We start from the raw sequence: 57,671 nt of genomic DNA, 5'->3' as shown, positions 1-57,671 counted from the left end.
AACCATATGGGCGATTGGGGCACGCAATTTGGTATGCTGATAGCGCATTTAGAAGACAAAATCGCCGCCGGTGTCGATTTAGAAACGGTCGCCTTAGCCGATCTTGAAGATTTCTATCGGGAAGCGAAAAAGCGTTTTGATGATGAAAGCGGTTTTGCGGATAAATCACGTGATTACGTGGTAAAACTACAAAGCGGTGATGCGCATTGCCAAAAACTGTGGCAGATGTTTATTGATACCTCGATTAAACACAGCAACGACGTTTATCAGAAACTGAATGTCACCCTGACGAATGCCGATATCAAACCTGAAAGCGCCTATAACGCCATGTTACAACCGATTGTTGCTGAGTTAGTCGCAAAAGATATCGCGGTTGAAAGCCAAGGTGCTTTGGTGGTGTTTTTGCAAGAATTAGCCGATAAAGAGGGTACCCCTTCACCTTTTATCATTCAAAAAACCGGTGGGGGTTTCTTATATTCGACCACCGATTTAGCCGCGTGTCAGTATCGCAGCCACGAATTAGCCGCCGATCGCATTATTATCTTCACGGATGCACGGCAAGCTCTGCACTTTAAACAAGTCGAATTAGTGGCACGCAAGGCCGGTTATTTAGCCGAGCGCACAGCCTACGATCACTGCCCGTTCGGCACCATGATGGGTGAAGATGGTAAACCCTTTAAAACGCGTACTGGCGGCACAGTAAAGCTGGCTGAACTCCTGGAAGAAGCGGTAGTTCGCGCCAATGCGGTATTGCAAGATAAAGTGACCGATTTATCAGCAACTGAGATGGCTGAGATCGCCCGTAAGGTTGGCATTGGGGCGGTAAAATATGCGGATTTATCGAAAAACCGTACCAGTGACTATATTTTTAGCTGGGATGCAATGCTCAGCTTTGAAGGCGCTACCGCACCTTACTTACAATATGCCTATACTCGGGTACGCAGTATTTTACGCAAAGCTGAGGTTGCGGCTGATTTTCATGCTGAAATTGTGATTGGCGCCGATCAGGAAAAATTGTTAGCTGTTAAATTATTGCGTTTTGAAGAAACCTTACAGCAAGTGATGAAGGAAGCTCAGCCGAATTTACTGTGTAATTACTTGTATGAACTGGCCAGTTTATACATGACGTTCTATGAAGCCTGTCCTATTCTAAAAGAAGGTGTTGAACCAGCAACGCGTGACAGCCGTTTAATGCTGAGTATTTTTAGCGCCAAGTTATTACACAAAGGCTTGGACCTTCTGGGTATTGAAGTAATGGAACGGATGTAACATGAAAATCGACGCGATTCGCCGCAGCTACACCAAAGATAAATTGGATCTCGACCAGCTCGATGCCGATCCCATTGTGCAATTTGAACAATGGTTAAAAGATGCGGTGGCGGCAGAATTGCCCGATCCGACCGCCATGTGTGTAGCGAGCGTCGACGCTGAGGGCCAGCCGTCACAGCGGCTGGTATTGTTAAAAGATCTGAACCCGAGCGGCTTTACCTTTTACACTAACCTTGGCAGCCGTAAGGCTACCGAGTTAGCAGCTAATCCGAAAGTTTGCTTACATTTTCCGTGGCATCCTCTCGAGCGCCAAGTGATCGTTTATGGCACGGCAGAACGCGTGCCTACCAGTCAGGTAATGAAGTATTTCTTATCACGACCCAAAGAAAGTCAGTTGGCCGCTTGGGCATCTGAGCAAAGTCGGCCGGTGTCAACGCGTTTGGCACTGATGCAGAAATTTGCGGAAATCAAAGAGAAATTTTCGCATGGTGATGTGTCGTTACCCGATTTTTGGGGCGGCTTTTTAGTCCGTCCTTATCAAATTGAATTTTGGCAAGGCGGTGAGCATCGCTTACATGATCGCTTTATGTATCGGCAAACGGATTTTGGCTGGCAAATTGAGCGGCTGTGCCCTTAACGCGGCAGTAAAAAAGGACTCGCGCGAGTGAATAACCCCCAAATAACAACTCGCTCGATGCATTACCCGCTATTCGACACCCATTGTCATCTTGACTTACCCGAGCTCTGGCCTGCATGGCCAGAGCATTGGCGCCTAGCACAGCAAGCTGGGGTGCAGGCCTTGTTAATTCCAGCAGTGGCCAAAGAAAATTGGCCGCATTTACTGAAGCTGTGTCAAACCAACCCGCAATTTTATCTTGCTTTGGGTATCCATCCTTGGTGGGCCATTAAACATCACTTAGCGGATATTGATTTGTTGGCGTTGCAGTTGCAACAGCCAGAGGTATCGGTGCAGGCCATCGGTGAAATTGGCCTTGATTTCGCGTTAGATGCGGACAGTTTTGTCATACAGCAGCAATTGTTTGCAGCACAATTAGCGTTAGCCAAACGGCATAAATTACCGGTGATCTTGCACCATCGTAAAAGTCAGCCAGCGTTATTAGCGGAAATTAAACGTCAGCAGTTTAGTGAAGGCGGCATTTTGCATGCGTTTTCAGGAAGTCAGCAACAAGCGCACGCTTTTATCGATGTGGGGTTCAAATTAGGTATCGGTGGCACTATTACCTATAGCCGAGCGGAAAAAACACGGAATGCGGTCAGTAAATTACCGCTGTCGGCTTTAGTTTTAGAGACCGATGCACCCGCTATGCCGCTAAGCGGTTTTCAAGGGCAGGTCAATACGCCAGCGCAGTTAGCACAGGTGTTTGACGCTTTATGTCAATTAAGAGATGAATCCCCACCGCAGCTCGCTGCGGCGTTGTGGCAAAATAGTCGTCAGGTCTTGCGACTGAGTTAACCGGCGAAAAGGTTTAGGTAAAGAGTATTAGGCTTGGGGAGTAGGTGGTTTGCGATAGCGCTGACTTAACTGACTAACGTTGCGTTTCAGTAACATGCCCACCGCGCCAGTAAGTAGCAGCAGACCTAAGATTTGTTGCATTAACTGCTGCCAAGAATGATAGCCCGGAAACAACTTTTCATCCTGCAATAAACTTAATTTGATATAGCCAAGCAATTCGTTGTTCACTCGAATTTCTTCTACCATCGGGATTAATGCTAAAGGCTGGTCGGGGCGATACAGTAAGCGTGCGGCAGAATTCGCTTCTGACCAACTGATCCTGACGCCATTCGCATCATAAACCACGACATCATGTAAGAACGGATTTTCAGCAATATGTTGAGTTAATTGCGACAAGCCTTCCAATTCGTCATTTTCTAATAAATAACCGGCGGTGTAAGACATGGCAATTAAGGTTTCACGCATCAGCAGTTTATTTTGTTGCATCAACAGTTGCTGACCTTCAGTGCGTGCTGCGCCCCAGCTATGCAAAATAAACCAAATACCTAATACGGCTAATGCCAGTTGTAATAAGGTAATAAAGCTTGAATATCGATGACCTGATAGGCTATGGTGCTGCATATTTTTAATCGCTAAATGACGTCGGCAGGTCGCTGCCTAAAGTGTTGTAGCATGCCATGGTCATTCAGTTAAGTATAGGGCAGAGCGTGTCGAATTTTTCTAAAGTATTAGCTCCGTTTAATCGTGAGCTAAAGTCGATGTTAACTGAAGCGCAGCAGCCGTTGTGTTTAGAATGGCGAGCAGGGCAAATTCAGAGTGTGGCAACGGCTGATAGCGCTGCCAGTGGCCCAGTATTAATTTACTTTGGTGGCGAGCAGAGTTTGAGCCAACTTGAGCAGATTTTAGCTGCGCTGGCATTACCTTCTATGTTACTAACCGTCAGTGTCAATCAACCGCTTGCTAGCTTACCGGCCGGCCTGTTGTTGCAAAGCCCCGCACTGGCGCAACCTGAACAAGCGCGATTAAACCAGATCGCAGCAGCGCTAGATTGCCAGCTGGTATTTTTAGCAACGCGTCCAGCGTTATCGCAGCCCGGTTTATTACTGATGGATATGGACTCGACGGCCATTGAAATTGAATGTATCGACGAGATTGCTAAGTTAGCCGGTGTAGGTGAACAGGTGGCCGCCGTTACTGCCAGAGCAATGAACGGTGAGCTGGATTTTGCTCAAAGCTTGCAACAACGGGTGGCGGCATTAGCCGGTGCGCCTGAATCAGTGCTGCAGCAAGTATTAGATAAGTTGCCGTTAATGCCAGGGCTAACCGAGTTGGTGGCAACGTTACAGCGTCATCATTGGCAGGTGGCTATTGCCTCCGGCGGTTTTACCTATTTTACTGATGCCCTAAAGCAGCAACTGGGCTTAACGGCAACCTTTGCTAATCAATTAGAGATTGTTGAGGGTAAGTTAACGGGTAAGGTGTTAGGACCCATTGTTGATGCAGAGCGTAAAGCGGCTGTTGTCGGCGAGTTAGCTGCGCAGTATCGCATTCCACTGGCTCAAACCATCGCCATAGGGGATGGCGCTAATGACTTATTCATGTTGCAACAAGCTGGCTTAGGTGTAGCGTTTCATGCGAAACCCAAGGTGCAGGCGGCGGCCAAAGCGGCGATAACTTCCGGCAGCTTATTGCAGCTATTGTATTTGGTTGAACCCGCGTGAAGCATCAACAACATTCGTTGTTTGTTGATTTAAAAGACTATCATCTGCATGTTAGGCAATTAACACCGCTGCACGGTTCACTTGCGCCGGTGTTGTATTTGCACGGTGCAATTGAGAATGGGCGGATTTTTTACAGCCATTCAGGTAAAGGCCTTGCCAGCTTCTTAGCCGATCAGGGGTTTATTGGTTATGCCGTCGATTTTGCTGGTCGTGGTTTATCGCAACCCTCGCTGGCTGATGGTTTGCAGCAAAATCAGCAACAATTAATTTGTCATGATATTCCGCGCTTAATCGAGCATTTTTACGACTTACATCAACAGCCCTTAATCTTGATGTGTCATTCGTGGGGCGGCGTGTTGGCGGCGGCAAGTTTAGCCCGTTATCCGCATTTACTGCAGAAAGTTAAAGCCAAGGTTTGTTTTGGCACCAAACGCGTGATCAGTGTGCGATCGTTAGCAAAATGGCTGAAAATCGATATGGTATGGAATAGTCTTGCCCCTTGGTTAAGTCGGCAGCCTGGTTATTTACCTGCTAAACGCTGGCGTTTAGGGGCAGATGATGAGCCGCGACAATTTTTGTTGGATACCATTCGTTGGATCAAAGGTGCTCCGTTTAAAGATTGCACGGATGGTTTTGATTATCAGCAAGCTTGTCAGCAAGCGATGTGGCCAGCCATTTGGCATTTTGCCGCCGAGCATGATCGTGTGCTCGGTCACCCGAAGGATGTACAGGCTTTTATTGCAGAATGCGCTCAGCGTGAAGCGAAATTCAGTTTATTGGGGAAAACGCAGGGTTATTCGCAAAACTATGATCATATTTCTATGTTGACGCATCCCGCTGCAGCAACGGAGCATTTTCAAGAGCTCACGCTATGGCTAAAGAGCTTATAATGGCTATTTATCGCGCGCTAAGATAGCCATGCGTGCTTGCTGTTGAGCGGTGCAGGCAGCCGCATTATAACGAGCAACGATCTCTGCAGAGGTTTCTACACCATCAGCTACCCCTTCGACATGCCACAACTCTTCCTCTAACGTTTTTGCTTTGTGTATAGCATAAACACTGATATAGCCAATCTCCTTCGCGATATATTCTGAGTCAAGCTTACCGGTACGAGAAACATAGAGTTTAAAACTAAACAGTACATGATGTTCAATAGCATCTAAAATAAAGATTTGCAGATCTTCCGCTTGCTTAAACTCAAAATCATAATGGCTACTGAACTCCAGTTGACCATTGTCTAACGGGGTAACCCGAATATACAACTCAAATTGTTTTGACGGATCATGTCGCTTCATTTGCTTTAAAAAATGTGCGACTTCTTGCGTTAGCACGTGCTCTTTCGTCAATAAACTAAAGTCTAAGCTTTTGCTGCTCTGTTGCGACAGTTGCAGCAACTTATGAATTGCATTGGGCTGGGCGCCACGGCCTAACACATTTACGTCATGGCGTAGGCCTTTGCGATGAATAAAAACCGCAAAGTTATTCAGCGTTTTAACATACATATTGCGCAGTGCATCTGATAAGCCAGGGTACTTCGGTGTTTCTTCGGCCACAGTTAATTTGCTGCGGTTACTTTGAATTAACTGCTGAAAAAACGCCTTACCAACATGATAATCGGTTTGAGCAATTTTCAAATTCATAATGGTGCGGCTTTTACTTACTGCCATTACTTCGTAAGGTAAGCCCGATAATTGATGTTTGTTCGTGATTTTTTGTAGATCGGGTAATTCAAAGAGCAGTATATCGCCTTTTTGAAAATCGACAGGTTGGCTAAATTCAATTTGTAGGCCGCCAGTGGAAAAGTCTCGGCTAAAACTGCTGATGGGGGCTTGCTCTGGTTTGTTTCTTACCAGCACCGTGGTTTTATACAAATAACGCGACTCGGCACGTAAATTAATATAATGAATAGCTATCGCTTCACAGGGTTTGGCTTGCAGGGCTTTACTTAATCCAAATTTATTTAAGGCCGCTAATTTATCAGTTTGGTAAGTATAGGCCGAGTAATAACGCCGATGTTCAGCCGAACTGATTTCAGTGAGTGCGGCAATATAATGCATGTCTTTGAGCATACCCGCGATCAAGGGGAACGGTTTTTGCGTGTTGACCGCGCCGGGTATGGCAAATTCATTAATACTTTGGCTTACGTGAGTTTTTAATAAATTAAGATGGAATACACGCCAACTGGGCTTGCCAGCGCCAAACCCAAAAAACATCTCACGCAAAGCGGTTGATTCGGCAAGTTCAAGATCCGTCGCAGCATAAAAATACAATTTGCCTTTTGCTGCGTGAGTAAAGCAATACAAGATACTGGAGCGTTCGGTTGAGGTCTGGCTCAGCAGCAGTTTTAGCCGCTTTGCAGATAGTACATGGCTTAATACTGAGAGTTGCTGTTCATCCAAAAAATAATGCCAAACACTTTTGTTGTAATCACTGGTGAGGCAAAAACGGCTACTGACTTGGCCATCAACAACAGATAAATAAACCGGTAAAGTATTAATTCGCGGCAAATAGTATTGTTCATAACCCTTGGTAATGACGGCGTCGGTGGTGTTATCTAAATTCACCTTGTAGCGGCGTTTATTACCGTGAATAAAACTCTGTAAAAATTGATTAAACGAGCCTTCTTGTTCTGGATTCAAGCGCTTTAATCGCAAATAGTTATATTTATCCTGCTCATCCACTTCTAAAACTTGATAAGTTAAACCCTTAGGCAAATTCAAGGTGAATTCTTTTTCTAAACCACGCAAAGCCAAATTGAGGGTGTCCCCCACAACAATTTGCCGCCCCGCTGGTATTTTTAATTTACAACCACCAACAGACAGATCCGTGGTCATGGCACTAAAACGCTGATCCGCATGGCGGACTTCTACTTCAATGCCATAATTCATGCGCTCTTCACAGCGGCTGATATAATAGCCAAACTGCACTAATTTATTCGGGTTGTTGGTTTCTTCTTCTGGCTCGGTATTTTCTTGCGTGTTTGTGGGGTCGGGCAGCTGCAAACCATTACGGCGTTGCGCTAATGCATTACGAACGCGCTCTTCGGTTTCTTTACGATGACGAACCCGAAAGTTATTGTCAGCGTTCATGACTTCTTCGTAGACGCCAATAGTGTATTGACCGTAATCGTTAACGCCGTTTTCAAAGATCTGCCGTGCGGTATCATCTAGGTGATGGGTTTTGCCTAAATAGACAAAAGGTTTAACATCACCATCAACATGGCCGCGTAAATCAATGTAATAGTTGCAAGGCTGAGCAAGACGCTTCAGTTCCATTTTTAATAAAAACTGTTTTGACTTAGGCAGGCTAGCAGACAGACTAGCGAAAGTCTGCTCAAACTCGGGTGAGTTGATCAGTCCTTTCATCCTTTCAATAATGCCAGATTGCTCTTTAAAGTCGGTTGCAGTCATAGTCAGCTGATTCAGTTGCCAAAATTTTGGCAGCTTAGGGTTATAATGAGATTAAGCTACGTTGTTCTATTTCGAAAAGCAATATCTGTGCCTTTTATTCAAATTAGGAAAGATCATGGCAAAAACAAAAACCGCCTACGTATGTAATGAATGTGGTGCCGATTTTATGCGCTGGCAAGGTCAGTGTTCTGAATGCTCGGCTTGGAACTGTATTACTGAAGTAAGACTAGGAGCCGTAAAAACGAAAAATACTCGGCTGGATGGTTATGCCGGTACCACAGTCGCTAAAGTGATGCGGCTTGATGAAGTCGATCTGCAAGAAGTACCACGCTTTAGTACTGGCTTTGTTGAGTTTGACCGCGTGTTAGGCGGCGGTATTGTGCCGGGCTCTGCTATTTTAATCGGTGGGCATCCAGGTGCTGGTAAAAGTACCTTATTACTACAAATGATGTGTGGCTTAGCTGAACAGGGTGGAGCCTTGTACGTCACGGGGGAAGAATCTTTACAGCAGGTGGCGATGCGCGCTCAGCGCTTAGGTTTACCAATGGGCACGTTAAAAATGCTGGCAGAGACCAATGTCGAAACGATTTGCCAATTAGCGCAGCAAGAAAAGCCCCGCATTATGGTTATCGACTCCATCCAAGTGATGCATTTAGCTGATGTGCAATCGGCCCCTGGAAGTGTGTCGCAGGTTCGAGAAAGTGCGGCCTTTTTAACACGCTTTGCCAAGCAGTATCACATCGCCATTATTATGGTGGGCCATGTCACAAAAGATGGCTCGCTGGCTGGCCCTAAGGTACTTGAGCATTGTATTGACTGCTCGGTGATGCTCGATGGCGATACTGATAGCCGCTATCGCACTATGCGTGGCCATAAAAATCGTTTTGGCCCGGTAAATGAGCTAGGCGTCTTTGCCATGACCGGTCAGGGCATGAAAGAAGTGAAAAATCCTTCGGCTATTTTTTTAACGCGCGGCAAAGAAGATCAATCAGGCAGTATTGTGATGGTGCTTTGGGAAGGAACGCGGCCATTATTAGTCGAGATCCAAGGGTTAGTCGATTATTCACCGCTGAATAATCCAAGACGCGTGACTTTGGGTATGGAGCAAAACCGTATTTCTATGTTATTGGCCGTTATGCATCGCCACGGTGGTTTGCAAATGGCCGATCAAGATGTGTTTGTCAATGTCGTCGGCGGCGTTAAGGTCAACGAAACGAGTGCTGATTTAGCGACCTTGCTGGCCTTGGTATCGAGTTTTCGTGATAAACCCTTGCCCAATGATTTGGTCGTATTCGGTGAAGTCGGCTTGGCGGGTGAAATTAGGCCGGTACCGAGTGGGCAAGAACGTTTACGTGAAGCGGCCAAACATGGTTTTCGTCGCGCTATTGTGCCGATAGCGAATGCGCCCAAAGAGCCGATTGAGGGTATGCAGGTCATCGGTGTGAGTAAGTTAGCGGAAGCGTTAGAAGCCATTTAGCCCATCGGTAGGGGCATAAAAAACACCTCCGTCGTAGCGGAGGTGTTAATGTCTTGAGATTTCAGTTATTTGATGCTGCTATTTTGCGGGAAGTTAAGGCGTAATACTTGTTCCGCATCTTGCTTTAACTTATCTAAACCCAAGCGGCCATAGCTTTCTACCATAATTTCGAGAGCTTGTTCTACTTGTGGTACATCACGGTAAAACTCTAGCACATATTTACCACGGTTCGCTGCAGCGAGATAAGCACCACGGCGCATGTAGTAATCGGCAACGATTAATTCATGCTGGGCCAATTTGTTTTTAATCACCAACATGCGATTACGCGCTTCATCGGCATATTTGCTGTTTGGAAAGCTATTTAATAAAATTTTAAAATCATCAAACGCTTGACGGGTGCTGCTTAAATCACGGTCGGCGCGCTCTATATCAAAAAACTCTTGAAACGCATTTTCATCGGCTTTTAAGTTGGTCAGGCCCCGCATGTAATAGACATAATCTAAATCAGGCTGGTTGGGGTTTAACCGAATAAAGCGGTCAATGCTGGCTAACGCTTGTGGAATATCGCCAGCTTGATGATGGGCATAAATTAAGTCGAGTTGTACTTGTTTAGCTAATGGGCCGAACGGATAGCGACTCTCTACCCCTTTGAGTAATTCAATGGCTCGGTTATAAAGGCCCGCATCCAAGACTTCTTTGGCTTGTTGATACATGCCTTGAGCCGTTTGTGTGGCAGTCATTTGCTGTGGTTTGGGTTTGCCAGCACAGGCCGTTAGGGCGATTGACATCAAAACTATCAGTATAAATTTCAATTTCATGTAAAAATCCGTTACTACTTAAGCTAAATGGCTGTCTAGTCCAGCGTAAAATCGTTAAAATAGGCGCTAATGCGATTCTACCCCAGATATCGAGGGGTTGCACACAGGATAACTGCTTCCGTCATGACAAAACAGATAAAACTTTCACAAATCGTTCCTGACCATCTTTTTGGTAAACGCTTAGATCAGGTTTTAGCCGAAATGTTCCCTGATTATTCACGTTCACGTATAAAAGAGTGGATTTTGGCTGATGCTGTGCAAGTTGAACAGCAAATTTGCAATACGCCAAGACAGAAGATGTTCGGAGGTGAGCAGATTGATATTACAGCCGATTTGCCTGAAGACGAACGCTTTTTGGCCGAGCCCATTGCTTTAGATGTGGTTTTTGAAGATGAACATATTTTAGTAATCAATAAACCTGCGGGTTTAGTGGTTCACCCTGGTGCTGGTAATGCGGATGGCACCTTATTAAATGCTTTATTGCATCATTGCCCAGGTATTGGTGAAGTGCCGCGCGCAGGAATTGTGCATCGCCTTGATAAAGACACCACTGGTTTAATGGTGGTTGCCAAGACCATTCCGGCACAAACGCATTTAGTTGAAGCCATGCAAGCCCGTGAAATTACCCGTGAATATGAAGCGGTTTGTTACGGTGCCATGACCGGAGGTGGCTCGGTTAATCGTCCTATTGGCCGGCATCCAACCAAAAGAACTTTGATGGCGGTGCTTGAAAGCGGTAAGCCTGCTGTCACGCATTACCGGGTAATGGAGAAGTATCGTGCTCATACTAGGTTACGTCTGCGCTTAGAAACTGGCAGAACGCATCAAATTCGTGTGCATATGACGTTTATCAGTCATCCTTTAGTGGGCGATCCGGTGTATGGGGGGCGGCCACGTCCCCCGCGTCAGGCAGCTGAAAGCTTATTGGTGTTTATGCGTAATTTCCGCCGCCAGGCGTTGCATGCGATCATGCTTAAACTGGCACATCCCATCACCGGCCAAATTTTGGAATGGCATGCGCCTTTACCGGATGACATGGTGCAACTGAATGCCGCTTTACGTGCTGATACCGCTCAGCATGGCTTGGATTTTGTGTAATGCGCAATGTAAGCATTAAATGCCAATGACGCCTTTGTTACTCAAACCAACATGGCCTGCACCTTCTAATGTGCAGGCGGTTAGCTCAACTCGCTTCGGTGGTTATTCGCAGGGTGTGTTTCAGGGGTTAAATTTAGGCTTACATGTTGGGGACGATGCGGCTACGGTTGCTCGAAACCGCTCGTTGTTTCAACAGCAAGCGGCTATGCCCGTAGAGCCTTGTTGGCTTGATCAAGTTCATAGCAATAAAGTATGGCACTTAACCGAGAGCACTGCCGTGCTAAATGCGGCATTGCCTCAAGCCGATGCAGCGTTTAGCCAGCAAGCTGGGCAAGTTTGTGTTGTCATGACAGCAGATTGCTTGCCGTTATTAGTATGCAATAACGCAGGCTCTGAGGTGGCCGCCATTCATGCGGGCTGGCGCGGTTTAGCATCGGGGGTGATTGAGCATACCTTACAACAGTTTCAGGCAAAGCCTAGTGAGCTACTGGTGTGGTTAGGCCCTGCCATTGGCCCCAAGCACTTTGAAGTGGGTGCTGAGGTGCGCCAAGCCTTTGTACAGCAAAATGTGCTGGCCGCTAGCGCTTTTAAACCCTTAGGCAAAGAAAAATATCTGGCTGACTTATATCTGCTGGCACGACTGCGGCTGCAGGCTTATGGTGTCTCTGCTATTTTTGGTGGCGACTATTGCACTTATCATGACACTGCGCAGTTCTATTCATACCGTCGTGATGGCCAAACGGGTCGGATGGCCAGTGCCATTTGGCTCAGTCATTCATCATAAAACTGATCGAAGTCAATTTTTTGACGTTTATTGCTTGAAAATTCCACAATCTAGCCCAATCTTAATATGCAGCAACCCATACTTATGCCTGCAGGAGCTAGACCATGCGCTTAGATAAATTTACCAGTAAATTCCAAGAAGCTATCGCTGATGCCCAATCGTTAGCGGTAGGGCGCGATCAACAATTTATTGAACCCGTGCACATTATGTTTGCTCTTCTCAACCAAGAAGGCGGCACGGTGCGAGAGTTGTTGAATAAACTGGCGATTAACTTTAATGAACTCCGCTCAAAAGTAAGCCAAAGTATTGAGCGATTACCTCGTGTAGAAGGTGATGCCAGTAATTTGCAGTTGGCCAGTACCACCGCGCAGTTATTACAACAATGCGATAAATTGGCGCAGCAACGCAAAGATCAGTTTATTTCCAGTGAGTTATTTGTGTTAGCCGCCACCGAAGATAAGTCTGAGTTGGGGCGTATTTTAAAATTACTCGGTGTCACCAAAGACAACGTGGTATCGGCTATTGAACAAATCCGCGGTGGCCAAAAAGTTGAAGATGCTAACGCTGAAGATACTCGTCAAGCGTTAACTAAATATACGGTAGATTTAACAGCGCGAGCCGAAGCCGGCAAATTAGATCCGGTAATTGGCCGTGATGAAGAAATCCGTCGGTGTATTCAAGTATTACAGCGTCGCACCAAGAATAACCCTGTGTTAATTGGTGAGCCGGGCGTGGGTAAAACCGCCATTGTTGAAGGGCTGGCGCAGCGTATTATCAATAAAGAAGTACCGGAAGGGCTTAAAGATAAGCGCGTATTGTCTTTGGATATGGGCTCTTTATTAGCGGGTGCGAAATACCGTGGCGAATTTGAAGAGCGTTTAAAAGCCGTATTGGCTGATGTGTCGAAAGAAGAAGGCCAGATCATATTATTTATTGATGAAATTCATACCATGGTTGGCGCCGGTAAAGCCGATGGTGCAATGGATGCGGGTAATATGTTAAAGCCTGCGTTAGCGCGTGGTGAATTACATTGTCTTGGCGCAACCACCTTAGATGAATACCGTAAATATATTGAGAAAGATGCCGCTTTAGAGCGTCGTTTCCAAAAGGTTCTGGTGGATGAGCCGTCAGTGGAAGATACCATCGCTATCTTACGTGGTTTAAAAGAGCGTTATGAATTGCACCATGCGGTAGAGATTACCGATCCAGCGATTGTCGCCGCGGCGACCTTATCACATCGTTATGTGAGTGATCGGCAACTTCCCGATAAAGCTATCGACTTGATCGATGAAGCCGCATCAAGCATCCGTATGCAGATGGACTCAAAGCCAGAAGAGTTAGATCGGTTAGAGCGGCGTATTATTCAATTAAAACTCGAAGATAATGCTTTAGCCAAAGAAACCGATGAGGCCAGTAAAAAACGTCGGGAATCTATTCAAGAGCAAATTCGAGAATTAGACATCAGCTACAAGGAGTTAGATGAGATCTGGGTGTCTGAAAAAGCCGCATTGCAAGGTACACAGCATATCAAATCAGAGTTGGAGCAGGCGCGCTTAGACCTAGAAGTTGCTCGTCGTGCCAGTGATTTGCAGCGGATGTCAGAGCTGCAATATGGTCGCATCCCTGAGCTTGAGAAAAAACTGGATCTCGCATCGCAAGCCGAAATGCAAGAAATGACCTTGTTGCGAAATCGGGTAACCGAGCATGAAATTGCCGATGTATTATCAAAAGCAACGGGGATCCCGGTAAGTAAAATGCTGGAAGGCGAGCGCGACAAACTGCTGCAAATGGAAAGCGCCTTACATCAAAGTGTTGTGGGGCAGCATGAAGCGATAGCGGCTGTCGCCAATGCTATTCGCCGTTCACGAGCCGGTTTGTCGGATCCGAATAAACCGATTGGCTCTTTCTTATTCTTAGGCCCGACAGGGGTCGGTAAAACGGAATTAACAAAATCTCTTGCACGTTTTTTATTCGACAGTCCCGATGCGATGGTACGTATCGACATGTCTGAATTTATGGAAAAACATGCGGTATCACGTTTAGTGGGTGCACCGCCAGGGTATGTCGGTTATGAAGAGGGCGGCTATTTAACCGAGGCGGTAAGGCGTAAACCCTATTCGGTTATTTTGCTTGATGAAGTTGAGAAAGCCCATCCCGATGTGTTTAATATTCTATTGCAGGTGTTAGATGACGGCCGTTTAACCGATGGGCAGGGCCGCACTGTCGACTTTAAAAATACGGTCATTATCATGACTTCAAACTTGGGTTCTGATCTTATTCAAGAACACCATAAAGAATACAGTTATGAACAGATGAAAGAAATGTTGATGGGCGTGTTGGCAAAACAATTTCGGCCAGAGTTTTTAAATCGACTGGATGAAGCTGTGGTGTTTCACCCTCTAGATAATAAACAAATTCAACAAATTGCTAAAATTCAGTTGGATCGTTTGGCTGAACGTTTGCAGCAACGCGACTATCTGCTAGAGGTTAGCGAAGCTGCGTTACAAAAATTGGCTGAAGTGGGTTTTGATCCTCTGTTTGGTGCACGGCCATTGAAACGTGCTATTCAGCAACATTTGGAGAATCGTCTAGCTCAAGCGTTACTGCAAGGTGATTTTTTACCGGGTTGCACCGTGGTTATTGACCATAACGGGGAAACTTTTACCATGCATAGCCATCGCTAGAATGCATCATAACCCCTGTATCATATCGAACAAGGGTTAATATGATTAAGGCGTTGGGGCACAACGCCTTTTTATTTCAAAATTGACGAGCATTGTTTGTTGCTCGCGCTCCATTTCTGTTAGTAAACGAAGTTCGTTTTTGTTTGCATCCTGAGTGAACAACTCTTGGCCACTGCGCAATAACAGTAATTGTTCTTGTGCCTTTTGACAAAGCATAGGATCAAGTTCTGAACTCACTGGGTTACCCTGTGAGTCTCGCACCGACGATCGTGAGGCGGCATTAGTACGAACGGTGACCAACTGGTAATTGCCTTCACGTGGTGGTTGCTGACCAAAATGTGTTACACCTCGAGCGTCTTGCCAGCTATAAACCGTTTGTGCCATTGCTGTATTACTAGTCAAACTGACCAGAAACATAAAAATAAGACTCGCTTTTGCCATGGTTCTATCCATGTTATGTTATGTCCCTTATAATCAGTATATTCTCTTTTTCAGAAGTTGCCCTATGACAGATCTAAAAAACAATGAACATGGCCCGCGCAAAGGGATCTATTTATTACCTAACCTGCTTACAACTGCAGGATTGTTCTCTGGTTTCTTTGCCATCGTATCATCAATGAATGGCAGATTTGAAGCGGCAGCGGTCGCTATTTTCATCGCTATGGTTTTTGATGGCTTAGATGGACGAGTTGCACGCCTAACCAATACTCAAAGTGAGTTCGGTGCGCAGTACGATAGTATGTCTGATTTACTGGCGTTTGGTGTCGCTCCAGCTTTAGTAGCCTACAACTGGGCGTTAGCTGATTTAGGTAAGTTTGGTTGGCTTGCGGCCTTTATTTACGTAGCTTGTGCTGCATTACGTTTAGCGCGATTTAATGCCAACTTAGGCGTGACCGATGGTCGTTTCTTCCAAGGTTTAGCCAGCCCCGCTGCTGCTGCGTTAGTAGCCGGCATGGTATGGAATGGTGCAACCTATGAAATTGATGGTGATAAATTTGGCTATGTTGTCGGCCTCATTACCATCGCTTGCGGTTTTCTTATGGTGAGTAATTTCCGCTTTAATTCTTTTAAAAACCTAAATTGGCGTGATCGCGTTTCGTTTTTAACCATATTGTTAGTGGTTGTCATCTTTGTCGTGATTGCGGCTAAACCAGCACAAATGTTGTTTTTGATTTTCTTGGTCTATGCCTGTTCAGGCCCTATAACCACCTTTAGAAGTGTGCGCAAATTAAAATTAGAGCACGTAGTAGGTGACTCTGATGACGCTGACTTTTTAGATGAACAAAAAACCAACAGCGAACCAACCAGCACTGAGCAGAAAAAGCCAGAATAAGTATGTCGAGACATTTTAGGGCAATGATGAGTTTCGTTGTTCTTTATTTAGCAAGGCATGGTTGAGTTTTAATCCATATCCCCCAAAATCTGGGGGATATTTAGTTTATTAAGGATTTACTTTGGCTTCTAGTATTACACAACGCTTAAACGCACTTAAAGAAAACGGCCATTTGGCCTCTATTGTCGGTATCAAGCGTGGTATTGAACGTGAGTGTTTACGTGTTAATGAAGATGGCTCTCTATCACAAAGCCCACATCCTGCAGCCTTAGGTTCAGCCTTAACGCATCCTTGGATCACTACCGACTTCTCTGAGTCGTTGCTAGAGTTTATTACCCCAGCACAAGCCGATATCGATGTTACCTTGCAACAATTAGCGGATATTCATCGTTTTACCATGCGTCAATTAGGCTCCGAGCGGATTTGGCCAGCCAGTATGCCTTGCTATATCGCTGAACAAGATCAAATTCCTTTGGCCTATTATGGCGAATCTAATGTCGGTCGTATGAAAACCTTATATCGACAAGGTTTAAAAAATCGCTATGGCAGCATGATGCAAGCGATCAGCGGTGTGCATTTCAACTTCTCTTTACCACAGAGCTTTTGGCAAGCGTATCAAGCCTTAGAAGGTGATAACACGCCTAGTCAGGATTTTATCTCTGAACAATATCTCGCGTTAATACGCAACTACAAGCGTTATGCTTGGCTCATAGTGTATTTATTTGGCGCGTCTCCGGCACTGTGCAAATCGTTTTTAGAAGATCGGCAATCGCGTTATGCGTTTCAGCCTTTAGGTAAAGGCAGTTTGTACTTACCTTATGCGACTTCGTTGCGCATGAGTGATCTGGGGTATACCAATAGTGCACAATCGAGCTTAAATATTACTTATAACAATTTGCCTGAATACATTAGCGGTTTGCATGCCGCGGTAAGCCAACCTTCAACGGAATATCAAAATATTGGCGTGAAAGTGGCGGGCGAATATCAGCAATTAAATGCCAATGTGCTGCAAATCGAAAACGAGTTTTACTCGACAATCCGGCCAAAACGAACCACGGAGTCGGGTGAGCGACCTACCTGTGCACTCGCTAAACGCGGTGTTGAATATATTGAAGTGCGTGCGTTAGATGTTAACCCCTTCAGTGCGGTAGGTATTTCCGCTGAGCAAATGCATTTTCTCGATGTGTTCTTGGTGTATTGCTTGTTAGAAGATAGCCCAGCGCTATCGGCAGCAGAGCAAACGGTTACAGAGCAAAACTTGAAAAAAGTGGTCACGGACGGTCGTCGTATCAACTTAGAATTATTACAAGAGGGTCAACCTCGCTTAATGCAAGATTGGGCCGAGCAGCTTTTTGCAGATATGATGCCGATTGCCGCCTGGTTAGATGAAGCCTATCAGACCGAGCGTTATCAAGGAGCTTTGCGTCATTACTACCTGTCGTTATTGGATCCCGCACAAACCTTTTCTGGCAAAGTGCTGAATCATTTAATTAGTCAGCGCAAAGATAATGGCCGCTATATGTTGGAATTAGCCGAGCAATATCGCCAGCAACTCATCAGCGAGCCATATCAACAATACAGTGAGGCGCAGTTTACCGCCGCCAGCAGTGATTCATTGCAACGACAAGCTGATATTGAAGCCGCAGATGACATCAGTTTTGCTGAGTATATTCAGCAATATTTTGCAGAAGTACCGGCTTGTGAGCAAGACCATTAACAGTTTCGTTGTCGCGCTGAGTTTAATTGCAGGGCAAAAAAAACGGCTACCAAAAGTAGCCGTGAAGGAGAATCCAGGGAAAACAAAACTTGGTTGAATCCATTCATACTGTTAGAATCAAACCGATGCCGATAGTTCAAATATATTCAAAAAAAAATAAGTTGCTGATATTGCTCAGTTTAGCAGTGGTCATTTCGGGGTGCGCTACGCCGCCACCGCGCGATCAATCTAATATCTGTGAAATTTTTGGCGAACACCGTGACTGGTATCAGTCAACCGCCAAAGCCAGCGATAAGTGGGGCATGCCTATCGCAGTGCCCATCAGTTTTATGTATCAAGAAAGCCGCTTTAAACACAATGCCAAGCCGCCAATGCGTTATTTCCTCGGCTTTATCCCTTATGGACGAGGCAGTTCAGCTTATGGTTATTCACAAGCCAAAAGCGATACTTGGGACGACTACTTAAAGGACACCGGCCGGTATTTTGCCAGTCGTAGTGATTTTGATGACGCTGTGGATTTTATTGGTTGGTATGTTGATAAAACGCATCGGGTTAACAAAGTATCGAAGCATGACGCCTATGCCTTGTATTTGAATTACCATGAAGGCTGGGGTGGGTATCGGCGCGGTACCTATCGCAGCAAAGCCTGGTTGCAAAATACAGCCCGTCAAGTCGAGCAGCGAGCTAATATCTACCATTTGCAGCTTCAAGGCTGTGAAAAGGATTTAAAGCGAGGCTGGCTTAGCCGTTGGCTATTTGGTTAAGCCATGATTGCAAAATAGTTAGGTTTAACGCTGAAGCAACAATCTGACCGTCTTAATCATATTGTCATGCACATCAATAATCTCTATCGGATAGCCTGCCAGTTTAACACTTAAACTGCCTTGTGGAATTTCCTCAAGGTACTCTAATAACAAGCCGTTTAAGGTTTTAGGGCCATCAGTGGGGAATTCTAACTGCATCTGTCTGTTCAGATCGCGTAAGTTTATAGTGCCGTCAATTAAATAAGAACCGTCAGGTTGTTTCACTATTTCTTCGTGGCTATCTTCAACCACATCGGTAGTAAATTCACCAACGACTTCTTCCAATATATCTTCAAGTGTCACTAATCCTTGGATGTCGCCATATTCATCAACCACTAATCCGATACGCTCTTTGGTACTTTGAAATTTTAGTAGCTGAGTATTCAGTGCTGTACCTTCCGGTATATAGTAAATTTCATGTACGGAGCGAAGTAAGGACGCTTTGTTTAATTGTTCTTTGAGTAGTAAGCGCACCAAATCGCGTGGGTGAATAAAACCTAGCGCATCATCAATGCTATCACGGTACAGCAGAAGGCGACTGTGTTGCGCATTTCCGAGCTGACGCATGATGTCTTTCCAGTCGTCATTAAAGTCGATACCCAGGATCTCATTACGCGGCACCATAATGTCTTCAACCGTGACATTTTCTAGATCTAACACACCCACTAACATACTTTGGTGCTGCTCAGGAATTAACGCCCCCGCTTCATGCACTACAGTTCGTAACTCTTCTGCGCTTAAGCTATTACCACGATGTTTTTCTGGGCTAACGCCCATTAAGCTCAATAAACCGTTGGTGACTTTATTCAGCAAGAAAACAAACGGATAAAAAATCTTCAACAGTACGTTTAAAATAATCGAGGCAGGAAAAGCTACTCGCTCAGGATATAAGGCCGCCAGCGTTTTCGGTGTGACTTCAGCAAAAATCAACACCACTAGGGTTAACGCGACAGGGGCAATGGCTAAACCAAGATCCCCATATAACCGTTGCCCTATTAATGCGGTTACGGTAGCTGCAGCTATATTGACAAGATTGTTGCCAATCAGGATCAAGCCGATCAAACGATCTGGACGTTTCAGCAGTTTGCTGACGCGTTTCGCACCACTGTTATTTTCATTTTCGAGGTGTTTAAGGCGATAGGGGTTTACTGACATCATTCCGGTTTCAGAACCAGAAAAGAAAGCAGAGAGAACAAGCAATACACCCAAAACAATAAAGAGTGTACTAGTCGAGATAGCGTCCAAGAATCAGTTACCTTTGTTACCAAACATAATCAGGGTTTAACCGTTAACCTAACAAAACCTCTTTTACGAATCGGCTGCCAAAATAGGCCAGCGTCAGTAAAAAAATGCCCGTTAGTGTCAGAGATATTGCTGTTTTGCCGCGCCAGCCTAAGCGTGCATGGCCCCAGCACAATACCACAAAAACGCACAAGGCTAGCGAACTTAACAGAGTTTTGTGTTCAAGCCAATGTGTTGTAAATGGAATTCCGCTGAATAATGCAGCAGCCAATAATAATGTGCCGGCTGCAAGCAGTCGAAATTGTAATTTTTCTGCTTGCATTAGAGGTGGAAGGTAGCGCGTTACACCGGAAAAATCTTTGTGTTTTAACTTATGGCTAATATAAGACACCTGAATAGAATATAACGAAGCCATCAATAAAGTAACATAGGCGATAAACGCCAATGCGATATGAGTAATTAAACCTGGATTTAACTCATAATGCTGCAACTGCACGCTGGCTGGTAACAGCATGGTGACTAGCAACGTAACGGCCGTTAAGCCATAAACTAACGGCAGCAATAAAATGGCGGGTGTGCGAAGTGAGGTTAGCGTAACGGACAGCGATATCAACCAGCACATTAACGAGCTCACGTTTTGCAAACTGAAGTTTTGCCCCGCGCCAGTAAAAATGGCACCGGCTAGAGTGAGCATATGCAACACGATGGCCAGTGTTGCAGTGCTAAACACGAGCTTAAAGTTCGGGCCTGTTGGGTGGAACAAACGCGCCAGTATTGCAACGGTAGCAATCAGATATGCCAGCAGCGCCAGTCCAGATAACATCATGGCCATTCAATTAACTCCTTTAAAGCATTATATGGGCTATTGTATGGGAAGTTTTTGCGAATGCCCAGCATCTCCCTTTGCTATGCGAACAAAAGATCTCAATGCTGACGTAGCGGTTGCTGTGCGCTATAATCGGCCCAATTCATGAATACGGGTAACTGTTATGTTCGAAAACCTGTCAGATCGTTTAAGTCGCACACTTAAAAATATCAGTGGCCGCGGCCGTCTTACTGAAGACAATATTAAAGAAACCTTGCGCGAAGTGCGGATGGCACTGTTAGAGGCCGATGTGGCTTTGCCCGTAGTACGCGATTTTATTAATCAAATTAAAGAGCGTTCGGTTGGTTTAGAAGTCAGCAAAAGCCTGACACCGGGTCAAGAGTTCCTGAAGATTGTGCGCAAGGCGCTTGAAGAAGCGATGGGTGAGGCGAATCAAGAATTAGCCTTAAATACCCAACCGCCAGCGGTGATTTTAATGGCGGGCTTACAAGGTGCCGGTAAAACCACTTCCGTCGCCAAATTAGCCAAGTTTTTAACCGAGCGTAAAAAGAAAAAAGTTCTGGTGGTGTCGGCTGACGTGTATCGTCCTGCGGCAATCAAACAGTTAGAAACACTGGCAAAAGAGATTAACGTTGAGTTTTTCCCCAGTGACATTTCACAAGCGCCGGTCAGCATTGTTAATGCGGCCATCACTCACGCAAAAACGCGCATGTTCGATGTGTTGTTAGTGGATACCGCCGGTCGTTTGCACGTTGATAGTGAGATGATGGACGAGATCAAAGCGTTACACGCTGCGGTCAAACCGATCGAAACCTTGTTTGTAGTAGATGCGATGACCGGCCAAGATGCCGCAAACACTGCAAAAGCCTTTAATGAAGCCTTGCCACTCACTGGTGTGATCCTAACCAAAGCGGATGGTGATGCGCGCGGTGGTGCGGCTTTATCGATCCGTCATATTACCGGTAAGCCCATTAAGTTTATCGGTATGGGTGAAAAAACCGATGCCTTAGAGCCCTTTCATCCTGATCGTATCGCCTCGCGCATTTTGGGTATGGGCGATATGCTCGGCCTCATTGAAGAGCTAGAGCAAAAAGTCGATAAAGAAAAATCGGCAAAAATGGCGCAAAAAATGATGAAAGGCAAAGGCTTTTCATTAGAAGATTTCCGTGAACAGTTAGTCCAAATGCGCAGCATGGGTGGCATGATGTCGTTAATGGATAAACTCCCAGGTATGAAAAACTTACCAGCGGGTGCCGCAGGGCAGCTAGATGAAAAACAATTTGTGCGGATGGAAGCCATTATTAATTCCATGACGCCAAAAGAGCGCGAGTTTCCGGATTTATTAAAAGGCTCGCGTAAAAAGCGCATTGCCGCCGGCTCGGGCACTGAAGTACAGGACATTAATAAGCTACTGAAACAATTTACCCAAATGCAGAAGATGATGAAGCAAATGTCGGGTAAAGGCGGTTTAATGAAGATGATGCGTGGTATGGGGGGCAAATTACCTCCGGGTATGTTACCGCCACGCTAACTCTGGCGTTACGGAGCGCTTGGCCATGAAATGCCTTGCATTCAAGCCAGAAATCCGTACAATGCAGCAGCCCTCCAGCCTGTCTGGGGGTTTTGTTATTTTTTAAAACCTGAACGATTAAAATTAGAGGACGGTATGGTAACTATTCGTTTACAACGTGGTGGCGCGAAAAAGCGTCCATTTTACCAAGTTGTGGTAGCGGACAGCCGTTTTGCTCGTGACGGCCGCTTTATTGAGCGCGTGGGTTTCTTTAACCCAATCGCAAGCGGTACTGAAGAGAAACTGCGTCTGGACCTGGATCGCGTTGACCACTGGGTAGCACAAGGTGCTTCATTAAGTGATCGCGTAACCAATCTGGTAAAAACAGCTAAGAAAGCAGTAGCTTAATTAGCAAAGCGTGTGGAGTTGTCACTGTTGAGTGAAAAAGATTTTGTTGTGCTTGGCAAATTTGGCGCCGTTTACGGTATCAATGGCTGGCTGAAAATTAACTCTTACACGGATATCCCGGAAGGGATTTTTGATTACACACCCTGGCAAGTTAAATTTCAGGGTAGCTGGCAGCCTGTGCAGATCAGTAGCTGGAAACGGCACAGTAACGGTTTAATTACCAAACTGACTGATGTTAATGATCGAGATCAAGCGCAGTTATACGTTAATGCCGATATCGCGGTTCCTGTTAATGCCTTACCGGCACTGGCAGACGGCGATTATTACTGGAAAGACCTAATGGGGCTGACCGTAATGAATGTGCAAGGCTATAACTTGGGCGAAGTGACTGACTTAATGGAAACCGGATCTAACGATGTGTTAGTGGTGAAAGCCAATCGGACCGATGCATTTGGCAAGAGTGAACGGTTAATTCCTTATCTTAACGATACTGTTGTAAAACAGGTAGACTTAACTGCAAAGCAAATGTTAGTAGACTGGGACCCCGCGTTTTAATGCAGGAACAACAAAGGTGGGTGGGCGTTGTCTCACTTTTTCCAGAAATGTTTCAGGCAATTACGCAATATGGGGTAACCGGCCGTGCGGTAAAGCAAGGGTTAATCACTTTAGATTGCTGGAATCCGCGGGATTTTACTACGGACAAGCATCGAACAGTGGATGACCGGCCTTATGGCGGTGGTCCAGGTATGCTAATGATGGTTCAGCCTTTAACCGAAGCTATTCGCGCCGCTAAACTGGCTGCTGGTGGTGAGGTGCACACGGTTTATTTGTCACCGCAAGGTCGCAAGTTAGACCAACAAGGTGTGGCTGAATTAGCAAAACACTCGAAGTTACTATTAGTAGCTGGCCGCTACGAAGGAATTGACGAGCGCGTAATAGAAACCGAAATTGATGCTGAATGGTCGATTGGAGATTACGTATTAAGTGGGGGCGAGTTGCCTGCGATGGTGTTAATTGACGCCGTATCGCGTTTAGTACCTGGTGTACTAGGGCATGATTTATCGGCAGAGCAGGATTCGTTTGCAACTGGTCTGTTAGATTGTCCTCATTATACGCGCCCTGAGGTGTTAGCAGACAAACAGGTGCCGGCAGTTTTACTGAGCGGACACCACAATGAAATTAGACGCTGGCGTCTAAAGCAGGCTCTTGGTAGAACCTGGTTAAGACGGCCGGATATGTTAAATTCCCTGGCTCTGACTAAGGAGCAACGCAAGTTACTGGCTGAATTCCAACAGGAACACCAGGCGTTGCAGCTACAAGATAGTTAATTCCAGGTAAAGTGAGATTGTTATGAGCAAAATTAGCCAAAACATCATCAAACAACTTGAACAGGAACAGTTGAAACAAGACGTTCCAGCATTCGCTCCAGGTGACACTGTAGTGGTTCAAGTTAAAGTTAAAGAAGGCGACAAAAGCCGTCTGCAGGCTTACGAAGGCGTAGTTATCGCCAAGCGTAACCGTGGTCTGCATTCAGCCTTCACCGTCCGTAAAATTTCTAACGGCGAAGGTGTTGAGCGTGTATTCCAAACGCACAGCCCAATGATCGATAGCATCACCGTGAAACGTCGTGGTGCAGTTCGCCGTGCTAAGCTTTACTACTTACGCGATCGTTCAGGTAAATCAGCGCGTATCCGCGAAAAGCTTAACTAAGCAATTTGAGGCCGGCATTATGCCGGCTTTTTTTATGTCTATTACCCACACCGCGCAACCGCCGATTAGTCAGCAAGCCTTACAACAGTTAGAACAAGAACTGGAAACCCTGTTGTCTCGTCGTTATGGTGACATTACCGAGCAACAACTCTTAAGTCTGCTCAAGCTTAAATCTTTTAGCCAAGTTGCCGATAGCCAACTTGCGTTATTTCAAGTGCATTTTGTGTTATACCATTTACTTTATCGTATCGCTGCGCGTTGGGCTGCCAATGAAACAGCACATATTGAAATTGGTTTAGCGCGGATTAAAATTTTGCCATGGCAAGACGCCTTACCGGCAACGCCTGACACGAAAGCGGCCTATTATGCCGAGTGGCAAAATTATTGGCGGATGACACCAATGGGGCTGACGGAGCGCCTAAATCAGTTTTGGCAGTTTTATCAACAGCGTTATCTTAGCCCACCAGACGTAAAACTGTCCGATGATGAAGCCTTGCGTTTATTAGCCCTACAATGGCCTTGCTCTCAAGTAGAATTAAAAAAAGCCTTTCGCAAACAATCCTTAAAACATCATCCCGATCGCGGAGGTGATCAACAAGCCTTCGTCCGCATTACGCTTGCTTATAAAAAGCTGTTGACCCGCTTCTAACGCTAAATTGCTCTTTTAAAAGAGGTTGCAACACCGCGGCAAGTGTTGGTTTGCTGCAGTGTTGCTATGCTAAAGCCTGATTTTATGCTGCGATCTATTGCTGTGTATTTAAAAGTTTACAGTGTGTTTTTATGTTGCATTTCAGTCTAAGTGGCAATTTTATTGGTTTGCAAGCTTGACGCTGTAGCCGTCTATCCGTAAACTGCGAAATATGTAATTTAAAAAATACGATGTGTAAATTAATATTTACACTTAATTTTAGGTCAGCGGGCAACGATATTATTATCTATGCTAATTTACTGCCCGTGACTCATACCGCTACAGGAGCACCGTTAAATGAGTATGATTGTTGATGATTTGCGTATCGTCGCCCAGAAACCCCTGATCTCACCTGCTGTGTTAAAGAAAGTGTTGCCATTATCAGCTCAAGGTTTAGATTTTATTGCGAAAGCACGCACTGATATTGCTAACATTATTCATGGCCATGATAAACGTTTACTGGTGGTGACCGGGCCATGTTCTATCCATGATCCCGTTGCCGCGATGGAATATGCACATAAACTTAAAGCACTGCAGCTAGCTTACCAAGATAGTTTATATATTGTGATGCGCGTGTACTTTGAAAAACCACGTACCACAGTGGGCTGGAAAGGCTTTATTAACGATCCGCATCTTGATGACTCCTTTGATTTAGAAACCGGATTAACTTGGGGCCGTGAATTGCTACTGAAAATGGCCGATTTAGAATTGCCGGTTGCAACCGAAGCGCTCGATCCGATCAGCCCACAATATATGTCTGATTTAATTAGCTGGGCGGCGATTGGGGCCCGCACCGTGGAATCGCAAACGCACCGTGAAATGGCCAGTGGCTTGTCGATGCCTGTGGGTTTTAAAAATGGTACCGATGGCAGTTTAAATGTAGCGCTCAATGCGCTGCAATCTGCCGCTAGCGGCCACACATTCTTTGGTATTAACCAAAAAGGTGAAGTGAGCTTGGTGCAAACCGCCGGTAATCCGGATGGGCATATCATTTTACGTGGTGGCAGCGCGCCAAATTACGATGCAGCCAGCATTCAAGATGTCTTACAAAAAATTGATAAATTAAAATTACCACGCGGTATTGTGGTCGACTGCAGTCATGGCAATTCGCACAAAGACCATAATCGACAACCGCTCGTGGCCGCTGATGTCGTGGCGCAGCGTTTAGCCGGCAATGATGCCATTATTGGTTTAATGCTAGAAAGTCATTTATCAGCAGGGCGGCAAGATCTGATCGCCGGTAAAGCTGAGCATTACGGTGTGTCAGTCACCGATGCCTGTATTGATTGGGCGACAACCGAAACCTTGTTAGCAAGTTTGCATCAGCAAATGTTGCCGTTGCAAGCGGTGGCGTAGATCAGATGACGGCCGTTAATCATGCACAACAAGCATTGCAACCGTTGCGCGAGCAAATCGATACTATTGATGCTGAACTGGTCAGGCTATTAGCGGCACGCGCTAAAGTGACTGCGCAGGTCGGGCAGGTGAAGCAGCATTTCGCCTTACCGGTATACGTACCTGAGCGCGAGCATGAACTGTTAACGGCGCGTCGCCAGCAAGCTATTGCCGAGCAGGTCTCGCCCGAACTGGTTGAAGATGTGCTGCGGCGCATCATGCGCGAATCTTATGCCACACAAGACATCAGCTTTGTTTGTTGTCGCCAAGGCGGTGGTAAAGTTGTAGTGGTCGGTGGTGCTGGGGCGCTCGGTGCGCGTTTTGTCAGTTTATTTGCGCGTTCTGGCTATCAAGTGGTCGTGTTAGAGCAACAGGATTGGCCAGAAGCCGCCAGCTTATGTGCTGATGCAGCCTTGGTGTTAATGGCGGTGCCCATCACCTTAACGGCGCAGTTGATTGCAAAATTACCGACTTTGCCAAGCGATTGTGTGCTAGCAGACTTAACCAGTATTAAAGACAAGCCCTTGCAAGCGATGTTGACGCAGCATGCCGGGCCTGTCGTGGGTTTACATCCGATGTTCGGCCCGGATATTACGAATTTAGTGAAGCAAGTGGTGGTGGTCTGTCACGGCCGTGCTGAACAGCAATATCAATGGTTACTACAACAATTAACGGTATGGGGTGCAGAACTTGCCGAGGAACAGGCCGCTGCGCATGACAGTGCTATGCAACTGATCCAAGCGATGCGTCACTTCTCATCTTTGGTTTATGGCGTACATCTAGCCGAAGAAAAAGCGGATTTGCAGCAGCTGCTGGCCATGAGCTCGCCCATTTATCGGTTAGAGTTGGCAATGATTGGCCGTTTGTTTGCACAAAATGCCGAGTTATATGCCGATATTATGCTGTCATCTAGTGATGTTGCTAGCCTATTATCACGCTATCAGCAGCGTTTTGGTCAGTTATTAGCCTTGTTGCAAGCCAATGATAAAGCCGGTTTGATGGCCGAATTTGCCAAAGGGCAACAGTTTTTTGGTGATTTAGCCGGGCAGTTTTTGCACGAAAGCAAGCAGCTGTTACAAAAAGCCGCGGATGGTCGCAGCTAAAGGTAACAGCAGTAAATTGCCAATGAACCCAGCGAGTTAGCGCTGGGTTTATGTTTCTGTGTTAGCTAGACCATAAAAATGATAGATAATTTCCCACGCCTGCTCGGGTGTATCTACAAACTGTATTAACTCGAGATCTTCTGGGCTAATTAAGCCTTCTTCTGCCAGCATGTCAAAATTGATTAAACGCTGCCAAAACGCTTTATCGTATAAAATTACCGGTACGCGTTTGGCTTTACGAGTTTGAATCAGCGTCAGGGTTTCAAACAGCTCATCTAAAGTGCCAAAGCCCCCCGGAAAGGCCACTAAAGCCTGCGCCCGCTGTAAAAAGTGCATTTTGCGGATGGCAAAATAGTGAAACTGGAAACACAGTTCAGGCGTGATATAGGGGTTTGGATGTTGCTCTTTGGGTAAAACAATATTTAAACCAATGCTTTTACCATTGGCATCCATCGCCCCACGATTGGCGGCTTCCATCACACCTGGGCCGCCGCCGCTGATAATCATTAAGCCTGTTGCGGGATGCTTGCCATTGTGTGTGGTGACGATGCGAGCAAATGCTTGCGAAGCTGCATAGTACTGACTGTTCCTCACATCGCGTTGCGCTTGCTGCAGTGCACTCACAGCCTCAGCGGTATGTTCTTGCCCCGCATAGCGTTGTTGAACCTCTGCCAGTTGACTTGCTGCAACACTCGGTGACAGAAAACGGGCACTGCCAAATACGACGATAGTGGCATTAATGCCGTGCTGCTCGAGTACCATCTGTGGTTTTAAATATTCTAACTGCAGACGAACATGGCGCAGCTCGTCTTGCATTAAAAAACCATTGTCAGCGAAGGCGAGCTTAAAGGAATTATGATCTTGTAATTGCGTGATCGCATCTAATGATTCTTGAGCGCTGGCAAAATGGCGTTTATATAAGGTACTGTTTTCCGACATACTGAAAACCCCTGAGGAAAAATTATTTTCTGTTAAGAGTACACATAGTACCGCGCGAACAAGTTAAAGTGGTGTTATAACAAATAAAAAAATTAGGACAGTTATGTGGTCAGATATTTTAGTAACCTTTGGTGCGCTAGGGATCTTACTGTTAGGGATGGACTGGCTTAGTAAAGGTCTAAAAACGGCAGCTGGGCCAGCATTAATGCAGTTTTTACAACGTTGGACCACCAAACCTTGGCAAGGCTTAGTGTTTGGCACGGCGGCTACGGTTGCGGTGCAATCCTCAACGGTCATCACCATTACCACCATTGGTTTTGTTAATGCGGGTATTTTATCTTTGCAAAATGCTGCCTTTGTCATTTACGGCAGTAATGTGGGGACATCATTAACGGGCTGGTTTGTGGCGCTAATTGGTCTACAATTTAAGATAGAAGTGTTTGCGTTACCCTTGGTCGGCCTAGGCGCCATGCTTAAACTGTTTACGAAGACAGTAAAAAAGCAAGGCGTGGGTGAGGCGTTAGTCGGCTTCGGTTTTTTCTTTTTAGGGCTGGGTTTTTTAAAAGAAGGTTTTAATGCTGTTTTTCTCGATATTGAATTTTCAGCGTTAAGCCAATGGGGCTTATGGGGCATATTGTTAGGGGTGGCATTAGGCACGTTATTAAGTGTGTTAATGCAAGCGTCAATAGCGGTGATTGCCTTAGTGATTACCGCAGTTTCTGCGGGTGTTCTTCCGTTGTCGTTAGCGGCGGCTTTTGTTATTGGGGCTAACCTTGGCACCACTTCAACCGCCATCATGTCAACTTTAGCGGCCACGGCACAGGCTAAACGCTTAGCGCTATTGCATGTAATTTTTAATGTGATAACCGGTGTGGTTGCGGTATTGCTGATCAGCCCTTTGTTATGGCTTATTTTGCAACTGCAGCAGGCGTTATTTCACGACCCAAACCCCGCCATCAGCTTGGCCTTGTTTCATACGCTATTTAATGTGCTGGGTGTTCTGTTAATGTGGCCTTTAACCACTCGCTTGGTGCTTTTTTTAAATGGCCGTTTTCGACAGCACAGCCCCGGTCAATTACGCATGTTAGATGCGTCTAGTTTAAGTATTCCGTCGGTTGCGATTAAAAGTTTGATTATGGAAACACTGCATGTTGGCCAACTGATTAGTCAGCAAGCCTTGATGTTGCATGCTGATACACCTCAAACCAGCGCGGGCTTAAATAACATCAAGCAATTACAAACCGAGCTGAACGGTTATTTATTAAAATTGGGTAAAAGTAAATTGTCCGCCGCCGAGTCTAAAGCGTTAAATGAACTTATTAAAAATCAAATGCGCTTAGAAATGACGATTCAATTGCTACCGCAGCTTGCTAAGCAATTAACCAGCAATGCGACTGCGTTTATGCCGGAGCAAACGTTATGGCAACAATTACAACAGGCGCATTGGCCAGAAGATGCAGCCAAAGTGCGCAGTTGCTATCGGGATTTAATGAAACAACGCCATAAAATTAAAGAACAATTGTATCTATTGGTACTGACCGAACACGTGAGTACCGACAATGGTGGCGATCAGCTGTTACGAATTGCGGAATTACGCCGCTTTAATCAACAACTGACCAAAGCCATGCTCTCGTTAAGTGCGCTACTTACCACAACAGAAGGGCCGACATCCCAACAAGAACAAGAGGAACACAGTCATGCCAGTTAATGCCAGTTTGACCTTCATCGGTGCTGCTCAACAAGTCACCGGCTCCTGTTATCTGATCAAGTTACCTCACCAGCAGCTATTACTCGAATGTGGCATGGTACAAGGCCATGATCAGGTTAAGGAATGGCACAAGTTTCGTTTTCCTTTTAATGCCAAAGACATTGATGCGGTGGTGTTATCTCACGCACACATCGATCACAGTGGTTTATTACCCTTGTTAATCTCTAAAGGGTTTCAAGGCAAAATTTACTGTACACCGGGCACGGCTGATATTTTACCGGTGCTACTGAAAGATTCGGTTAACTTATATTTAAAAGATTTGGAATGGCAAAATAAAAAAGCGGTGCGTGCGGGTAAAAAGCCGCAATCGCCGGTGATGTCGGTAAAGGATGTCGAGCGTGTGGTGGACTTGATTGTGGAGTTACCCTACAGCAAACGCGGTTTCCCGCTCGATGGCGTAGAGCTGGAGTTTGCTGATGCGGGGCATATTTTAGGCTCTGCCATTGTGCAACTGTGGTTGAAGGGAAAGCAAGCCATGCGCAAGTTGGTGTTTTCTGGCGATCTTGGCAACCCTGCTACGGTGCTGTTACCGCCGGCTACGGATATTGGTCAAGCTGATATCGTGTTAATGGAAAGTACTTATGGAAATCGTGACCACCAACCGCTAGCCGATACCATTGAAGAACTTGCTGCAGCACTTGAACAAGCCTATAACGAAAATGGTAATGTATTTATCCCCGCGTTTGCTTTAGGGCGCTCGCAAGAGATTTTGTATTATCTCGCCTTGCTCTTTAAACAAGGCCGTTTAAAGCAACGTATGGTGTTTTTAGACAGCCCAATGGCCATTAGCATTACCAAGATCTATAACGAGTACTTGCATCGCCTTGATCAAGCCGATTTAGATAAAATTGGTTACAAACCGGGCATGACGCTACAACAATTACTGCCGATTTTGAAATTATCAGAAACCGTTGAAGATTCGATGGCAATTAATCGGATCAGCCAAGGAGCGATTATTATTGCGGGAAGCGGTATGTGTAATGGTGGTCGTATTGTGCACCACTTAAAACATAACCTCTGGAAAAATACCAATCACCTTATCTTTATCGGCTTTCAAGCCCGAGGTACTTTAGGTCGGCGACTGGTTGACGGCGAAAAACGTGTGAAAATGTTTGGGCAAGATATCGTGGTGAAAGCTAATGTACATACTATTGGCGGCTTTTCTGCACATGCAGGGCAAAGCGAGTTATTAGCATGGGCTAAAGCCATTACGGGTCAACCCGATTTTTACTTAATCCATGGTGAGCCTGAGGCGCAATTGGTTTTACAAGAAAAGTTAGCCGAGCTCGGTATTGCTTCGCAAATTCCGGCGAAAGGCGATAGCTTCGATTTCTAACGGAGTTTACGACAAGCAGAGGCAGCCACTGTGCTAATGCCCGTCAGTTAATGCTGTTTAATAACACACTATACTGCTCGGTATTCGCTCAAGTGGCTGTTGTATCATTTAACTCTCAGGTTGCGTTGGCGTGATATCATCGCTTGGATAGCACCCCAGTACTTTGATAAATTTTGTCAGGTTATTTAACTCTTCTAGTGCGCGAGTCATGGCGTAGTCGTTCAGATTGGCAGAAACATCCACATAAAACATTTCTTCCCAAGGGTTGCCGTTTATCGGACGCGATTCCAATTTACTCATACTAATGCCATGTTGCTTTAACACTAACAAGGCTTCTACCAGTGCACCGGGTTGCTGCCCGGTATACATAATAAAAGTGGTTTTTGCTGGGATGGCTTTGGCAACATTAACCGATTTACGGGCGACCACGATAAAGCGACTGATATTGGCTTTTTGATTGGCTAATTGGCGTGTCAGTACTTCTAAACCATAGAGTTTGCCGCCTTCTTCGCCACCAATAGCAATAATACTGGGATCCTGTAACTCTTTTACTTTGGCAAACGCGGCGGAAGAGCTTTCACAGTAGTCTATTTTCACGTTCGTTAAACCGAGTAAAAACTGACTACACTGCGCAATCACTTGCGGATGAGAACACACTTGGCGAATTTTCGAGAGATCGGTGCCCGGTAAACCGAGTAAGCAATGTTCAATGGGGTGCGTTAATTCACCTACAATGGATAAACGGGTATGTTGTAAGATGTCATACACTTCGTTAATAGAACCTGACGAGGTATTCTCAATCGGTAATACCGCATAGTCGGCATGGCCGGTTTCTACCGCTTTGACAATTTCATTAAAGCTATCGCAGCCTAATTCGATAATACGCTCGGCGCGACGGGTAAAGTATTTTTGGGTTGCCCAGTAACTGTAAGAGCCTTGCCCGCCTAAAAACGCCACTCTCACTACTGGGGAATTATCACCGTTTAATTGGCCTTGCACTTTAGCTTGTTGCTGTAATACCGAGTCTTCAATGACAACTTGAAATAACCGCGTAACATAGTGTGCATCGAGTTCCAGCGATTTGCCTTTTTCAATCAGCGACAATAATAATTCTTGCTCGCGTTGTTGATCGCGAATGGGTTTATTTTGGGATAGCTTTGCTTCTGCCACGGCCAGTGCCAACTTGCGACGTTTAGACAGCAAGCTCAATAATTGCTGATCAGTTTCACTAATCGCAGTGCGGATCTCATTTAATTCCATATTTGGCCTCGTGCTACACCTATGTTTAAGGGTCAACTTGCAAAAAAAAACCTCCCGAGTGGGGAGGTTTTGGGCTTTTCGTGCGTGCACGCTCAGCTATCTCCCAATGCTAGGGGGTAAAGCTAAAAAAACCGAGCGAGCAAATCATCATCTTCATGTTGTACACCTTAATCCGTCTGGATGGCTAAAGTCAAGGGTTAGGTATTAACTGTTGTTGATATTTTTCTGGCCCAGGTAAAAAGGGCAAAGCAACTTCAGCAAGCCAATAAGGATGATCGCTACGATAAAAAGGGGAAAGGGGGTGACCGGATTGACCGCTGCTGATCACTAAGACGCCTAATTCTTCAAAACCAGGTGCAACCACCATTCTTTGCGATTGACCAAATGCCGGATGTTGCACCTTTGGCATATGACTATCACCCGATAGCGGCGTATCGGTCATATTGAGCCAGTGGCCAATCAGCGGAATAGCGCCAGACAAAGGATGTTTAATTTTACTGGTATTACGCGTGCCCCAGTTGGCTTGGGTTAAGCTACCGTATTGTGCTTGAATATTTTGCTCGGTTTGCTTGGCTGCGCTTAACAGTAAATCCTGCCAGCTTTGATAGTTGGCCGGTAAGGTGTCAGCGCGATTTGCCGCAAGCATTAACCAAAATGGCGTTTCCATTGAATATTTTAAATCACTGCTGCGACTACCCACTTGCTCTAATAACGCTGACAGGGGCGCAAAGGTCAGTTCTAGCGTAGTTAAACGAAATTGCCGAAGCAAAGTGTAACCGACATCATTTACATCTGCTTTTAAGCTAGACTGCGCGATCAGCTGGCGAAACTCGGTCAATTGATATTGCTCACTGCGCTCAGGTGAAAGGGTATCGAGTAATAATGCCTGCCACGGCTGCAATAAATGCGCTTGGGTATCCAGCTGTATTTGATGTAGCGCCAATTCATCCGCTTTGGGCAGCGCAGCTAACGCATCGGCTATTTGTTTACCCCTTGCGCCTAAATCATAGCCGCCATTTCCTAACAGCTTATAAAACTCGCCACCTACGGTGCGAGCATTCGCAGACCACAACCGACCTGACGTTGGGTTGAGGAGTTGCGGATAAGCGGCCGCCTCTAACTGTTCGCCCCAGTAGTTATCACCCTTGCTCCAATCCTGAGCGGTATCCCAATCGGCCACATGGCGCTGACGCATTGGACCAAATATAGACCAGCCAATATGACCTTGTTGGTCGGCAACTAACACGTTTTGTGCGGGAATACCCATAGTATTAGCAAAACGCAACACTTCGGCCGCAGACTCAGCCTTTTCTAAATAACGTAAGTTCAGGTTCACCGCTTGCGGATCATGGGCTATCCAACGCAGAGCATAAGGTTGGCCATCCGCAAAGGGGATAAGTGGGCCCCATTCGGTTTGTTTGATTAATAGTGAATGCGCTGGCGCGTCGCGAATGGTAATGCGCTCAGTGATGTACTCAAGAGGTTGCCAGCCGTTGGGGCTAAGATACTGCTGTTTATCATCAGACAGGGTTAGGCTGATTAAATCATGCCAATCGGCTGTACTATTGGTAAAACCCCATGCAATTTTGCCATTACTACCGACCACAATAGCCGGTGTACCGGGTAAACTTAAACCTGTGACTTGCTGCGCTAGCTGATCTTCAATCCAATTTAATTGCGTTTTGAACCAGACGCCTGGCACCCTTAGTGATAAATGCATATCATCAGCTAAGATGGCGGCGCCATGCGCGGTTAATTGGCCGGCAACCGCAAAATTATTACTGCCTAAATCGACTGCGTCAGCCGGTGTGCATTCATTACAACTTAATTGCTGTTGTAAAACACTGGGATACGGTGAGCTAGGTAGGGCAATGGCTTGCTGTTCGCTACCATCAATGGCCGCTTGCCACTGTGGGCTATGCTGTTGCAAAAACTGATACCAGTCTTGTGGTAACGCGGCTTTTAATTTGGTCATCGCATAATCATCACGCCCCATTTTACCCTGTAAATCTAGGTACATACTGTAAATGACTAACAGACTATCTTGCTCTAACCAAGGCTCGGGCGTCGTTTGTAATAACAGATATTCAAAAGGAGGTTGGCGTAAGCGGTTTAAGCCATCGTTAACACCTCGACTGTAAGCGGCTAACAACTCGAGATCTGGTGCCTTAAGCTGTGTCAGGATATGTTCGGCGCGTTGTCGAAACAGGTGGCGGCGATGGCTGATGTCGGTGTTCAGTGCTTGCTTCCCGAATAAAGCAGATAATTCACCGGCTGCACTGCGCCGTGATAAATCCATTTGAAAGAAACGTTCTTGAGCGTGCGCAAAGCCCAGTGCATAAGCGGTATCTGAACGGTCGGTGGCGTGGATGGTTAAGTAACCAAGTTGATCGCGCTTTAAACTAACCGGATGTGCTATGGGGGCCTGATAGCGACCGTTATAATCGGGTAAACTGCCGTTAAGCCAATAATAAGCCACAGCCAATACAATTAATATTACGGCAACGACTAGCGACAACAGCCAGCTGATTATTTTCATTTTTAAGTCCTGCTGGTATAAGATCAAAAGGTTAGCACAACAAAAGGAAAGTTCAATGTTAAGAAAGATGCAAGTGTGGGATCTCGCCGTCAGGGTATTTCATTGGTCGCAAGTGTTGCTGCTGCTTGGGCTCTGGTATACCGGTACCGAAGGTTTGATGGCACAGCATCAATTGTTAGCTTACAGTTTAGCGGCATTGTTAATCGGGCGCCTGTACTGGGGCTTTTTTGGGAGTAGTACCGCGCGTTTTCGCAATTTTAGCTATTCACCTCTTGCGGCGTGGCGTTATTTACGAGAGCCTAAACCCGTTCTTGGTCATAATCCGGCCGGTTCTTATATGATTTTTACGCTGTTAGGCTTATTAACGCTGCAAATTCTGAGTGGCCTAGCCACTTTTGATAACAGCTATATTAGTGACGGCCCTTTAGTTGCACATTTGCCTGAAAGTTGGGTGTCGCTGGCTTCTGATGTGCATAAAACCGTAATCGATCTGATTTTAATCGCGGTGTTTGTGCATGTGTTTGCTGCTATTTGGCATAGCTGGCGTTACGACAATGTCATATTGTCGATGTTTAATGGTAAAAACGATGTGCCTGCAAATGCCACCCCGCAGTTGAAATCAACATGGAGTTATTTTGTTATCGTGCTACTGGTGCTGCTCGGTTTTTATCTGTGGCAAGGTCGTATTCTGATCTTGTTTCTTTGAAAAAGTTTACTATTTGGCAAAAAGCCCGCTGGTATGCGGTTACCACATGCCAGCGGGCTTGAGATAATCAGCTTAACAAGCTGAGTTTATTAATCAGCTTTGTATTTATCATGACAAGCTTTACAGTTACGTGCATAGTCGCCAAACGCTTTGCGAATAGCGGCTTGCTCGCCGGCCTTTGCTGCAACTAATAAAGCGGCAGCATCTGCGGCCAGTTTTTCACCACGCTCTTGCACATCCACTAAGTTATCCCAAATAGCCGGTTTTACTTCACCGCCCGCGGCTTGAGTGCCTGCCACGGTAAACGTTTCCCATGGCAGTTGCGACAATAAGGCTAGCGCCTCAGCACGACGCTTCACGCGCTCAACGTCAAAAGCCACATTACCGCGGATCATATCTTGGATGTCGCCCATGTTATGGCGGATCATCTGAAAGTTAGCTTGACGGTATGACACCGCATCTTTACCGTCAGTAAATGCCGTAGCGGCGACGACCGGTAACGCGAAAGATAAACAAAGTAGGGAAGAAATTAGGGCTTTTTTCATATTATTACTCTCTTCTAGTCGATTGTCGTAAAATAATGGTAAAGTACAAGTAGTCTTTATTGTATACCTGACAGGGATACTATCAGGTCACTATAACAGCAGTGAGCCGAATTCGTGAAGGATCTTACCCACAATAATGCCAAAGGATTCAACTCACTGGGTTTGAAATTTTCAATCCTGGTGTTTTTGGCTATGCTGATTGCCGGTCTTACCGTGATGTTTACTTATGGCCTTTATCAACAGCAAACTGATGAGGCCATGCAGTTAAAAAAACGAGCACTATTGCAGCGCAATAGCGACTTATATCATCAACAATTAGACAAATACCTCGAAAAACAAGAAATCAAAGCACGGCGAGCTCACCAACTCATCAGTGAGCAATTAAACGAGCGCCCAGTTACCCGTTCTAATACAGCCTTATTAACTACCTTAGCCGATGGTTCACGTCGCCAACAAAATGACTCTTCTGGCCTGTATATTGCGCCGGACGCCCAGGTCGATGTGCAAAATAGTTTATTACAGCGCAGTACTGCGGTTTGGCACGATACTGTGCCCTTGTTGCAACATGATTTCTTTGCTGTGTTTTTTATTGCCAAAGATAACTATGTTCAGGTGACGCCAGCAGGGTGGGCAGCAGATCTTTCGGTCGATATTTCCTTATTAAATAACCCCTTATTTCAATTAGCGGCACCAGAGCAAAACCCTGAGCGCAGTTTGCGCTGGAGCCCGGTGTATTTTGACAGTATTTGGCAACAATGGATGCTAAGTATGTTGCTGCCGGTCTATCAGCAAGAACAGTTTCTAGGCGTAATGGGTTTTACGCTGCCTCTTTCAGAATTAACACAACATCGCAGCGCATCGCCTGAATACAAGCCAAATACCCATGCCTTGCTCCTAGATAGAATGGGGCGAGCCATCAGCGATAGCGTTTCGTCCTCAATGCGCAATTTGCCGATGTTTAGCCCTTATCAGGGGGCTAAAGTGAACGCCCCTGTATTAAGTGAATTACTGCAAACGCCCAACCAAAACTTGAGTAATAGCCGTTTTTTGATGGCGCTAAGTGCCTTTAATCGTTTAGATTGGCAGTTTGCGCTTTATCAAGAAAAACAAACTTTATTACAACAGCAAAAATTATTTGTTCCTCGTATGCTGTTTTTAACCTTCTTAGTGGCGATTGCCGTGACGCTGTTACTGTATTTTTTCATTAACCAAATGCTGTTAAAACGGCTGAAAAAATTAGCCTCTGCGGTAAATCGGGTCGGACGTGGGGCGCATCCTGGCTTACAATTGGATACCAAACACGATGAACTGGGTATTTTAAACCGCGCCTTCACAGCAATGTTTGAAGAAATTAATCAATTAGTGACGGGTTTAGATACGCGGATTGCCGAAAAAGAACAAGCCGAAATGCTGGCGCGTAAACTCAGTAAAGCGGTGGCTTTTTCCAGTTCAGGAATTGTGATTACTAATAAGCATCTTGATATTGAATACGTAAACCCCTTTTTGACGACGTTGTTAAAGGTTCAAAGCGCCAATATCTTGGGAAAACCCTTAAGTAGTTTGTTCGCCGAAGATATGCAAAAACTGACCAATGATATGATGCAGTCATTGGCAGAGCGGCAACACTGGCGCGGTGATGTGTTGTTATTGCAAGAAGATGCCACAGACAAAACAGAACAAGCCTGGGTCACTTTAGCTTTAGCGCCGATCCGAGACGAGCGTGGTGAGTTATCTCATTATGTTGCGGCGATGCAGGACATTTCTTTTATTAAGCGCAGCCAAAAGCAAATGGAGCAATTGGCTTACTTCGACTCACTCACTGGCTTGGCCAATCGCAGTTATTTCCGAAACCAATTACGCAAAGCCATTTCCATGTCGCAACGCGGTTATTACACCTTTGCTTTGTTGTACTTTGACTTAGACGAATTTAAATTAATTAATGATACTTTAGGCCACGACGCTGGCGATGAATTACTGATCGAAGTGGCTAAGCGTTTAACATCACGTTTGCGTGAAGATGATACTATCGCCAGGCTCGGCGGCGATGAATTTGCCGTTATTTTAAGCGATATAAAAGACAAAATGCATGCAGGGCAAATTGCCGGCAATTTACAACAAGCCTTTACTCAGCCAGTGCAATTAGGAACACATACGGTCGCCATTAGTGCTTCTATTGGTATTACTGTGGCGCCTGATGACGGCGCGGAAGAAGAAGTCCTTATAAAACATGCTGATTTGGCCATGTATGAAGCAAAAGCGCGTGGCAAAAATACTTACCGGTTTTTCTCACGCGAGTTAAATGAAGCAGCGACCGATCGTTTATTGATTGAAAATCAGTTACGTGAAGCAATCCGCGAGCAGCAATTCCTGATGTATTACCAACCCAAAATTGATATTCAAGATGACACCCTAGTGGGTTATGAGGCCTTGATCCGCTGGCTGCGACCCGACAATACCCTAGTGCCTCCGGCGCGCTTTATTCCAGTGGCGGAAAGTACCGGCTTAATTGTTAAAATTGGTGAGTGGATTATTCTGGAGTCATGCCGTTTTCTGGCTCGACAACACAGCCGTGGCTATGCCGTTAGTCTGTCAATTAACTTATCGGCGCGCCAATTTAACGATAATCGTTTACCGACGATGATTGAACAAATTATCCAGCGGACCGGTGTCGATCCAAGCTATTTAGTGTTTGAAATTACCGAAAGTATGCTGATGGGCGACACTGATGCGGCTATTAAACAGTTAAATCAGTTAAAACGTCTCGGAGTCTCTTTATCTATTGATGACTTTGGTACAGGCTATTCATCGCTTAATTATTTGAAGCGATTCCCAGTAGACGAGCTGAAAATCGACCGCTCTTTTGTTAAAGATATTCCAGAAGATCGGAATGATATGGATATTGTCTCTGCCATTATTGCGATGGCGCAAAAGATGCAATTACGCGTTGTCGCTGAAGGGGTCGAGTCAGAAGCTCAAGTTGACTTCTTAAAGCAAAATGCTTGCTATGTTGTACAGGGTTATTACTACAGCATGCCGTTGGCAGAGCAAGAGTTAAGTCACCTGACATTTACAATAAAAACATAAGGTAAAGGATCATTCGGTCGTTCAGTGCGAGGTAATTGTTGTTTCGATTAACACCACTAACACGCCGGGGTTATTGACTAAACAGTCTGCGCTAACCCCAATTAACGCTGTGATACCTTACATCCACTCAAAACCAGGAAAACGTTATGATATCAGCTCGCCTGTCACTTTTGACCTTGGCTTTGCTTAGCGCTACTAGCTATGCGGCTCAAACCACGCCAGAGTTAGGGATCCGGGATAAAACCCCGAATCTCATGGCTCTAACCAATGCCACTGTTCTCACTGAGCCTGGCAAAGAACTTACCGGTGCAACCATCTTAATTCGTGATGGTAAAATTGAAGCGGTTTCAACCAGCGCTAAGATCCCTGCCGGTTATCAAACTTTTGATTTACAAGGTTACTTTGTATATCCCGGTTTTATTGACCCTTATACTCAATACGGTGTTACTGCTGCTAGTCAGGCTGAGCGTGCGCGCTTTGGTGGTCGTAACCCAATTTATGAAAATGAACGAAGGGGGGGCAATGCGGCAAACGACGCCATTCATGCACAGCAGCGTTGGGCAACCCAATTTAAACCCGATAGTAAAGCAGCAACCGAGTTATTAAAAGCTGGTTTTACTACGGTACAAAGTGCCCGCCAAGACGGTATTTTTCGTGGAACCGCTTTTGTTGCTTCTTTAGGTGAAGGCTTGCCAAATGATTTAATTTTAAAAGCTGACGCTCAGCATTTTTTATCTTTTAGCAAAGGCAGTTCGCAGCAAACCTATCCTTCTTCGTTGATGGGATCAATTGCGCTGATCCGTCAAACCTTGTCCGACGCTAATTGGTATCAAGCGGCCACGGCTAGCCCGAATTTAAGCGTTCAGGGTAAGCCTGTTGAGTTTAACGCGGCTTTAGAAGCGCTTAGCAGTTTAAGCAGCCAGGGCATCTTGTTTGATACTACAGACGATCGTTCATTACTGCGCGCCAATCAATTACTCAGCGAATTTAATCTTAAAAATGCGCTGTTATTAGGCTCTGGCTATGAATACAGCCGCTTGTCACAAATTAAAGCGACCGGTAAACCTTTGTTGCTACCGCTGAATTTTCCCGCCGCACCGCAGGTTAACGCGGCTGAGCAGCGTTTAGACGTGAATCTTGCTGATTTACGGCACTGGGAGCGGGCACCGGCTAACCCGGCTGAAGTGGCTAAAGCTGGGGTAAACTTTGCCTTCACAACGCATGGTTTAACTAAAAAAGCTGAGTTTTTACCCAACTTACGCAAAGCTATTCAATACGGCTTAGACAAACAGCAAGCGCTCGCAGCCTTAACCACCACACCAGCCAGCTTACTGGGTTTAGACGATCGGTTAGGTAAAATTGCTGCCGGTTATCAGGCTGATCTTGTGATCAGCCGAGGTGATCTGTTCACTGACGGTGAAATTGTCGCAACCTGGTTACGTGGCCAAGAAAAACGCTTTACCAGTGTGCAACCCACCGCTTTTGCTGGTGAGTATCAACTCACTTATCAAGATCAAACGTTTAGCGTGACGCTAACGGGTACGGCGCCGAAAATAAGCGGTGAAGCGGTAATGGGCGATAAAAAAGTGAAATTGACTCACCTGATGGTGCAAGACCAGCGGTTACAATTTAGCTTGCCGTTACAAAAGCTCACTGAACAAGCTGCGGTGCTGCAATTTAATGGTGTTTGGTCTGAGCAACAACTTAAGGGTTATTGGTTAGATGCACAGGGTAATGAAGTGGCTGTCAGCGCCAAACAGCAAATTGCAGCCAGCAGTAAAGATGCCAAAACCGCTAAAGCCGCGCCAGCAATGTTGTCGAAACTGACTTATCCTAATCGTGCTTTTGGTTTAGATGCTTTACCGCAGCAACAAAACCTGCATATCAAAAATGCGACCGTGTGGACAGCAACAGCAGACGGTGTGTTGACCGAAAGTGATGTGCTAGTGCGCAATGGTAAGTTTGAGAAAATTGGCCAAAACCTGACTACGCCACGCGGTTATACAGTAATCGATGCCACAGGTTTACATTTAACGCCAGGTATTATTGACGAGCACTCACATATTGCCACCGAGCAAGGGGTGAACGAGGGTTCACATGCTAATACCGCCGAAGTGCACTTAGGTGATGTGATTAACTCAGATGATATCAATATCTATCGTGCGTTAGCCGGTGGTGTTACCGCAGTGCAGGTACTACATGGTAGTGCTAACCCGATTGGAGGTCGTGCGCAAATTATTAGCTTACGCTGGGGTCAAGATGCAGAAGGCCTGAAATTTAAAGATGCACCACCGAGTATCAAATTTGCATTAGGTGAAAACGTAAAGCAATCTAATTGGGGCTCTGAGTTCAATACACGATACCCACAAACTCGTATTGGTGTTGAAACCTTTATTCGCGATCAATTCCAAGCAGCTAAAGAATACCGTGCGGCTTGGCAAGCGTTCAATAAACTGTCTAAGCGTGAGCAAGGCCGTGTTGCCCCCCCTCGCCGTGATTATCAGATGGATACCTTGGTCGAAATTCTAGAAGGTAAACGTCATATTCATACACACTCTTATGTGGCTTCTGAAATTTTAATGTTGATGAAAGTTGCTGATGAAATGGGTTTCAAAGTGAATACTTACACCCACATCTTAGAAGGCTACAAGGTAGCGAGTGAAATGAAAGCGCATGGTGCCAGTGCATCGACCTTTGCTGACTGGTGGGGCTTTAAGATGGAAGTCACGGATGCCATTCCAACTAACACCTGTTTGATGCATGAGCAGGGTATGTTAGTGAGCGTTAACTCTGATGATCCTGGTTTACTGCGTCGTTTGAATCAAGAGGCCTCAAAATCTACCATGTATTGTAATATGGATGAGCAAGAAGCCTTGAAGATGGTGACGTTAAACCCAGCAAAACAATTAAAAATTGACGATAAAGTCGGTTCAATTGCCGTCGGTAAACAAGCCGATTTCGTGTTATGGGATGCCCATCCATTATCCGTTTACAGTGTGGCACAACAAACGTGGATTGAAGGGGCACGTTACTTCGACCGTGCTGAAGACTTAGCAAAGCGGCAACAGCTTGAGCAAGAGCGGCAACAGTTGATCCAAAAGGTCTTAACCGCGGGTGATTCTGCTCGTAACGGTAGTCGCAACGCTTATAAACAAGATGATCCGATTTGGCATTGTGAAGATAACGATGACTGGTTGAAATTACGCTTTGGTTTTGGCTCTGCCACAGAAAGTCATGCTCATGCCCATGGGGAGCAACATTAATGAAAAAATTAACCACTATTTTTGCCGCAGCACTTACACTGGCAACGAGCAGCGTACTCGCGGTAAACCCCGTACCTGCACCGAAACAAAGCGTGCCAGTATTATTGAAAAATGCGACGGTGCACGCCGTTGTAACCGAGCCGGCCATTCAAGATGTCTTACTAGTCGATGGCAAAATTGCCGCGATGGGTACGAACTTAACGGCACCTGCCGGGGCGCAAATAGAAGATTTAACCGGTAAGCATGTGTATCCGGGGCTTATTGCTTTGATTAACCAACTAGGCTTAATTGAAGTTGAAGCCGTGCGTGCCACGCGTGATGATCGTGAAACCTCAGCCACGAACCCAGATTTGCAAGTGCAAGTGGCCTTTAATGCTGATTCTGCGGTGATCCCAACTATTCGCAGTAACGGTTTTAGCCATAGCTTAATTTATCCTGATGGTAGCTTGATCACCGGTCGCTCAGCATTGATGCAGTTAGACGGTTGGAATTGGCAAGATGCCCTAGTGCAAGCCGATGTGGGCTTACACGTGAATTGGCCGCGCATGGGCTTACAAACCGGTTGGTGGGTTCGTGATAGTGCGGAAAAGCAGCAAGAGCGGCAACGTGAGCAACTGGAGCAGTTACAAAGCTACTTTAGCCAAGCACAAGCCTATTATTTAGCTGAGCAAGCCGGCTTAAATCGTGGCCGTGATTCACGCTGGCATGCCATGTTGGCGTTGTTTGAAGGTAAATTACCCTTATTTGTTCATGCTGATGATCCAAGACAAATGCGTCAAGCCATCAGCTTAGCTAAACAATACAAGGTCCGTTTAGTGATTGTAGGGGGACGCGATAGCTGGCGCATGGCAGATGAACTGGCGGCGAATAACGTGGATGTGATTTATACCGCGCCTTATGGCTTACCTACGCGTACCGATGAAGCCTATGATCAAGCCTTTAGCGTGCCAGGTGTGCTGCAAAAAGCCGGTGTGCGTTTCGCGTTATCGCTGGATGGTTTCTGGGATACCCGCAACCTGGTGTTTGCTGCGGGCCATGTCACGCGTTACGGTTTAGAACCTGCGCAAGCGCTACGATCCTTAACCTTAGATGCGGCACAAATTGCCGGTGTGGCCGATCGTTTAGGCTCGATTGAGGTGGGTAAGAGCGCGAGTTTAGTCGTGTCTGAAGGCGATATTTTTGATTATCGTGGGCATAACATCATGCAATTATGGATTGACGGTCGCAATGTTGATCTGAATAACAAACATAAACAGCTACACCAGCGTTATCAGCAACGCTATCAAGCGGCTAACTAAGCTTTAGTTTTATTACCATCTACAGTGCCAGTGAATACTGGCACTTTTTTATTGAGACAGTCCATGAAAAAGATTTTTTTACTTTGTACGGCCGCGTTAATGACTATTGCTGGTTGTAGCAGTACCCCAGCCAGCAAAGCCCCGCGCGCCAGCGCTTTGGTGATTGAAAGTCATCTGACGTTTTTAGCGGATGATTTGTTAGAAGGCCGTGACACGGGGAGTCGAGGCCATGAATTAGCCTCACGTTATATTGCTCAGCAATTTCAAGCATTAGGTTTAGTGCCGGCTGCGGCTGATGGCACCTACTTTCAGCGTGTCCCTATGCGCAAAGCGCAAATTGTGCCGGGAAGTGCCAAGCTTAGTTTTAGTTTACCCGAGCAACAACTGACGTTAGATTACCCGCAGCAATTTACAACCGGGCCCAATTTGCAAACCGAAGCCGTTAAGTTGCAAGGTGAAATGGTGTTTGTTGGTTATGGTTTAGTGTCGGAGGTGTTTGATTTAAACGATTATGCGAATTTAGACGTTAAAGGTAAAGTCGTGGTAATGCTGTCAGGTTTACCCGCTTTTTTACCTAGCGAAGAGCGGGCTTATCTGGGCAGTATGAAAACCGAATTTGCGGTTGAGCGGGGCGCTATCGGTGTTATTTCGGTGCATACGCCACAGCAAGAAAAAACTCGGCCCTATGCCGATAGCCTCATGTATTTAAATAGTCCGAGCATGAGCTGGTTAGATGACGAAGGTAACCCCGGTCGGGGCTTTGCTCAGTTACAAGGTGGCGCAACTTTGCATCCTGATGCGGCTAGTCTGTTATTCGCTGCCGCTGGTTATAACCTGAGTGATATTTTTGCTTTATTAGAAAAAGATGAGGTCCCCAAAGGTTTTGCGTTAAAAGGCGAAGTTAACTTAAGCAGCCAAAGTACTCACCAGCAAGTGACAAGCCCGAATGTGTTAGCGACCTTACCCGGTTCCGATCCGCTGTTAAAAGAGGAATATGTAGTATTAACTGCACATTCTGATCATATCGGTTTTTCTAACGATTTACGCAGCGAAGATAAAATTAATAACGGGGCAATGGATAACGCTGCAGGTATCGCGATCTTACTTGAAACCGCACGTTTATTTGCGCAACTGCCGACATCGCCAAAGCGCTCTATTTTGTTTGCTGCGGTTACCGGTGAAGAAAAAGGCTTATTAGGGGCAGATTATCTAGCGAAACAACCGCCAATGACTATTTCGCAGATGGTGGCTAACGTTAATTTAGATATGCCGGTATTACTGTATTCTTTTGCCGATTTAATTGCTTTTGGTGCAAATCACTCGACCCTAGGTGATGTGGTTGCCCGTGCTGCGGCAAAAGAGGGCAGAACCTTAAGTGAAGATCCGATGCCCGAGCAAGCTATCTTCACGCGCTCAGATCATTATCGCTTAGTGCAACAAGGTGTGCCTGCGGTGTTTTTAATGACCGGTTTTACTTCAACCGATCCAAAGGTATCGGGAGGCAAAGTGTGGGCCAGTTTCTTTGCCAAGCATTATCATCGCCCTTCGGATGATATTGCCAGCTTAACCAAAGAGTATGGGGCTATTCGTTATGATGCTGGCGCCGTATTTGCCGATATTAATTTTAATATTGCGCTGGATGTAGCGAATGCTAAAACGCGGCCATTGTGGCGCAAAGACAGTTTTTTCAGAAAGGTATTTGGCCGTATAGAGAACTCTGAACCCAATACGCCGTAATCGTTCGATACCGAGTTGTTAATATCGCTTGAGATAAACAAGCCGGCCTATCCGCCGGCTTGTTTCACTTTAAACCCTTTTTGTTGTAATAAGGTAGTGACTAATTCGCGTTTATCACCTTGTATCTCAATAATGCCGTCTTTGGCCGAACCACCACAAGCACATTTCTTTTTTAATTCTGTACATAGTTGGCTTAATTCACTGGGGCTACCGGTTAAGCCTAAAATGGTTAATACCGTCTTACCGCCCCGACCTTTCGTTTCCCGACGGATGCGTAAGGCACCATCAGCAAATCCTTCAGCCGTCGAGACAGCAGGGCTGCTCGCGTCAATTCGGCCTGTCGCCGTGGAATAGACCAAACCAGCCTGATTCGCCGGATTCGTGCTCTCTGGAGTAGCGCCAGTCAGTTGTTGTTGCCAATCGGCTAAGGAAATTTTTTTGCTCATCATAAAATGTCCTGAAAAGTTGGCCGTAGCTTACTCAGCACAAGCGTTGCTCGCAAGTTTTTCTGTGTCTCGCTTGGTTTTTTAATGTTATCTGGTAGAATATCGCCTTGATTTTAGAAATCTGGACGGCTAAAAATTGAGTATTCCAACCCAAATTAACCACTATTTACAGCTTAGTGGCCTTAAAGAGCAATTTTCTTTTTTTGATCAAGCCTTTACTGAAAAAACCACCGCCTATTATCAAGCGTTACAGCAACATATTGCCGATAGTCACAATGCCAAAGTGCAATGGCAATACCAAGTACCTGAGTTAGGCGAGGGAGGGGCGTGTTCATTATTTGGTGTGCTGGACAGTGAGCCATATGATTTAACCGCGATTTTGGGCGGTCAAACCAGCGCTAATCACCAAGCCTTAGCACGTTTAACGAAAATAACTGAATTTTATCAACAGCAGTCGGGTTTAGCATGGTTTGGTATTTATCAAGCGCGTGCTAATCTGGAGCAAGAGATGGTGCTGGTTAAATTAAGCTATTTTGGCGCCGCCTCTCGGGCAGAGTTTCCGTTAAATACTGAGTTTGCCAAGATCAGTAATAACAGTACGGTGGGTTTAACTGGCCAAGCCCGTGTGATTAACGATGTCGCGGCCTATTTGCAACAAGGCGGTGAATATTACACCTGCGATCCGAAAGTTAAAGCCGAGGCCTGTTTGCCACTGTTTGCACAATCGGGCAAAATAGTTGGCATTATTGACGCTGAAGATTTGAAGCAGCAGGTGTTTACCGCAGAGGCATTGGCCCTGTTAGTGGCTGTGTGTCTGAGCATCCCCGAGTGTTTACCGGCAATCGCTTAGTGTTGCCTCCTTATAATCATAAACCAGGTAGAACAATATGTTTTCTCAGTTAAAGCCTGTCGCTATCGACCCCATATTAGGGCTAATGGCGGCTTATCGTGAAGATCCTAACCCTCTTAAAGTTGACCTTGGCGTAGGTGTTTATAAAGATGAACAAGGCCACACCGCGGTTTTAAAATGCGTAAAAGAAGCCGAAGCGCTACGTTTAAAGCATGAAGACAGCAAAACCTATGTGGGTATGGCCGGTGATCCGTCTTTTAATACGCACATTGAAAAGTTAGCCTTTGGTGCGACTCATACAGTATTGCTAGCAAATCGCGTTGTTACGGCGCATACACCTGGCGGCACAGGGGCACTGCGTGTGGCGGCGGAGTTTATCAAGAGAGCGAATCCGGATGCGACGATTTGGGTGACCACCCCGACGTGGGCAAACCATATCTCGTTATTCCAAGCTGCGGGTTTAAAAGTCAAAGAATACGCTTATTACGATTACGACACCAAAGGTTTGCAGGTAGAGCAGATGTTTGCTGATTTAGAGCAAATTCCTGCGGGTGACGTTGTTTTAGTGCATGCCTGTTGTCATAACCCCAGTGGTATGGATCTGAACTTCGAACAATGGCAACGCTTTACCGCGATCGCGAAAGAGCGAGGTTTCACTCCTTTGGTTGATATGGCTTACCAAGGTTTTGGCGCCGGTTTAGATGAAGATGCCGCAGGTTTGCGCTATTTAGCTGAGCAAGTGCCAGAAATGATCTTGTGTAGCTCTTGCTCGAAAAACTTTGGTTTATATCGCGAGCGAATTGGTGCTGTTAGTGTTGTTGCTAGTAACAGCAAAGAAACCGACGCTGTCCGCGCAAACTTACTCAGCGTCGTGCGCGGTATTTACTCAATGCCACCTACGCACGGTGCCATTATTGTTAGCCATATTTTAGATAGCGCCGAGTTAACGGCACTGTGGCACGACGAATTAGCAGAAATGCGTAATCGCATTAATAGCTATCGCCAGCTGATCATCGACAAGTTTACTGCTGAAGGCATTACCCAAGATTTCAGCTTTATTGCTCGTCAGCATGGTATGTTCAGCTTTTTAGGCATTAACAAAGCGCAAATTGAACGGCTACGCAGCGAGTTCAGTATCTATATGGTCGGTTCTAGCCGCGTCAGTATTTCGGGTTTGAATCATGCCAATATCGACTATTTCGCCAAAGCCGTCGCAACGGTATTAAAAGGCTAAATACGCCAATAAGGTATCCAGGCATCGAGTCTGGATACCTTTTTATGCTGCGCTGTGCGCTACTTTTCTCTTTCTCTTTCCTTAACCTTGCCTTTAGTTATCACACACTCAGCGATCAGGCGATAAGTATTCATTATCATAAAAGGTTCTGAGCCATTCTGGCCGATACACTGCCATTAGCGTAATGGCCATGCCATTGAGTAATGCTTCGCCAAACCAAATGAGCAAGGCTAATTGCGTATAGTTGTGATAAATCGTATGCCAGTCATGTTGTTGCTGCAGATACAGCCAGCCAGAGGTGAGTACAATTTTTAGCACTATGCTCAGGGCGGCATTTAAAAAACCCGCAATAAAGATATATACAAATAAATGGCGAGTCAGATAATGATATGACCAGCTAAATACCGCATAACTAAATAATGCAGGTAAAATAAAGGTAGTTAATGCAAAGGCGCCACCCTCAGCCAAGCTGACACTGTTAAATAGCATTAATAAAGCTAAGGGCAGGCAACTGATCCAAATGGCGATACGCCAGCCATGACACAATACCAGTGTGGTAATACCCAGAAAAAACAACTCTAAGCCCGGTACTATGCCGGCTTTTACAGACCAGAGTAGGGTTAAGGCTACTGCTGAGGCAAATACAAAATGCTGATAACCCGGTAATTGTAATAAGCGTGGCCACAACTCTTTTGGATAACTTAGTGCGATGCAAAGTATAGCCAAACACCAGGCACTTATTTGCCAATAATTTATGATCATGATCATAGACCCAAAGCTGTGGATGCGGCTAATTATACTGTGTTCTAGCACAGCATAAAAAGCTTCGCGTTAGTAACAAGGTGCATGTGTAAGCGGCTAAGAGCCTTAATTAGGGCTTAAGTAAAGCCTTAGCTGTTTTTCAATCGCCTATTAATTAATGGGTTTGGCTACATTGTTAAACTGCGGTGTATTGTCCTGGCGTTTTTATTCTGTCAGCGATTTTGCTAGTTGCAGGTAAGTAGCGCCGTTGCGTTTAACACGCTCATAATCCATATATTCAGAGCCTAAATGCACTTCTTCTAATGCTGCTTTAATTTGATCATTAGTGTTGGGTATTAGGGCTAGTGCATTTTCCAAAGTGTAGGTTAATTGGTGGATCGCCGTAACGCTGGTTGGATTTAACTCACCGGCTAACAAGTTAGCCAACTCGGTATTTTTCTCTAAGAACACCTTGCTAGCTTGCTGCACATCACTGACCGCTTTACCGCTGAAATGAGCAGGGCGATCTGAGGCTTGCACGAGTGTTGCGGGGAAGTAGCACAATGCAATGAAGCTAGAAATAACGAGGATTTTCATAATAAAGCCTTAGTTAATAATGATTCTCATTAAGTTATCAGATCAATGCAACAAAGCAAGTCACTTTTGCTGATAACATAAAACGTTTTCTTATACGTTGCTCTGGTTAAAACGTATCAACAAAAACGCCTGCACAAGGCAGGCGTTTTAATGAGATTAACCTTTAACAGCGGTTAGATCCGCTTGTATTTAATCCGATGTGGCTCCAGTGCTGCCGCGCCATAAGTTTGTTTTAACCAGGCTTCGTAATCAGAGTAGTTACCTTCAAAGAAATTCACTTTACCTTCATCACGATAATCGAGGATATGCGTGGCAATACGGTCGAGGAACCAGCGGTCGTGCGAGATCACCATGGCACAACCAGGGAAATCTAAAATGGCGTTCTCGAGTGCGCGTAGTGTTTCAACATCTAAGTCGTTGGTGGGTTCATCGAGTAACAACATATTGCCGCCGGCTTTTAATAGCGCCGCCAGATGCACGCGGTTACGCTCACCCCCTGATAACTCGCCAATAAACTTCTGCTGGTCGTTACCTTTAAAGTTAAAACGGCCAACATAAGCGCGGCTTGGGATCTGGAAATTGCCAATTTGCAGCATATCTTGGCCGTTTGAGATTTCCTGCCACACCGTGTTTTTTGGGTTCATGCTATCGCGGAACTGATCAACACTTGCTACTTGCACCGTTTCACCAAGTTCAATGCTGCCGTTATCGGCTTTCTCCGCGCCGGTGATCATCTTAAACAGTGTTGATTTACCTGCACCATTCGGGCCGATAATACCGACAATCGCACCTTTAGGAATGCTAAAGCTCAGATCATCGATTAACACACGATCGCCAAAGGTTTTGCGCAGGTGTCCCACTTCTAGTACCTTATCGCCTAAACGTGGCCCAGGTGGAATAAACAGCTCATTAGTTTCATTACGCTTTTGAAAATCTTGGCTTTGCAATTCTTCAAAACGTGCCATCCGCGCTTTACTTTTTGCATGGCGGCCTTTCGGGTTAGTACGAACCCATTCTAATTCTTGTTTAATTGAGCGCTGGCGGGCACTTTCTGTTTTATCTTCTTGTGCTAGTCGGGCTTCTTTTTGTTCTAGCCAGCTAGAGTAATTACCTTGCCACGGAATACCTTCACCCCGGTCTAGCTCTAAGATCCAACCGGCTACATTGTCTAGGAAATAACGGTCGTGGGTAATGGCGACCACAGTACCAGGATAATCGTGTAAAAAGCGTTCTAACCAAGCCACCGATTCAGCATCCAAGTGGTTAGTGGGTTCATCTAATAACAGCATATCGGGGCGTTCTAATACCAAGCGGCAAATCGCCACCCGGCGACGCTCCCCGCCCGACAGATGTTCAATTTTGGCATCCCAAGGTGGTAAGCGTAATGAATCTGCCGCACGCTCTAGCGTGTTATCTAAGTTATGACCATCTTTTGCTTGTATTAATGCTTCTAACTCGCCTTGTTCGCGCGCTAAGGCATCAAAATCGGCGTTTTCATCGGCATAAGCGGCATACACTTCATCTAGCCGGGTAAACGCTTCTTTTACATCACTAACGGCTTCTTCAACAATCTGCCGTACTGTTTTGTTGTTATCTAATACCGGCTCTTGCGGTAAGTAACCGATTTTTGTGCCAGTTAATGCTCGAGCTTCGCCTTCAAACTCTTTGTCGATACCGGCCATAATGCGTAATAACGTCGATTTACCCGAGCCGTTTAAGCCAAGTACCCCAATCTTGGCGCCGGGGAAAAAAGATAAAGAGATGTCTTTTAAGATGGTGCGTTTCGGGGGAACCACTTTCGAAACCCGATACATTGAATAGATAAATTGTGCCATTACTAAGTTTCCGTCCGTTAAGGGCTGTCACAGTGAAGCAAATTGTACGTTATTTTCACCAGTGGTGGAAAGTGAATGGCGATGCTTTAGAATAATGTTGGCTTTTGCATGCAGATCTCTGTTTTAATATGCATCATTAGAGAATTATTAGTAGGTTAATTATGTCTGAATTTGCACACGATCCAAGCTTCCAACGTTTTATCGAAGAAGCTAAAACCCATGGCGTAGTCTGGACTCTCGCTGATGGTGAAGACTTATTAGTAGTTGAATCGGTAGAATTTGAAGAAACAGATGTAATGCCCTTTTGGTCAAGCAAAGCGGATGCCCAAGCGCACTGCTCAGAAGAATGGTCAAGCTATAAACCTGAGCCAATCCCACTCGATGTGTTTTGTGATGGCTGGTTAAAAGAGATGTACGATGACGGCGTCTTAATCGGCACTAATTGGGATGAATCACTCAATGGCCCTGAAGTAGAGCCGCGTGAACTGCTAGAAGCACTGGCGCTTGTACAGTAATTAAACACTGTGCCACACCCTAAGCCCAGCCTTTGCTGGGCTTTCGTCGTTTAAGGGTGTAAAATAATAATATTATGATCTGGTCGCTAAACTGCTTTTCTTTGCAGTGCGTATAACAGATATTGCAAATCAGTATTTGGAAAAACTATGTTATCAGAAGCAGCAATGTTAGTCCGTAGTGCACTTGAGACGCGTGGTCTTGAGACTCCTATGCGTGATAACGGCTTGTCCCGCGATGAAAAATACGAAAAGATTAATCAGTTACTCACTGAGGTTGTCAGCACCTTGGGGCTTGATCTCACCGATGACAGTTTAAGAGAAACGCCACATCGCATTGCTAAAATGTATGTTGATGAGGTTTTTGGTGGTTTGGATTATCAAAACTTTCCGAAGATGGCGCTGATAGAAAACAAAATGCAAGTAAACGAGATGGTCAAAGTGAAAGACATCAGCTTTACCAGTACTTGCGAGCATCACTTCGTCACCATCGATGGCAGCGCTACGGTGGCTTACATTCCTAAAGATAATATCATTGGCTTATCTAAGATTAATCGCATAGTGCGTTTCTTTGCACAACGTCCTCAGGTGCAAGAACGCTTAACCCAGCAAATCTTAGTGGCGTTACAAGCCTTACTTGAAACAGACAACGTTGCAGTGACCATGGATGCGGTACATTACTGCGTGAAATCGCGTGGTGTAATGGATGTTAACTCCAAAACGCAAACTACAGCACTGGGCGGTATTTTCAAAGATGACGCTCGCACTCGTGCGGAGTTTCTAGCGCGCTAACCGCAGTTGTCGCCGGTGTAGGGGACTCATTGCTTATCAATTAAACAGTGTGTCCCATGTAATTTCAAAAAGGCCGTTGCATCTTCAGCACTCAGAGGCTTGCTATAGTAATAGCCTTGTATCTCATAGCAATGCATTGTTTCTAGAATCTTAAGTTGCTCTAACGTTTCAACGCCCTCAGCAATAGTAATTAAATCCATGCTTTTAGCGATTTTAATGATTGCACTCTCAATCGCTTTATCGTTTTTATCATTTTGAATATCTTGAATAAAATATTGGTTTATTTTTAATTTTGTTAGGGCGAATCGCTGCAAATAACGCAAAGATGAATAACCCGTACCAAAATCATCGACTGCAATTTTAAAACCGAGCTCATTAAACTGTTTAATTAAAATAGCGTTTTGCTCTGGGTTATCCATCATGGCACTTTCGGTTATTTCTAGCTAAAGCCTATTGGCTGAAATATTATGCTGCTTAAGTAACTGCTTGATTAAGATTAGTAAATTGGGTTGCTGAAATTGAATCGGTGATAAGTTGATGGCCAAAGTGAAACCCTGATAGCCGTTACTTTGCCACACCGCAAATTACCTAAAGGCCTCGGATAATACCCAGGTACTTATCGGTGCGATAATGCCAGAGCGCTCCGCTAGCGGAATAAGCTCGGCGGAAGACACGAAACCTAGCTCACTGTTATACCAGCGAAGTATTGCATCAAAGACAATGATTTTTTGCGTTGGGTAATATCTAAATGAATACCAACAGTGAGTTTATGTTCTGAGCTGACAATGGTTCGGCCACGCGCAAGGATCCATACCCAATGACCATCTTTATGGCGCATCCTAAATTGATTTTTGTATAGTTTATTGTCTGTTTTATTAATGTAATCGTCGAAATAGTCCGTAACACAGGCCATATCATGTGGATGTAAGGCTTTAACCCATAGATCATCTATCGTGCCCTTTTGAGCGCGAGCAATACTGTTGTTAACCCTGCATAGCAACGTGTAAGGCTCACCGTAGCTTCAAAGAAAAAATCTTAATTAGAGCAATAAGTTGTAGTGCTGTTAAGGTTGATATTTTTTATGAGCACACAACGTTAGTGTGTTTAATTTGTAGTATGAATGAATATAACCATAACTCGCTGCCTGTGAAACTAGCGTTCAACAAAATAAACTGTCTTTCGTCTGGTGGCGTATAGTCACTACCTAAGATCGTTCTTAGATGTAAATACTTGGAGAAAGCGAAATGAAAAAAACACTTAACCTCGCGGCCGTGCTAGCACTGACCTTTTCGGTACAGAGCTTAGCCGCACAGTGCGGTAATATTCTCGGCCATTCAGTGCAGCAACTCAAAACCCGTGAAAGTGTCGATTTATGTGATGAATTCAAGGGTAAAACATTAATTGTGGTGAATACTGCCAGTAAGTGTGGCTTTACTCCGCAATTTGAAGCCTTAGAAACATTGTACCAAAACTACAAAGATCAAGGTTTAGTGGTATTAGGTTTCCCATCAAATGATTTTCGGCAAGAACACAGCGATGAAGAAAAAACAGCTGAGGTGTGTTATTTAACTTACGGTGTTGAGTTTCCAATGTTTTCAACCAGTAGTGTGCGCGGGGATAACGCTAACCCGGTATTTAAAGCGTTAATTGCAAAAACCGGTGAAAGCCCGTCTTGGAATTTCAATAAATATATTGTCAGTAAAGACGAGCAACAAGTAGTGCATTTTGGTAGCCGAACCAGTCCTGATGACCCAAAGTTTATTGCTGAGCTTGAAAAACTGCTAGCGGCAAAATAATCACTGACTTTGCTCAAAAGCGCTATCTATCGCGGTGGCATTGTCGGTGGCTGCCGTTCTTGCTAGCTCATCACAGCGTTCATTTTCAGGGTGACCGCTGTGGCCTTTTACCCAATGCCAAGCAATTTGATGTTTGCTGCAAGCGGCATCTAAACGTTGCCATAAATCCTGATTTTTAACCGGCTGTTTTTGACTGGTTTTCCAGTTATTGCGTTTCCAGCCTGCTAACCACTGCATGATCCCCAAGCGCACGTATTGGCTGTCGGTGGTCAAATCAACCAGGCAGGGGCTGGTTAGTGATTCTAAACTGACAATAGCCGCGAGCAATTCCATTCGATTATTGGTGGTTAACCGAAAGCCGCCACTCAATTCCTTACGATGTTGCTTGTAAAGCAAGACACTGCCATAGCCGCCAGGACCAGGGTTACCCAAGCAAGATCCATCGGTATAGATCGTAACAGTTTTCTGCATAAAGTCTTTCCTCAAAGCAAAACGGCGTATAATCTACCCTAATAGTAGGCAACAGCGAAAGCAGCAATGTTAAAACGTCAAATTATCTTAGATACCGAAACCACCGGCATTAACCCAAAAGATGGCCATCGTATTATCGAAATTGGCTGTGTTGAGCTGATAAATCGGCGTTTTACCGGTAACAATTATCATGTTTATATTAATCCAGAGCGGGAAATTGAAGCTGAAGCCATTGCCGTGCACGGTATTACTAACCAACGTTTGCAACATGAACCCAAGTTTCGAGATATTGCACATGGCTTTTTCGAGTACATTAAGGGGGCCGAATTAGTCATTCATAACGCCGCTTTCGACGTCGGTTTCATAGATCATGAATTTGCCATGTTGCAGCCAAAAATCCCTCCAGTGGCGGAGTATTGTGGCATTGTTGATACGCTTAAATTAGCGCGAGACTTGCATCCGGGCCAAAAAAACAACCTCGATGCACTGTGCCGCCGCTATGATATCAATAATAGCCATCGTACTTTGCACGGCGCCTTATTAGATGCCGAAATTTTGGCTGATGTTTATTTATTAATGACCGGCGGGCAGGTCAGTTTAAACTTAGCGGCGGAAGACGCGAACAATCAACAAGATCAGGAAGGGCCCTTGGTTATCCAGCGCAGTGGTAAGTTAAAAGTGATTAAAGCCAACAGCCAAGAATTAACTGCCCATCAAAGTCGTTTAGATTTAGTGCAAAAGAAAGGGGGCAGCTGTTTATGGCGAGATTAATGCTACTGTGTTTTATGCTGTGTAATGTGTTTGTGCTGACCGTTGCTGCACAACAAGACTCGACATTACCTGTTGCAACGCCAGAGTCGGCTCCAGCGCAAACACCAGAGCCATTAATGCGTATGTTGGCAGACTTGCCATTACGTAATCAAATTCCCTTATTAGATAATCGGTTTCGAATCGATGACGGTATTGAATCTATCACCTTGGTATTTTTTCGCCGACCGGGCTCGGCTTCTATCGTATTAGTGCGTCCCGATGGCAGTAAGGTGTTTTATAACACGGCCAAGCAAAACAACATTCGTTGGTTTGATGGCCCTTCCTACGATTTAATTGAAATTACTCAGCCGATGCCAGGGCCTTGGCAGGCCGTCGGTCGAGTTTTACCCGAAAGTAAGATTTTGGTGCTGACCGATGTGGAATTAGATGTTGATCCTTTACCTAAACCGATGGTGGTAGGGGAAACGTTTAAATTAACGGCGCGGATGCTGCAAGATGGCAAAGCGATTAATGCGCGAGAATTTAAAGACATACTGTCGTTACAAGTGGTTTTTACCAGTACCAATGATAAACGTTACGAAAACTTCGGCCGAGGTATGGTGGAAGTAGCCAACTTTCGTGATGATGGCCGTGGTTATGACATCAGTGCGCGTGACGGTATTTTTACCGGTGAGATAAATTTGGTATTTGGCCAAGGCGAGTGGATCCCGCGTTTTATTGTGCGTACGCCTTTGTACACTCGCGAAGTGGAACAAACCGCCGTTATTATTGAACCTTCGCCTATTACGCTTAACGTACAGATGGCAACTACAGCTGAGCAAAGCCATATTATTATGTTGGATGCGAATAGTGATCTGGTAGATGTCGACTCTTTGCTGTTCCAGGGGCAAATTCAATACCCAGATGGCGATATGCAATCATTTTCTTTAGTCGAGCCTACCACAACAAAGCAACTACAGGTCGATAACCGCGGGCATGGTAGTTATATTTTGAATATGGCCGTTTTTGGCCAAATGCGCGATGGTCGAGAGTTTGTATTAAATTTACCTGAAGAGCGTTTTTTAGTGGCCATGCTGGCGCAGGAAGCGCCTGACTTAGGGCCCGCCGACACTGTAACCGAAGCCGCTGTTGAGGTGGCAGAGCCGGTTGCCACAGAAGTACCTTGGCTTTGGATCATCCTGATTAATTTGTTTATTTTAGTGTTAGGCGCAGTAGCCATTTGGTTTGTGTTATCTGGCAAGCAGTTCAGTCGTTTAATGTTTTGGCGTAAAAAGACCGAGCTTGCTGCTACCGCCGCGGTAAATAAGACGGCTACAGCGGCGAAAGGGGACAGCACAGCGAATAATAAACCAGCAAAAAAGAAAGATGGTGAAGATATATTGGATCTTTCTATGCCAGATGGCTAAGGAATAGGCAAAAGGGGCAAAAAAGAAGTTGACTGGGTTTGGGGTAATCCGTATCATTCCCGCCGCACCAGACGATACCCAAATGAAATCGTTTGATGCTGGCGCGGAGCGGTAGTTCAGTCGGTTAGAATACCGGCCTGTCACGCCGGGGGTCGCGGGTTCGAGTCCCGTCCGCTCCGCCAACATTTTGATGCTTTCCGGAGCGGTAGTTCAGTCGGTTAGAATACCGGCCTGTCACGCCGGGGGTCGCGGGTTCGAGTCCCGTCCGCTCCGCC

General features: G+C 45.6%; 51 protein-coding genes and 2 tRNA genes (1 of these 53 running past the window's edge). 36 read left to right on the top strand and 17 right to left on the bottom strand.

Features of this window, described 5'->3' with window-relative positions:
- The 3 genes in view from argS to ORJ01_RS15725 are tightly spaced (at most 27 nt apart) and all read left to right on the top strand, a layout consistent with a single transcriptional unit that may run on beyond the window.
- On the top strand, positions 1–1,269 hold the 3' portion of the coding sequence (gene argS, locus ORJ01_RS15735; protein WP_306178853.1) for an arginine--tRNA ligase. Its footprint begins 471 nt before the window's first position; the window shows 1,269 of its 1,740 coding nt (coding positions 472–1,740); the start codon falls outside the window, past its left edge; the stop codon is at positions 1,267–1,269.
- Between the two features lies 1 nt (position 1,270).
- A complete protein-coding gene (gene pdxH / locus ORJ01_RS15730; RefSeq protein ID WP_306178852.1) occupies positions 1,271–1,906 on the top strand; it encodes a pyridoxamine 5'-phosphate oxidase in 636 nt (211 codons plus the stop codon).
- A gap of 27 nt (positions 1,907–1,933) precedes the next feature.
- Positions 1,934–2,743 carry a TatD family hydrolase gene (locus ORJ01_RS15725; RefSeq protein ID WP_306178851.1) on the top strand — a complete coding sequence of 270 codons (810 nt, stop codon included), beginning with the start codon at positions 1,934–1,936 and terminating at the stop codon, positions 2,741–2,743.
- A 27-nt stretch (positions 2,744–2,770) separates the two neighbouring features.
- Here the strand turns inward: ORJ01_RS15725 and ORJ01_RS15720 are convergent, their stop codons facing one another.
- Positions 2,771–3,364 carry an AhpA/YtjB family protein gene (locus ORJ01_RS15720; RefSeq protein ID WP_306178850.1) on the bottom strand — a complete coding sequence of 198 codons (594 nt, stop codon included), beginning with the start codon at positions 3,362–3,364 and terminating at the stop codon, positions 2,771–2,773.
- A gap of 86 nt (positions 3,365–3,450) precedes the next feature.
- Here ORJ01_RS15720 and serB point away from each other — a divergent pair, with 86 nt between their 5' ends.
- Both serB and ORJ01_RS15710 read left to right on the top strand, forming a co-directional pair.
- Positions 3,451–4,464 (top strand): phosphoserine phosphatase SerB, encoded by a 1,014-nt coding sequence (gene serB, locus ORJ01_RS15715; RefSeq protein ID WP_306178849.1) that lies wholly within the window; start codon positions 3,451–3,453, stop codon positions 4,462–4,464.
- Entirely contained in the window at positions 4,461–5,354 is an 894-nt protein-coding gene (locus tag ORJ01_RS15710; protein ID WP_306178848.1) for an alpha/beta fold hydrolase, read from the top strand. The genes serB and ORJ01_RS15710 overlap by 4 nt, the downstream gene beginning before the upstream one ends.
- Before the next feature lie 3 nt (positions 5,355–5,357).
- On the opposite strand, the gene ORJ01_RS15705 is transcribed toward ORJ01_RS15710, so the two are convergent.
- Positions 5,358–7,874: a PilZ domain-containing protein gene (locus tag ORJ01_RS15705; RefSeq protein ID WP_306178847.1), complete on the bottom strand. Its 2,517-nt coding sequence runs from the start codon at positions 7,872–7,874 to the stop codon at positions 5,358–5,360.
- A gap of 115 nt (positions 7,875–7,989) precedes the next feature.
- Between ORJ01_RS15705 and radA the strand changes: the two genes are divergently transcribed.
- Complete coding sequence (gene radA / locus ORJ01_RS15700; protein ID WP_306178846.1) at positions 7,990–9,351, top strand: DNA repair protein RadA; 1,362 nt, start codon at positions 7,990–7,992, stop codon at positions 9,349–9,351.
- Positions 9,352–9,416: 65 nt separating this feature from the next.
- Here the strand turns inward: radA and ORJ01_RS15695 are convergent, their stop codons facing one another.
- Positions 9,417–10,169, bottom strand: coding sequence for an outer membrane protein assembly factor BamD (locus ORJ01_RS15695; RefSeq protein ID WP_226752006.1), 753 nt, complete (start codon positions 10,167–10,169; stop codon positions 9,417–9,419).
- A 123-nt stretch (positions 10,170–10,292) separates the two neighbouring features.
- On the opposite strand from ORJ01_RS15695, the gene rluD reads away from it, so the two are divergent.
- The 3 genes from rluD to clpB all read left to right on the top strand — a co-directional run bounded on the left by rluD (position 10,293) and on the right by clpB (position 14,735).
- Entirely contained in the window at positions 10,293–11,267 is a 975-nt protein-coding gene (gene rluD / locus ORJ01_RS15690; RefSeq protein ID WP_306178845.1) for a 23S rRNA pseudouridine(1911/1915/1917) synthase RluD, read from the top strand.
- 25 nt (positions 11,268–11,292) lie between these two features.
- Positions 11,293–12,051: a peptidoglycan editing factor PgeF gene (gene pgeF, locus ORJ01_RS15685; protein ID WP_306178870.1), complete on the top strand. Its 759-nt coding sequence runs from the start codon at positions 11,293–11,295 to the stop codon at positions 12,049–12,051.
- Between the two features lie 104 nt (positions 12,052–12,155).
- A complete protein-coding gene (gene clpB / locus ORJ01_RS15680; RefSeq protein WP_306178844.1) occupies positions 12,156–14,735 on the top strand; it encodes an ATP-dependent chaperone ClpB in 2,580 nt (859 codons plus the stop codon).
- 45 nt (positions 14,736–14,780) lie between these two features.
- Here the strand turns inward: clpB and ORJ01_RS15675 are convergent, their stop codons facing one another.
- The gene (locus ORJ01_RS15675) at positions 14,781–15,176 is read right to left on the bottom strand and encodes a DUF4124 domain-containing protein (protein WP_226752009.1); all 396 of its coding nucleotides are present in this window, start codon (positions 15,174–15,176) and stop codon (positions 14,781–14,783) included.
- Positions 15,177–15,240: 64 nt separating this feature from the next.
- Between ORJ01_RS15675 and pssA the strand changes: the two genes are divergently transcribed.
- The 3 genes from pssA (at position 15,241) to ORJ01_RS15660 (ending at position 18,549) form a co-directional block, all read left to right on the top strand.
- Complete coding sequence (gene pssA, locus ORJ01_RS15670; RefSeq protein WP_229587928.1) at positions 15,241–16,068, top strand: CDP-diacylglycerol--serine O-phosphatidyltransferase; 828 nt, start codon at positions 15,241–15,243, stop codon at positions 16,066–16,068.
- Positions 16,069–16,189: 121 nt separating this feature from the next.
- Complete coding sequence (gshA, locus tag ORJ01_RS15665) at positions 16,190–17,785, top strand: glutamate--cysteine ligase (RefSeq protein WP_306178843.1); 1,596 nt, start codon at positions 16,190–16,192, stop codon at positions 17,783–17,785.
- 125 nt (positions 17,786–17,910) lie between these two features.
- Positions 17,911–18,549: a hypothetical protein gene (locus ORJ01_RS15660; protein ID WP_306178842.1), complete on the top strand. Its 639-nt coding sequence runs from the start codon at positions 17,911–17,913 to the stop codon at positions 18,547–18,549.
- A gap of 24 nt (positions 18,550–18,573) precedes the next feature.
- Here the strand turns inward: ORJ01_RS15660 and ORJ01_RS15655 are convergent, their stop codons facing one another.
- A complete protein-coding gene (locus ORJ01_RS15655) occupies positions 18,574–19,833 on the bottom strand; it encodes an HlyC/CorC family transporter (protein WP_306178841.1) in 1,260 nt (419 codons plus the stop codon).
- 43 nt (positions 19,834–19,876) lie between these two features.
- Positions 19,877–20,656, bottom strand: a complete 780-nt coding sequence (locus tag ORJ01_RS15650) for an inner membrane protein YpjD (protein ID WP_306178840.1) — start codon at positions 20,654–20,656, stop codon at positions 19,877–19,879.
- Positions 20,657–20,819: 163 nt separating this feature from the next.
- Between ORJ01_RS15650 and ffh the strand changes: the two genes are divergently transcribed.
- The 8 genes from ffh (at position 20,820) to tyrA (ending at position 27,470) form a co-directional block, all read left to right on the top strand.
- Positions 20,820–22,187 (top strand): signal recognition particle protein, encoded by a 1,368-nt coding sequence (gene ffh, locus ORJ01_RS15645; protein WP_229587918.1) that lies wholly within the window; start codon positions 20,820–20,822, stop codon positions 22,185–22,187.
- Between the two features lie 135 nt (positions 22,188–22,322).
- Positions 22,323–22,574 carry a 30S ribosomal protein S16 gene (gene rpsP / locus ORJ01_RS15640; RefSeq protein ID WP_226752016.1) on the top strand — a complete coding sequence of 84 codons (252 nt, stop codon included), beginning with the start codon at positions 22,323–22,325 and terminating at the stop codon, positions 22,572–22,574.
- An 18-nt stretch (positions 22,575–22,592) separates the two neighbouring features.
- Entirely contained in the window at positions 22,593–23,129 is a 537-nt protein-coding gene (gene rimM, locus ORJ01_RS15635) for a ribosome maturation factor RimM (RefSeq protein WP_226752075.1), read from the top strand.
- Entirely contained in the window at positions 23,129–23,902 is a 774-nt protein-coding gene (gene trmD, locus ORJ01_RS15630) for a tRNA (guanosine(37)-N1)-methyltransferase TrmD (RefSeq protein WP_226752017.1), read from the top strand. The genes rimM and trmD overlap by 1 nt, the downstream gene beginning before the upstream one ends.
- A gap of 22 nt (positions 23,903–23,924) precedes the next feature.
- Entirely contained in the window at positions 23,925–24,284 is a 360-nt protein-coding gene (gene rplS / locus ORJ01_RS15625; RefSeq protein WP_226752018.1) for a 50S ribosomal protein L19, read from the top strand.
- A gap of 34 nt (positions 24,285–24,318) precedes the next feature.
- Positions 24,319–24,933, top strand: a complete 615-nt coding sequence (locus ORJ01_RS15620) for a DNA-J related domain-containing protein (protein ID WP_306178838.1) — start codon at positions 24,319–24,321, stop codon at positions 24,931–24,933.
- 342 nt (positions 24,934–25,275) lie between these two features.
- Entirely contained in the window at positions 25,276–26,328 is a 1,053-nt protein-coding gene (locus ORJ01_RS15615) for a 3-deoxy-7-phosphoheptulonate synthase (protein WP_306178869.1), read from the top strand.
- A 5-nt stretch (positions 26,329–26,333) separates the two neighbouring features.
- Positions 26,334–27,470, top strand: coding sequence for a bifunctional chorismate mutase/prephenate dehydrogenase (gene tyrA / locus ORJ01_RS15610; protein WP_306178837.1), 1,137 nt, complete (start codon positions 26,334–26,336; stop codon positions 27,468–27,470).
- 48 nt (positions 27,471–27,518) lie between these two features.
- Here the strand turns inward: tyrA and ORJ01_RS15605 are convergent, their stop codons facing one another.
- Complete coding sequence (locus ORJ01_RS15605; protein WP_226752022.1) at positions 27,519–28,409, bottom strand: TIGR00730 family Rossman fold protein; 891 nt, start codon at positions 28,407–28,409, stop codon at positions 27,519–27,521.
- A gap of 103 nt (positions 28,410–28,512) precedes the next feature.
- On the opposite strand from ORJ01_RS15605, the gene ORJ01_RS15600 reads away from it, so the two are divergent.
- On the top strand, positions 28,513–30,117 hold the full coding sequence (locus ORJ01_RS15600; RefSeq protein ID WP_306178836.1) for a Na/Pi cotransporter family protein: 1,605 nt from the start codon (positions 28,513–28,515) through the stop codon (positions 30,115–30,117).
- Positions 30,107–31,513, top strand: coding sequence for an MBL fold metallo-hydrolase RNA specificity domain-containing protein (locus ORJ01_RS15595; RefSeq protein ID WP_306178835.1), 1,407 nt, complete (start codon positions 30,107–30,109; stop codon positions 31,511–31,513). Before ORJ01_RS15600 ends, ORJ01_RS15595 begins: the two co-directional genes overlap by 11 nt.
- 108 nt (positions 31,514–31,621) lie before the next feature.
- On the opposite strand, the gene ORJ01_RS15590 is transcribed toward ORJ01_RS15595, so the two are convergent.
- Positions 31,622–32,773 carry a chorismate mutase gene (locus tag ORJ01_RS15590; RefSeq protein ID WP_306178834.1) on the bottom strand — a complete coding sequence of 384 codons (1,152 nt, stop codon included), beginning with the start codon at positions 32,771–32,773 and terminating at the stop codon, positions 31,622–31,624.
- Positions 32,774–32,963: 190 nt separating this feature from the next.
- Positions 32,964–35,312 (bottom strand): penicillin acylase family protein, encoded by a 2,349-nt coding sequence (locus tag ORJ01_RS15585; RefSeq protein WP_306178833.1) that lies wholly within the window; start codon positions 35,310–35,312, stop codon positions 32,964–32,966.
- A gap of 55 nt (positions 35,313–35,367) precedes the next feature.
- Here ORJ01_RS15585 and ORJ01_RS15580 point away from each other — a divergent pair, with 55 nt between their 5' ends.
- Positions 35,368–36,018: a cytochrome b/b6 domain-containing protein gene (locus ORJ01_RS15580; protein WP_306178831.1), complete on the top strand. Its 651-nt coding sequence runs from the start codon at positions 35,368–35,370 to the stop codon at positions 36,016–36,018.
- Between the two features lie 89 nt (positions 36,019–36,107).
- On the opposite strand, the gene ORJ01_RS15575 is transcribed toward ORJ01_RS15580, so the two are convergent.
- The gene (locus ORJ01_RS15575) at positions 36,108–36,563 is read right to left on the bottom strand and encodes a cytochrome c (protein WP_306178830.1); all 456 of its coding nucleotides are present in this window, start codon (positions 36,561–36,563) and stop codon (positions 36,108–36,110) included.
- Between the two features lie 162 nt (positions 36,564–36,725).
- On the opposite strand from ORJ01_RS15575, the gene ORJ01_RS15570 reads away from it, so the two are divergent.
- From ORJ01_RS15570 to ORJ01_RS15555, 4 genes are all read left to right on the top strand, one after another.
- Positions 36,726–39,647, top strand: coding sequence for an EAL domain-containing protein (locus tag ORJ01_RS15570; RefSeq protein WP_306178829.1), 2,922 nt, complete (start codon positions 36,726–36,728; stop codon positions 39,645–39,647).
- A gap of 146 nt (positions 39,648–39,793) precedes the next feature.
- Complete coding sequence (locus tag ORJ01_RS15565; RefSeq protein WP_306178828.1) at positions 39,794–42,910, top strand: amidohydrolase family protein; 3,117 nt, start codon at positions 39,794–39,796, stop codon at positions 42,908–42,910.
- Positions 42,910–44,208 carry an amidohydrolase family protein gene (locus ORJ01_RS15560; RefSeq protein WP_306178826.1) on the top strand — a complete coding sequence of 433 codons (1,299 nt, stop codon included), beginning with the start codon at positions 42,910–42,912 and terminating at the stop codon, positions 44,206–44,208. The genes ORJ01_RS15565 and ORJ01_RS15560 overlap by 1 nt, the downstream gene beginning before the upstream one ends.
- A 63-nt stretch (positions 44,209–44,271) precedes the next feature.
- Entirely contained in the window at positions 44,272–45,945 is a 1,674-nt protein-coding gene (locus ORJ01_RS15555) for a M28 family metallopeptidase (protein WP_306178825.1), read from the top strand.
- 47 nt (positions 45,946–45,992) lie between these two features.
- Here ORJ01_RS15555 and ORJ01_RS15550 read toward each other — a convergent pair whose 3' ends face one another.
- Positions 45,993–46,391 (bottom strand): translation initiation factor, encoded by a 399-nt coding sequence (locus ORJ01_RS15550; protein WP_306178868.1) that lies wholly within the window; start codon positions 46,389–46,391, stop codon positions 45,993–45,995.
- Between the two features lie 136 nt (positions 46,392–46,527).
- On the opposite strand from ORJ01_RS15550, the gene ORJ01_RS15545 reads away from it, so the two are divergent.
- Both ORJ01_RS15545 and ORJ01_RS15540 read left to right on the top strand, forming a co-directional pair.
- Positions 46,528–47,241 (top strand): GAF domain-containing protein, encoded by a 714-nt coding sequence (locus ORJ01_RS15545; protein ID WP_306178823.1) that lies wholly within the window; start codon positions 46,528–46,530, stop codon positions 47,239–47,241.
- A 37-nt stretch (positions 47,242–47,278) separates the two neighbouring features.
- Positions 47,279–48,475 carry an amino acid aminotransferase gene (locus tag ORJ01_RS15540; protein ID WP_306178822.1) on the top strand — a complete coding sequence of 399 codons (1,197 nt, stop codon included), beginning with the start codon at positions 47,279–47,281 and terminating at the stop codon, positions 48,473–48,475.
- A 108-nt stretch (positions 48,476–48,583) separates the two neighbouring features.
- Here ORJ01_RS15540 and ORJ01_RS15535 read toward each other — a convergent pair whose 3' ends face one another.
- From ORJ01_RS15535 to ettA, 3 genes are all read right to left on the bottom strand, one after another.
- Positions 48,584–49,237 carry an energy-coupling factor ABC transporter permease gene (locus ORJ01_RS15535; RefSeq protein WP_229587880.1) on the bottom strand — a complete coding sequence of 218 codons (654 nt, stop codon included), beginning with the start codon at positions 49,235–49,237 and terminating at the stop codon, positions 48,584–48,586.
- Between the two features lie 204 nt (positions 49,238–49,441).
- Positions 49,442–49,813: a DUF6746 family protein gene (locus ORJ01_RS15530; protein ID WP_306178821.1), complete on the bottom strand. Its 372-nt coding sequence runs from the start codon at positions 49,811–49,813 to the stop codon at positions 49,442–49,444.
- Between the two features lie 173 nt (positions 49,814–49,986).
- Complete coding sequence (gene ettA, locus ORJ01_RS15525; RefSeq protein ID WP_226752037.1) at positions 49,987–51,648, bottom strand: energy-dependent translational throttle protein EttA; 1,662 nt, start codon at positions 51,646–51,648, stop codon at positions 49,987–49,989.
- A gap of 161 nt (positions 51,649–51,809) precedes the next feature.
- On the opposite strand from ettA, the gene ORJ01_RS15520 reads away from it, so the two are divergent.
- Together ORJ01_RS15520 and folE are read left to right on the top strand one after the other, a co-directional pair.
- Positions 51,810–52,163 carry a DUF2750 domain-containing protein gene (locus tag ORJ01_RS15520; RefSeq protein ID WP_226752038.1) on the top strand — a complete coding sequence of 118 codons (354 nt, stop codon included), beginning with the start codon at positions 51,810–51,812 and terminating at the stop codon, positions 52,161–52,163.
- Between the two features lie 147 nt (positions 52,164–52,310).
- A complete protein-coding gene (folE, locus tag ORJ01_RS15515) occupies positions 52,311–52,952 on the top strand; it encodes a GTP cyclohydrolase I FolE (RefSeq protein ID WP_229587876.1) in 642 nt (213 codons plus the stop codon).
- 26 nt (positions 52,953–52,978) lie between these two features.
- Here the strand turns inward: folE and ORJ01_RS15510 are convergent, their stop codons facing one another.
- On the bottom strand, positions 52,979–53,389 hold the full coding sequence (locus ORJ01_RS15510) for an EAL domain-containing protein (protein WP_306178867.1): 411 nt from the start codon (positions 53,387–53,389) through the stop codon (positions 52,979–52,981).
- 242 nt (positions 53,390–53,631) lie between these two features.
- Positions 53,632–53,952, bottom strand: coding sequence for a PAS domain-containing protein (locus ORJ01_RS16230; protein ID WP_371930784.1), 321 nt, complete (start codon positions 53,950–53,952; stop codon positions 53,632–53,634).
- Between the two features lie 244 nt (positions 53,953–54,196).
- Here ORJ01_RS16230 and ORJ01_RS15505 point away from each other — a divergent pair, with 244 nt between their 5' ends.
- Positions 54,197–54,748: a glutathione peroxidase gene (locus ORJ01_RS15505; RefSeq protein ID WP_226752040.1), complete on the top strand. Its 552-nt coding sequence runs from the start codon at positions 54,197–54,199 to the stop codon at positions 54,746–54,748.
- Here ORJ01_RS15505 and rnhA read toward each other — a convergent pair whose 3' ends face one another.
- A complete protein-coding gene (gene rnhA / locus ORJ01_RS15500; RefSeq protein WP_306178820.1) occupies positions 54,749–55,219 on the bottom strand; it encodes a ribonuclease HI in 471 nt (156 codons plus the stop codon).
- Between the two features lie 66 nt (positions 55,220–55,285).
- On the opposite strand from rnhA, the gene dnaQ reads away from it, so the two are divergent.
- From dnaQ to ORJ01_RS15480, 4 genes are all read left to right on the top strand, one after another.
- Positions 55,286–55,990, top strand: a complete 705-nt coding sequence (gene dnaQ / locus ORJ01_RS15495; protein WP_306178819.1) for a DNA polymerase III subunit epsilon — start codon at positions 55,286–55,288, stop codon at positions 55,988–55,990.
- Positions 55,978–57,396, top strand: a complete 1,419-nt coding sequence (locus tag ORJ01_RS15490) for a TIGR03503 family protein (protein WP_306178818.1) — start codon at positions 55,978–55,980, stop codon at positions 57,394–57,396. The genes dnaQ and ORJ01_RS15490 overlap by 13 nt, the downstream gene beginning before the upstream one ends.
- 105 nt (positions 57,397–57,501) lie before the next feature.
- Positions 57,502–57,578 (top strand) — tRNA-Asp (locus ORJ01_RS15485).
- Positions 57,579–57,595: 17 nt separating this feature from the next.
- Positions 57,596–57,669 (top strand) — tRNA-Asp (locus ORJ01_RS15480).
- Positions 57,670–57,671 lie beyond the last annotated feature (2 nt).

Source organism: Alishewanella sp. SMS8, from assembly GCF_030737935.1.
GTDB classification, from domain to species: domain Bacteria; phylum Pseudomonadota; class Gammaproteobacteria; order Enterobacterales; family Alteromonadaceae; genus Alishewanella; species Alishewanella maricola.
The sequence above is the reverse complement of the archived record's forward strand: the minus strand, read 5'-3'. Positions and strand labels throughout refer to the sequence as shown.

Coding starts and splice junctions, on each gene's coding strand:
- pdxH (WP_306178852.1), top strand. CDS start 1,271: ATGAAAATCGACGCGATTCGCCGCAGCTACACCAAAGATAAATTGGAT.
- ORJ01_RS15720 (WP_306178850.1), bottom strand. CDS start 3,364: ATGCAGCACCATAGCCTATCAGGTCATCGATATTCAAGCTTTATTACC.
- ORJ01_RS15705 (WP_306178847.1), bottom strand. CDS start 7,874: ATGACTGCAACCGACTTTAAAGAGCAATCTGGCATTATTGAAAGGATG.
- radA (WP_306178846.1), top strand. CDS start 7,990: ATGGCAAAAACAAAAACCGCCTACGTATGTAATGAATGTGGTGCCGAT.
- ORJ01_RS15695 (WP_226752006.1), bottom strand. CDS start 10,169: ATGAAATTGAAATTTATACTGATAGTTTTGATGTCAATCGCCCTAACG.
- rluD (WP_306178845.1), top strand. CDS start 10,293: ATGACAAAACAGATAAAACTTTCACAAATCGTTCCTGACCATCTTTTT.
- pgeF (WP_306178870.1), top strand. CDS start 11,293: ATGACGCCTTTGTTACTCAAACCAACATGGCCTGCACCTTCTAATGTG.
- clpB (WP_306178844.1), top strand. CDS start 12,156: ATGCGCTTAGATAAATTTACCAGTAAATTCCAAGAAGCTATCGCTGAT.
- ORJ01_RS15675 (WP_226752009.1), bottom strand. CDS start 15,176: ATGGCAAAAGCGAGTCTTATTTTTATGTTTCTGGTCAGTTTGACTAGT.
- pssA (WP_229587928.1), top strand. CDS start 15,241: ATGACAGATCTAAAAAACAATGAACATGGCCCGCGCAAAGGGATCTAT.
- ORJ01_RS15660 (WP_306178842.1), top strand. CDS start 17,911: ATGCCGATAGTTCAAATATATTCAAAAAAAAATAAGTTGCTGATATTG.
- ORJ01_RS15650 (WP_306178840.1), bottom strand. CDS start 20,656: ATGATGTTATCTGGACTGGCGCTGCTGGCATATCTGATTGCTACCGTT.
- ffh (WP_229587918.1), top strand. CDS start 20,820: ATGTTCGAAAACCTGTCAGATCGTTTAAGTCGCACACTTAAAAATATC.
- rpsP (WP_226752016.1), top strand. CDS start 22,323: ATGGTAACTATTCGTTTACAACGTGGTGGCGCGAAAAAGCGTCCATTT.
- trmD (WP_226752017.1), top strand. CDS start 23,129: ATGCAGGAACAACAAAGGTGGGTGGGCGTTGTCTCACTTTTTCCAGAA.
- rplS (WP_226752018.1), top strand. CDS start 23,925: ATGAGCAAAATTAGCCAAAACATCATCAAACAACTTGAACAGGAACAG.
- ORJ01_RS15620 (WP_306178838.1), top strand. CDS start 24,319: ATGTCTATTACCCACACCGCGCAACCGCCGATTAGTCAGCAAGCCTTA.
- ORJ01_RS15615 (WP_306178869.1), top strand. CDS start 25,276: ATGATTGTTGATGATTTGCGTATCGTCGCCCAGAAACCCCTGATCTCA.
- tyrA (WP_306178837.1), top strand. CDS start 26,334: ATGACGGCCGTTAATCATGCACAACAAGCATTGCAACCGTTGCGCGAG.
- ORJ01_RS15605 (WP_226752022.1), bottom strand. CDS start 28,409: ATGTCGGAAAACAGTACCTTATATAAACGCCATTTTGCCAGCGCTCAA.
- ORJ01_RS15600 (WP_306178836.1), top strand. CDS start 28,513: ATGTGGTCAGATATTTTAGTAACCTTTGGTGCGCTAGGGATCTTACTG.
- ORJ01_RS15595 (WP_306178835.1), top strand. CDS start 30,107: ATGCCAGTTAATGCCAGTTTGACCTTCATCGGTGCTGCTCAACAAGTC.
- ORJ01_RS15590 (WP_306178834.1), bottom strand. CDS start 32,773: ATGGAATTAAATGAGATCCGCACTGCGATTAGTGAAACTGATCAGCAA.
- ORJ01_RS15585 (WP_306178833.1), bottom strand. CDS start 35,312: ATGAAAATAATCAGCTGGCTGTTGTCGCTAGTCGTTGCCGTAATATTA.
- ORJ01_RS15580 (WP_306178831.1), top strand. CDS start 35,368: ATGTTAAGAAAGATGCAAGTGTGGGATCTCGCCGTCAGGGTATTTCAT.
- ORJ01_RS15575 (WP_306178830.1), bottom strand. CDS start 36,563: ATGAAAAAAGCCCTAATTTCTTCCCTACTTTGTTTATCTTTCGCGTTA.
- ORJ01_RS15565 (WP_306178828.1), top strand. CDS start 39,794: ATGATATCAGCTCGCCTGTCACTTTTGACCTTGGCTTTGCTTAGCGCT.
- ORJ01_RS15560 (WP_306178826.1), top strand. CDS start 42,910: ATGAAAAAATTAACCACTATTTTTGCCGCAGCACTTACACTGGCAACG.
- ORJ01_RS15555 (WP_306178825.1), top strand. CDS start 44,272: ATGAAAAAGATTTTTTTACTTTGTACGGCCGCGTTAATGACTATTGCT.
- ORJ01_RS15550 (WP_306178868.1), bottom strand. CDS start 46,391: ATGAGCAAAAAAATTTCCTTAGCCGATTGGCAACAACAACTGACTGGC.
- ORJ01_RS15540 (WP_306178822.1), top strand. CDS start 47,279: ATGTTTTCTCAGTTAAAGCCTGTCGCTATCGACCCCATATTAGGGCTA.
- ORJ01_RS15535 (WP_229587880.1), bottom strand. CDS start 49,237: ATGATCATAAATTATTGGCAAATAAGTGCCTGGTGTTTGGCTATACTT.
- ORJ01_RS15530 (WP_306178821.1), bottom strand. CDS start 49,813: ATGAAAATCCTCGTTATTTCTAGCTTCATTGCATTGTGCTACTTCCCC.
- ettA (WP_226752037.1), bottom strand. CDS start 51,648: ATGGCACAATTTATCTATTCAATGTATCGGGTTTCGAAAGTGGTTCCC.
- ORJ01_RS15520 (WP_226752038.1), top strand. CDS start 51,810: ATGTCTGAATTTGCACACGATCCAAGCTTCCAACGTTTTATCGAAGAA.
- folE (WP_229587876.1), top strand. CDS start 52,311: ATGTTATCAGAAGCAGCAATGTTAGTCCGTAGTGCACTTGAGACGCGT.
- ORJ01_RS15505 (WP_226752040.1), top strand. CDS start 54,197: ATGAAAAAAACACTTAACCTCGCGGCCGTGCTAGCACTGACCTTTTCG.
- rnhA (WP_306178820.1), bottom strand. CDS start 55,219: ATGCAGAAAACTGTTACGATCTATACCGATGGATCTTGCTTGGGTAAC.
- dnaQ (WP_306178819.1), top strand. CDS start 55,286: ATGTTAAAACGTCAAATTATCTTAGATACCGAAACCACCGGCATTAAC.
- ORJ01_RS15490 (WP_306178818.1), top strand. CDS start 55,978: ATGGCGAGATTAATGCTACTGTGTTTTATGCTGTGTAATGTGTTTGTG.